The following is a 51,318-nucleotide window of genomic DNA, read 5'->3' on the forward strand; positions in this document are numbered from 1 at the left end:
TGAACAGGACCTTCACGTATTAAGGAAGCTCGGCCACGTACTCGGGAAGTTCGGCTCGCGAGAAAGGCCGCGGCAGGACTCGGACTCTGTCACGATCAAGTCCATGTCCACGTCGTCTCCTGTCGTGGGCAGGACTTCGACGAGCTGATCACTGAAGGCCAACCCCACCCGGCGACTGCGATCATCGGCCGAGCGCAGGGTGGCGTCGTAGTAGCCGCCTCCTCGTCCCAGGCGCTTGCCGTCCCGTGTGAAGCCCAGTCCGGGAACGACGAAGAGGTGGATGTCTTTCACATCGATCAGGTCCGAGGCGTTTGTCGGCTCCCGGACACCCAGCCGCCCAGGCTCCAGCTCCGCCTCTGACTTGATGGCCCGGAAGGAAAGAATCCGTCCGTGGACGTGGGACAGCGGGTAGCAGACGATCTTTCCGTCTTGCAGCGCCGCGATGAGGATGTCCCGCGTGGGCACCTCACCCTTGATGGGCGCGTAGAGCGCCACCGTTTTTGCATTATGGTAATACTGGGTCGCCAGGAATCGAGATTGGACCTTGAGACCCCGCGAATCGATGAGGTCGGGCGTCATCGCCTTGCGGCGCGCCGTCAAATCCTCTCGTAGGGTCTGCTTCCTCGCCGCCGCCGCCTCTTCCACCGCCGTCTCGCTCACCGCCGCCGCTCCACAGAAAAAGTCCCCCGCCGCATGGCCGTGTGCCCAGCGTCCATTGAACCCTAAAAGCCAGGTGGGGACCGAAATCATGCCTCCGCAGGCTTCCCTCATCCCTCGTGAGAGGGGAGGGCTTGCACATGGAAGCCGAAACGGACCCCGAAAAGGACGTATCGGTTCGAATTTCCGCTGGGCATCACGCGCCCCGCAGGGGACAGCCCTTGAAACAAAGCTACAGTGCCACCAAGGCCCCGAAATAATTGAGAAATCTCGCGACCACCTTCTGAAATGATAAGGATGGGAAGCGGCGCGGTCAAGGCATCCTCGCGCGTTTACAAGGCAAGCACGGCCCCCCTATGATGGGAGCCCCCCACACCCCGCACATGCCGCTCTCGCTTCTAAACAAGGCACTCGTGACGGCTCTTTCCGTCACCTCCGGCCTCGCCTGGGCGGGACCGAAGCTCGCAGGCCCCTACATGGGGGATACCTACGGGCAGGTGGAACTGCATATGGAGGGCGAGCGCCTGGTCGGCACGTCCTCGGGGTCCGGAGGCGGCTGCAAGTTCCCTCCCCGTACCGAGGTCATCTCCGGTGAGTTCCAGGGCAACGTCCTGGTGGCCACCGTGCAGGTGTGCCTGGCCGGGGCGCCGGAGTGCGTGGGCGCCCGGAGCTTCCCGGTCCTGGCCATCTACAACCCCCAGTCCTCCGTCCTCAGCGGGCGCTTCCGGCTTCCAACGGGGTGTCACTCGCCGGGACTGAAGGACTCGCTGCTGCTCCTGCGCGGCATGGGCGGCGCGCCCGAGGAGGAGCCGGAGGACGACGCCGCGAAGGACTCCGCGGACGGGGTCGCCGAGGAGGGTGAGCAGGAAGCCGCGGCCGAGTCGCCGCCGGCCGCCGCCCCAGCACCCAAGGGTGGCGCGGAGGCCAAGGCGGCCCAGGCCCGCCCCGCCACGGTGGCGCTGGGCCATGTGAGCGCGGGACTCCAGTGGGTCGCGGCGGGCAAGTGGGAGATCGCCCGCCCGCGCTTCGAGGCCGCGCTCAAGGAGAATGGGCGCGACGTGGACGCGCTGGTGGGCATGGCCGCTTGCAGCCTGGGGACGAACAACGCCGGCAAGGCGCTGGAGTGGCTGGGCCGGATTTCGTCGGTACCCCCTGGACGGGCGGATGTCTACGCGTGGCAGGCGTACGCGTACGACATGCTTGGTGCGAAGGGCCGCGTTCTGCCCCTGCTACGCAGGGCGCTGGACCAGGGGTGGAAGCCCGAGGAGCCCAGGGAGTGGGAGCGCGCGCTGGTGAAGGCGCTGGGGAGCGATATCGAGCAGGCGAAGAGCCGCAAGCGCGCGCCGGTGGGATCCGGAAGCACGAGCCCGTGACTCAGCCGCCCTCGCCCCCCCGGACCCAGCGGGTCTTCGGCCACTACGAAATCCTCTCCGTGCTGGGCAAGGGCGGGATGGCGGAGGTGTACCGGGCGCGGGTGTTGTCCGGGCCTCGCGAGGGGTGGACCGTCGCGCTCAAGCGGCTGTTGCCGGCGCTGACGGCGGATCCTGAGTCGGTGTCGCTGTTCTCGCGCGAGGCGCAGCTCTCCAAGCAACTCCACCACCCCAACATCGTGACGGTGCTGGATGCGGGCGAGCTGGAGGCCATCTACTTCATCGTCATGGAGCTGGTGGATGGCCGGGACCTCGGCCAGATTCTCCGCCGCTGCAAGGTGCGAGGCATCCCGCTGCCGCTGGACTTCGCGGTGTACCTGGGCAAGGTGCTGCTGGAAGCGCTCGCGTACGCGCACGCCGCCACCGGGCCGCAGGGCGAGCCGCTGGGCATCGTCCACTGCGACGTGTCCCCCTCCAACCTCTTCATCTCCCGCGTGGGGGAGATCAAGCTGGGAGACTTCGGCGTCTCCCGCGTGCTCGTCGACGGCAAGCTCCAGGAGGGCGAGGTGCTGGGCAAGCCCTACTACCTCTCGCCGGAGTCACTGCTCGGCGAGGTGCGCCCCGAGGCTGACCTGTGGGCGGCCACGGTGGTGCTCTACGAGCTGCTGACGCTGGAGCGTCCCTTCACCGGCGCCACGCCGGACGAGGTGTTCCAGGCCATCCGTGCCCGGCGCTACCGGCCGCTGCGCGAGCTGCGTCAGGACGTGCCAGAGGCGCTCGAGGACGTGGTGCGGCGCGCCTTCTCCGAGCGTCCCGAGGACCGCTTCACCTCCGCCGAGTCCTTCGCCCAGGCGCTCGCGCCGCACTACGACGAGCGCGTGGGCACGCCCCTGGCCATCGCCGCCGTGGTGCGGGGCCTGTTCGGCGCCAGTGATGACTCGCCCGCGAGCACGCCCCCGGCGCCCGCTGGCACCTCGCGCGTGGAGTAGGCGAGCGGGCACGTGCTCGCACGAGGGCTCGCGTCCCCAGTCCCCGCTGGCCGGAGGGATGGAGAAGCTTTGCCTCGAGCGCGCAGGTCCGCGCCCCCGAGGAATCGTCATGGCCACCCAGCCCCAGCCGCCGAAGCCCCCGCCCGAAGAGGCCGCCCCCGAGCGCAAGACGCGTGAGGACCTACCCCAGCGGCTTCCTCCCAAGCCGGACGAGCCCCGCGAGGATGGGATGCCTGGCTACGGACAGCCGGACGAAGAGGTGCGCGAGAAGTCACTCCCTGACCAGCATTGGTAGGGGAGCTTCTCCCGGGTCTTCTCCTCCCGGCGTGACTCGCACGGAGTTCCGCTCGAAGCCGTGGGGCGTGAGCCTGCTGCGCCAGTCCTCGAAGTCACCTTCGGACAAGAGCCCGAAGGCGCTGAACTTTCCACTGGCGCCCTCGTAGCGGTTGCGGTCCAGCTTCAGGCCGGGACGGGCCGTGTCGCGGCCCAGCTTCACGAAGCTGCGCATGTCCTTCAGCGTGTTGTCCAGGACGGTCAGGTTCGTGACGACGAGGGGCTCGTCCGCGGCCAGCCGCAGGCCCGAGTCCACCGTGCGTTCGATGCGGTTGCCGAGCACTCGCACTCCGTCTGCCCGCGCGATGCGGATGCCCTGGCCGTTGCTCCGGTTGGCGAAGTTGTAGATGTCCGTCACGAGGTTGTTCTGCACCAGCACGTTGACGGGGTTGTCCACCAGGGAGAGTCCTCCGACGGAGATGCCGCGGCCCGCCAGGAAGATGTGGTTGCCGACAATCTGGACGTTCGTCGCGTCCTCGTGGACCAGCACCGCCTCGGCGGCCGACGTCGCGTGCTGCCACGGGAAGCGCTCCATGTTGGGGAAGCGGAAGAGCACGTTCTCGTGGATGGCGACGTCATCGCAGGCCTTCACGTCGATGCCGTTCTCCCCGCAGTCGTGCATCTGGTTGTTCTCGATGAAGACGGTGGACGGCCGGCCCTGACTGGGTTGGCACTGCACGGCGTCACCCGAGGCATCGTGGATGTTGTTCTCCGTGATGTAGACCTCGCGCGAGACGCCCTTCACCGCCACGCCGTGGGAGTCGAGGCCCGTCCTGGAGAAGTCGAAGATCGCGTTGCCGTCGATGAGCACTAGGTTCGCATCGCTGACGACGACGCCTCCGCCCGCCCTGCCGCCGTGGAGCATGGAGTCGGTCAACTGCGAGCAGGTGGTGCTGTCCTCGAAGAGCGCGGCGAACGAGGGACGCTCCTCCACGTCCACCTCGATGGACTGGACTATCCAGTAGGGCTGGCTCACCACCAGCAGGCTGCCCACGTCGGTGGAGGAGGGGACGATGCGTGGGCGGCGGGACGGCTCCCCACGCAGGACGATGGGCGCCGAGCCCTTTCCGGGACGCGCCTTCAGTGGATTGATGGCGACCTGCTCGGGATACGTCCCCTCTCGGACCTGGATGACGTTGCCCGGCTGCGCCACCTTCACCGCCGCCATGATGGTGGGGAAGGGGTTGTCCGCGGAGCCCTGCGGCGCCGCGGAGTTGTGCGGCCCGGTGTTCGCCACGTACAGCGTGGGGCCTTGCGCATCCTCCGCGGAGGGGCAGCGCTGCCTGAAACGCGCCTCCGCGCCGAGCGGCGTCTGCTGCGAGACTGGGGGCCGCTCATCCTCGTCCTCCAGCCCTCCCGCGCTGGGCCCACACGCCAGCACGAGTCCGCACATGAGCACCGCGAACCGTTTCCCCAGAAACGTCATCTCCTTCGAACCCTGACTCATGTGCAGCCCCCCGGGTATCTCGGCAGTGGGGGGGGATGGTCTTCACCCGAGATGCCTTCATCAAGGCTCATGCCCCCAAGGAGGGCCGTGGCATTCAGAGGAGGATGCTTGGAGTGAGGCGGGTGCGGGCCTGCGACACGGGCACGTGCGGGCCCGCGTGGACGCTAACCCGCGAGGGCGCGAACCAGGGGCACGTGACGACGGAGCGCCTCGACGACGCGGCGCACGTCGGCCTCGCGGGAGTCGGGCCCCAGGCTGAAGCGGAGGCTTCCGCGCGCCTGGGCCGAGGACAGGCCCATGGCCCGGAGCACGTGCGAGGGGGTCAACGTTCCGGACGCGCAGGCCGCGCCCATCGACACGCAGATGCCATCCAGGTCCAGCGCGATGAGCAGCGCCTCGCCCTCCACGCCGTCGAAGCGCAGGTTGCTGGTGTTGGGCACGCGGGGCGCTCCCGCGCCGTTCACCGTCACGCCCGTCACCGACTCCAGCACCGCGTGCTCGAAGTCGTCGCGCAGCACGCCGACTCGCGCTTCCAGGGCGGGCTGCTCCCGCGTCGCCAGCTCCAGCGCGAGCGCCAGGGCCTCCGCGTAGGGGATGTTCTGCGTTCCCCCACGCCGGCCTCCCTCCTGGTGCCCGGGCGTGAGGGCGCGCACGTCCACGCCCTTGCGCACCACCAGCACGCCCACGCCCGCGGGCCCGCCGAACTTGTGCGCCGACAGCGACAGCAGGTCCGCGTCCACCTCGCGCAGCGACAGCGGGAGCTTGCCCGCCACCTGCACCGCGTCCGTGTGGAAGAGCACGCCTTGCTTTCGGCAGGCCCGCGCGACTTCCGCCGCGGGCTGCACCACGCCCGTCTCGTTGTTGGCCCACATCAACGAGCACAGCGCAGTGTCCAGCGTCAGCGCCGCGAGCACGTCCTCCGCGCGCACGCGGCCCTCCGGACCGGGCGCCACACGCACCACCTGCGCGCCTTCCCGCTCCAGCTGAGCCGCAGCGCCCAGCAGGGCAGGGTGCTCGATGGCGGACGTCACCAGCCGCCGTCGCTCCGGCGAGGGACGCGCATGCCACGCGCCCATCAGGGCCAGCGCGTCCGCCTCGCTGCCCGAGGCGGTGAACGTCACCTCCTTCGGCTCACAGCCCAGCACCCGCGCCACCCGGGCTCGCGCCGCGTCCAGCCGGGCGCGGGCCTCACGTCCGGCGGCGTGCACGCTGGAGGCATTGCCATGGCCACCGTGCACGAGCGCGCGCGCCAGCTCGGTCGCGACTTCCGAGCGGACTGGCGCGGCGGCGTTGTAGTCCCAGTAGATCACGAGTCCTGCGCGGAGAGCAGCGACACGGGCCGCTCGTCCGAGACGCCAAACGCCTCCAGGAATCGGCTCACCAGCTCCCGCTTGAGCGCCTTGCGCTGCGCCGCCTTGCCCGACAGCGGCAGCCGCGCGCCGGCCATGCTGCCGTGGCCACCGGACGAGCCGCCGTAGTCCTCGAAGATCTCCCGGATGAGCCGGCCCGCGTTCATCCGCCGGTCCTTCACGCGCAGGCTGAAGTAGAGCTGGTTGCGGTACGTGCCGAAGGCCAGCGACCACTTCGTGCCCTCGAGGAACATCAGCCGCTCGGCGACCTCCGCCACCATGTCCGGGGAGTAGACCTCCTCCAGGTCCGTGATGATGGCGGTGCCGTAGACCTTCGCCCGCTCAAAAGCCGTGTGGTAGAGCTGGAAGTAACGCGCCGGCAGCTCCGGGTGTTCAATCTGCGCGAGCATCGACTTGTCCATGCGCGGGAACAGCCACAGGTAGCTGTCGATGTCCGTCTGCGTCGTCTCGCGGCCCAGGTCCCGCGTGTCCGCCTTGATTCCGTAGAACAGCGCGGTGGCCACTTCGACGGAGGGCTCCACGCGCGCGGCGCGCAGGTACTCCACCAACATGGTGGACGTCGCGCCGAAGTCACCACCCACGTCCGCGAAGGGCGACGCCAGGCTCTCCTCGCGCAGCGGGTGATGATCCACCACCAGGTGCGCTTCCAGCCGAGCGGGCAGCGAGTGGTTGCCCACCTTGGGCTGGGTGTCCACGAGACCGAAGAGGTCGTACTCGTCGAAGTCGATCTGCGACACGTGCGAAATCGGCAGCCGCAGCACCTTCACGAAGGCGATGTTCTCCGCCCGGCCGATGATGCCGCCGTAGCCCACGTGGGCTTCCAGGTCCGCTCGGCGCTCCAGCAGGTGGGCGAGCGCCACCGCCGCGGCCAGCGAGTCCGGGTCCGGGTTGTCGTGCGTGAGGATGAGCGCCTTGCGGTGCCCCTTGGCCACCTGGAGCAGCCGGTCCAGCTTGTCTCGAGCGGACAGCATGGCCAGTCGCGGTGGCGGAGGCTCCGTCAGCTCGCCCCCGAGGGTTGCCTGGGCACGGCGGCTGTTGAAGGACTGGGTCACGGGCATGGAGGGTCTTCTTTACTTCCTCCGGCCCCGGGTTTCGAGATGCCGGATGTTGTCTCCTCGACATTGAGGTCGCGGTGTCACCCGCACACCAATGGTGCAAACGCCCCCTCCGACGTTCACGGAGGGGCGGAAGGCCGTGTGCCCGGACGCCTTCCTGCCCCCTTGGGTCCCTACAAGAGGAGGTCCAACGAGAGGAGGACCAACTAGTTGTTGATGGCCTTGTACTTGCGGCCGAGGTCCCTGAAGTACTTCACCCCGTTGTCGAGCGAGTTCTCCATCGCGTCCATCAGCACCGTGCGGAACTGCGCGACGGGGCCGCGGAAGCACTCGTAATAGCGCTGCCGATCGATGGAGTGGATGACGGCGGGCATGTAGCCGTTGCGCAGCAGGATGAGGTTGCTGCACATGCGCCCCACCTTCCCGCTGTGCTCGGTGAAGGGGAAGATCTGCAGGAAGCTGTGCTGCACGGTGGCTGCCTGTTTGATCGGATGGAACTCGCGGAACTCGGCGCTGGCCGTGTAGTCCACGATCTTCTCCAGCGCCGGTTGGATCTTCGCGGGCTGGTGGATGTCGTGGAAGTACGTGCGGTGCAGCGGCATGTCCTTGCGCAGCCCCGAGCGCTCGCGCTCCTTGGCGAGCTCCTTCTCCGTGCGCTCCCGTCGCTCCATGCGCGCGCGCTCGGCCAGTGCCTCCGGGGTGTTCCCGAGGAAGAGGTCGTGCATCCGCTTGATGGTGGTGAGGGTGATCGCCGCCTGCTTCTTGGCGCCCGCGGCTTCTTCGCGAATGAAGTCGCAGACGGCCTTGTGATTGCGGATCTCGAGCACCACCGGAATCATGGAGGCCTCGGCACTGGCGCGTCCGGGGAACAGCGCCGCCTTGAGCTCCTGATGGGTGTAGACCACGCCTTCCAGCGCGGCGTCGTGGTAGATCCACGACATCTCGAACTGCTCGAGGAAGTCACGCGCCGGCTGCTTGTCCTTGTAGATATCGAGGTACTCGCGCAGCGCCTCGTTCTTCTCGTCGATGTCCTGGTAGCGTTCCTTCACGGACTGCGGCTCCTTCTTGCGTCGTGTCCCCGCGGGGCGGAGACCGAAGCGTGCGGCCGAGCGATACAACGGCATGCGGATTCTAGAAATTCCGCACGGTTGTAACAACGAAATCCACTAAAGATTGACGAGGAAGACCTCGCACGCCTGGTCGAGCAGGTCCTTGGACAGGGCCGGCGGTATCTGCCGGTACCGGGCGGCGTCCTTGATGAGCCCCACCAAATCGCGGGGATGGCACGCGCGAAGCTGCATCGTCCGGGGCTTGTAGTAGTGCTCGACGAGGTACGTCACAGCCTGGTCCACATAGGGGATGCCCGCCGCCTCGCACACCCGGCGGAAGATCTCCCGGTAGGACTCCTCGTCGGGGTTGCCCACCTCGATTTTGTACTTGATGCGGCGCAGGAACGCCTCGTCCACCAGCTCCTTGGGGTCCAAATTCGTGGAAAAGACGAGAAGCTGATCAAACGGGATCTCAAACTTCTTGCCGGTGTGGAGGGTGAGGAAGTCCACCCGCTTTTCCAGGGGAACGATCCACCGGTTGAGAAGGTCTGTCGGGTGGACCTTCTGGCGGCCGAAGTCGTCGATGAGGAGCATGCCGCCGTTGGCCTTCACCTGGAACGGGGCTTCGTAGAAGCGGGTGCTCTCCGAGTAGATGAGGTCCAGGGTCTCCAGCGTGAGCTCGCCACCGACGACGACGGCGGGGCGGCGGCAGAGCATCCACCGGTTGTCCATCTCGAAGGTCTGCCGGCGGCCCGACGCATCTCCGCCCATCTCCAGCGCGACGGGGGTGTGGATGAGGTGGTCATGCACCTGGATGATCTGATTGCCGATCTCCAGGCAGTGCGGCACGTAGACCTCGCCGCCGAACATGTGTGAGACGGCCTCCGCGAGGCTCGTCTTGCCGTTGCCGGGAGGGCCGTAGAGGAAGAGCGAGCGCCCGGAGTTCACCGCGGGGCCCAGCTTGTCCATCAGCTCCGCGGGGACGGTGAGGTGGCTGAGCGCCATCACCAGCTCCTCCTGGCTGACGACGGGGGTCTCCTCCGTCTGGGCGGTGATGAGCGCGTTGTACTGCTCAATGGGCACGGGGGCGGGGCCCACGTACGTCGTGCGGGTGAGCGCGTCGCGGGCGTACTCGCGGCCCTTCTCAGTGAGGACGAACTCCACGGACGCGCGGCCGAAGCCCTTGCCGCCGCGCATGTCCACCAGCTTCTCGGTGGCCAGGAAGTCCACCACGTGCTCGATGACGCCCGGCCATGGCAGGCGCATCTCGTCCGCGATGCCCATGCCGGTGCCGGTGCCGGAGTAATAGAGGAACTTCAGCGCGATGTCCGCGAGCAGTCCCATCTTGAGCCCCGTCTCCTCCACCGACTTCGGCTCGGCCGGAGCGATGTCGAGGATGGACGGGTTCTCAAGCTTGAACGGATTGTCGTCGTAAGCGTGTCCGGCGGGAGCCATCGAGGCCCTTTCTAGCCCAAACCCGCGTTGGGAGGGCAGAAGGGATGGTCATTCCCAAGGGCCTGGGGGGTGGGGAGGCAGGCTCCCCACCCGGGGTGGCACCGGAGACCCGGTGCCGTGGTGCCTCAGTCGACGTAGGTGAGCCACTCGGCGTAGCGCGGCTCCTGGCCCCGGACGGTGCGGAAGTACATCTCCTGCACGAAGGTGCCGATGGGGCCGGGCTTGCCGGTGCCGACGGCGCGGTCGTCCACCTCGCGCACGGGGGTGATTTCCGCCGCGGTCCCGGTGAAGAAGATCTCGTTGGAGATGTAGAGCGCGTCGCGGGTGAAGGTCACTTCATCCACGGCGCGCCCGCTGTCGCGCAGGATCTTGAGGACGGTGTCGCGGGTGATGCCGTCGAGGATGGGCGAGGACAGGGGCGGCGTCTTGATGACGCCCTTCTTGTTCACCATGAAGAGGTTCTCTCCGGACGCCTCGGCCACGAAGCCGCTGATGTCCAGGAGGATGGCCTCGTCGTAGCCCGCCATCACCACCTCGCGCTTGGCGAGGATGGAGTTGACGTACTGGCCCGAAATCTTGCCGCGAACCATGTTGACGTTGACGTGCATGCGCGTGAAGGAGCTCACCTTGGCGCGGATGCCCTCGCGGATGCCCTTCTCGCCCAGGTACGCGCCCCAATCCCACGCCGTCACGGCCACGCGTGTGGGGTTCACCGCGCCCAGGCCCATGGCGCCGTCGCCCATGAAGGCCACCGGCCGCAGGTACGCGCCGTTGGCGAACTGCGCCTTCTGCTTGCGCAGCAGGTCCAGGCACGCCTCGACGAGCTCGTCCTCGGAGAAGGGCATCTTCAACATGATGATGTGCGCCGAGTCGAGCAGGCGGCGGATGTGCTCGCGCAGGCGGAACACCGCCAGCCGGCCATCATGCGTCTTGTACGCGCGGATGCCCTCGAAGACGCCCAGCCCGTAGTGGAGGGCGTGCGTCATCACATGCACCTGTCCCTCGTCCCATTTCACCAATTTGCCGTCGAGCCATATCTGGTCGGCACGCAAAACACTGGTCGAGGTCGAGCTCATGCGGGGGTTCCTTCGGCCTGTAAGAAGTGGGACTGCCCGACCCTTCTAGCCACAGGACCCTATGAGGTCAAAGCGTGAAAGCCACCGGCCGGAAAATCAGAGCACGTGCGGCAGAGGGGCCAGCATGCGTCGCAAGAACGGCAGGTCCTCCGCGAGTGCCTTGCGACCGAAGTGGAGCGCCTTGGAGGCAAGCTCCACGGAGGGCACGACATCCAGTGGTGACAGCGTGCGCGAGAAGCGCTTGATGTGATGGGCGTAGGGCAGGTTGGGCGCCACCGTCATGGCGGCCAGGCGTTGGAGCGGAAGCCAGAAGGGCGTGGCGAGGCGGGGCGCGAAGCCATCCAGCGCGAGGATGAGGGTGTTGCGAGTGCCGATGCGTCCGCGCGCGACGGCCTTCCAAGCGGCCTTGGCCGGCAGGTTGTCCACGAGGCCCCCGTCGATGAGCCGCGCGACACCATGGTGCGCGAGCATGTCGTCCAGGAGCGAGTGCATGCGAGGGTCCTCGCGCAGCACGTCGTAGTGGATGACGCCGGGCAGGGCGGAGGAGAAGCCCGCGGCGTCGAGCGCGTCGAACTCGCCGCTGGCGTCGTCGGCGCCCAGGTGCAGGCGCAGGGTGATTTCGGGACGGGTGAACAGCTCCGCCATGGCGCCCATGGCGGCCTGGATTCTGCGCGCCACGCCCGCGGGGTTGAGCAGGCCCAGGGGACTGGTGCCCAGCAGGCGCTCGTAATACTCGAGCGGGCGGGGGAGCATGCCCCGGCGGATGCCGCCCACGGCGATGATGGTGGGCACCGGCAGGTCCTTGAGGCGCATGCCGCTGCCCTCGGGCCCCGCGCCGAAGAAGCGTCCCAGGCCGGCGCGAAGGAACAGGCGCAGCGCCGCCGGCAGGCCGTAGCGGCTCTCCGTGGAGATGAAGCGGAAGAGCTTCCGGAAGGACAGCCCCCGGACGATGTTGATCATCTCCGTGGGGTCGAAGCGCGCCATGCGCGAGCGCATGATGGCGAGGATGGCGCCCATGGACGCGCCCGCGAGCAGCTTCGGCTCCAGGCCATGCTCGGCCAGCAGGCTCATCACGCCCAGGTACACGAAGGCGGTGCCGCCGCCTCCGCCCGTCACCATCACCAGCTCCTTGTGCCGCAGCTCGCGGTCCAACGCCTCTGGCGGAACGCGTCCGCGCAGCCGCGCCACCACGCCGTCACGCGCCTTCGCGGCGTGCTCGCGCAGGTCGCGCACGTGGGGCACCAGCATGTCGCGCGTCGGTGGCCGAGCGCCCCCCAGCACGGGCGTGAGGCGGCGCTCCACCTCCTCGCGGAACGGCGTGAGCAGGGCGCCCACGCCCACGTCCAGGCCGCCGTGCTGCACCTTGTAGAGTCGCGCGAGGGACAGCGCGGTGCGCAGCACGGCCTCCTCGCGCGCGTCGAGCAGGCCGGGTGACGCCAGGGAGGCGCGCACGAGCGACAGCTCCAGCTCCTCGAGCGGCCGGGTGATCTGGAAGCGTTCCTTCAGGAGCACGGGGGGGCCAGGGCCTCGGTGGGCGCGAGCCCCGAGCATACACTGTCCGTCGGACACCCTCCCGCCCCGGGGAGGGCGGGCGTCATGAAGGACCTCACGCCTGGGCGATCTGCGGCAGGTTGGCGCGGGCCTTCTCGATGTCGCCCTCGTACTTGAGGACGAGGTTGAGCGTGGAGGCCACGACGTCCGAGGTGAGCTGCTCCGCGTTGAGCAGCACCAGGCTCTGCGCCCAATCCAGCGTCTCGCTGATGGACGGCGCCTTCTTCAAGTCGAGCGCGCGGATGGCCGCGACGGCTTCCACCACCTGCTCGGCCAGCACCTGCGGCACGTGGGGCAGCCGCGAGCGGACGATGCGCAGCTCCCGCTCCCGGTCCGGGAAGTCGATGTGCAGGTGCAGGCAGCGGCGCTTGAGCGCGTCGGACAGCTCGCGTGCGTTGTTGGACGTCAGCAGCACCCGGGGGATGTGCTTCGCGTGGAAGGTGCCCAGCTCGGGGATGGTGACGGCGTTGTCGGAGAGGACCTCCAGCAGGAAGGCCTCGAACTCCGGGTCCGCCTTGTCGATTTCATCCACCAGCAGCAGGGCGGGGCGCTCGGAGAGCTGGGCGCGGAGGATGGGGCGGGGCAACAGGAAGCGCTCGGAGAAGAAGACGGCGTCGCTCGCGGCCAGCCGGTCCGCCGCCTCCGTCAGCGTGGAGGTGCCCTGCACCATCTCCCCAATCTTGTCCTTGAGGAGCTGGGTGTAGAGCAGCTGCTTGGCGTACTCCCACTCATAGAGGGCCTTGGCCTCGTCCAGGCCCTCGTAGCACTGGAGTCGGATGAGCTCGCGGCCCAGCGCCGTGGCCATGGCCCGCGCCAGCTCCGTCTTGCCCACGCCCGCGGGCCCTTCGACGAGGATGGGCTTGTCCATCCGGTCCGCCAGGAAGGCCGCCGTGGCGATCTCCGGGGAGGGCAGGTATCCCACCTGCTCCAGGTGTTTCTCCGCGTCCGCCACGCTGGTGAAGGTGCGGATTTCTGCCGTCAAAGGGGGGCTCACCCGGCTGAACTTAACCGACGGCCCCCCAGGCGACTGCGGCAAAAATGCCAGGATCCGTGGCCGCCGTCCCCAGCCTCCCTGCCTCGCTGCCCTCCAACCCTGCGGAAAAACGTAGGGAAATTATTTGCGCACCGCAGGCACACGTCATGCATCTCTACGGCGCAACTCACGAAGCAAAGCAGCGAGGTCCGTGGTCATGGTGTTGGCGTGGATGAAGATGGTGATGGCGGTGGCAATCATCCTGTTGCCGGGTGGTTTCCCCCTGCTGTTGTCGTACATCGCCGTGCGGACCCTGGTGAGCCGCTGGCGTGAGGCGCAGACGCAGGCGCACAGCGTCGGCCGCGAGGCCTCCCTCCGCGACGTCCTGGCCACGCTGCACTTCAAGGAGCTGGTGCGCGACGCGCGCGCCGCCCTCTGAGTTTTCCGCCTCGGTAGGGCATGGATGTCGCGGCCGGATGGCTCGCGACGCCGCCCCGAGGCACCCCGGCCCCGTGCCGGCCTTCCGGCGGGTGCCGGGATTCCAGACAGCACGAGGTGGGGATTTCCGGCGAGGGCCGCCACCGTGGCGGCGGCCCCCGGAGCAGCGAGCTACTTGTCCAACTCGTCCACCAGCGCCGTCCAGTCGTCGTCTTCCTTCACGCCGCCGACGGGGATCTGCATGACCATGGTGCGGTCGGTGGGGTCCGACTCGTCGCCACCCAACGGTGTGGGAGCGGCGGGGGCGGCCTTCTTGGCGGGGGCGGCGGGCTTCGCGGCGGCCTTGGCGGCCTTCGCGGGAGCCGCCGGGGCAGGGGCCGCCGTGGCGGGGATGACCTGATTGAGCTGCGGACGGGTCGCGAGCTCGTCGTCCTCCGGGGGCGGAGCGGCCTTGGCGGCCTTGGCCGCCACCGGGGCGGGCGTGGCGGGTGACTTGCTCTTGAAGCGGGCCAGCTCCAGCTCCGCGACCTTGAGCGCCTTGCTCTTCTCCTGCACGGACTGCTGCAGGCGCGTGACTTCCTGCGTCTTGATGGCTTCGCGGCGCTCCAGCTCCGCCTTCTGCTTGGCGCCAAGCTCCTCGATTTCGCGCAGCTGCCGCGCCTCCAGGTCCTTGCGCTCCTTCTGGGCGGTGGCCAGTCGGGCGGCGGCCTCGTTGGCCTTGCCCTCGGCGGCGGCGACCTTCGCGGCCAGGTCCTTCTCCGCGCGGGCCTTGGCGCCCGTGGCGTTCTCCAGCGCCAGCTCCAGGTCCTGCGCCTTCTTGGCGCGGGCGGCGAGCTGGGCCTGCGCGTCCTTGGCCTTCGCGTCGGCGTCGGCGGCCTTCGCCTGGGCTTCCTGCGTGAGCTGCGCGACGCGTTGCTCGGCCTTGGCCAGCTTCGCCGCCAGCTCGTCGGAGGCGCGCTTCGCCTCGGCGCGCTCCTGCTGGGCCTGCTGGGCCTGCTGCTGGAGGCGGGCCTCGGACTGCTGGAGCTGACCGGCGACGCCGTCGCGCTCCTGCGTCAGCTTCTGATGCTGGGCACCCGCCGCGCGCAGCTGCTCCTCGCGCTCGCCGAGCGTCTTCTTCGCCAGCTCGAACTGGTTGTTGAGCCCGGCCATCTGCTGGCCGAGGCCGTCCGCGTGGCGCTTGGCGTCGGCGGCCTGGGTCTGGAGCTTGGTCTCCATCGCCTTGAGCTGCTCGGTGCGGGTGGCGACCTCGCGGTTGAGCACCTCGGCCTGACGCATCTTCTCCTGCGTCACCTGGGTGAGCTTGCGCAGCGTGTCCGACAGCTCCTTGCCCTTGGTGGCCAGGTCGTTCTGGAGCAGCTCCTCGCGGCGCTGGGACTCCTCGGTGAGCGCGTCCAGCCGCTCCTTGAGGTTCGCCCGTGTGTCCTCGACCTGCGCGAGCTGCGAGGACAGCTGGGTGACTTCCGCCACCCGAGCGCCCAGCTCGTGCTTGGTGATGGTGAGCTGTTCGCCCAGCTCCTCCACCTGGTTGCGTGTGTCGTTGAGGTCCGCCTCCAGCGCGGCCTGGGTGCTGGCGGCCTGCTGACGGCTCGTCGCATGGGTCTGCTGCTCGCGGGAGAGGGCATCGCTCGTCGCGGCGAGCTGTCCCTGCACCTGCTCCAGCGACTGGCTGGTGGCCTCCAGCTCCGAGCGCAGGCCGTCACGCTCGCCGGTGAGCGCCTCGATGGTCGCGCTCGTCTCGGCGGCGAGCTTCTCGTGCGCGGCCCGCTCCGCCTCGTAGTTGCCCAGCGTCTCCGCGAGTTCGCCTCGCAGATTGCCAATCTGGCCGGTGAGCAGCTGCTCCAGCGAGTCCTTGGCCTCGCCCAGGGCCTGCAGCTCGGCGATGCGCTGGTCCCGCTCGCCCGTCGTCCTGGCCAGCGCGGCTTGCGTCGTCTGCAGCGTCTCGTGGGTCTCGTCCAGCTCGACCTTGAGGCCGTCGCGCTGCGCGGTGGTGGTGCCCAGCGCGTCGCGCGTCTCCTCCAGCGTGTTCTGCGTCTGGTTGAGCGTCTGGCTGGTGGCCTCCAGCTCGCCGCGCGTCTCGGCCAGCGTGCCCTCTGTCTGGGCCAGCGTGCCTTGCGTGTCCGCGAGCTGCTGCTCCGTGCGGGCCAGCGTGTCCTGCGTCTGCGCCAGCGTCTGGCTGGTGGCCTCCAGCTCGCCGCGCGTGGCGGACAGCGACTCTTCCGTCTGGGCCAGCCGCGTCTGCGTCTCGCTCAGCGTCTGGCTGGTGGCCTCCAGCTCGCCGCGCGTCTCGGAGAGTGTCTGCTCCGTGCTGGCCAGGGTGTTCTGCGTGTCCGCGAGCTGCTGCTCCGTGCGGGCCAGCGTGTCCTGCGTCTGCGAGAGCGTCTGGCTGGTGGCTTCCAGGTCTCCCGTCAGCTCGGAGATGCGCTGATCCCTCGCCGCGACGTCGCCCTGGAGTCCCTCGATGGTGGACTCGCGCTGGGCGACGGTGTCCTCCAGCGACGCCACGCGCGCCTGGAGCTGCTCGCCGACGCGCTGCGACTCCTCGAGCTGCGAGGTGAGGGCCTGAATCTGCCCGGTGAGGTCGGCTTCCTGCTCGGCCTTCGCCGCGCGCACGTCCTCGAGCTGCCGGGTGAGGTCCTCCTGAAGCGCGTCCTTGGCGATCTGCAGCGCCTCGAGACGGCCGGTGAGGTCCTCTTCCAGCGCGTTCTTCGCGTCGTTGAGCGCCTGGAGCTCGCCGGACAGCTCCGCTTCGCGGTCGGCCAGGTGCGCCTTGACGGCCTCGACCTCGCCCTCCAGCTCGCCGATGCGCTCCAGTTGCTGCTGGATGCTGGAGTTGAGGTCCGCCTCGGTGCGCTCGTTGCGCTCGATGGCCTCCGCCAGCTCGCGGTCCAGGGAGGAGATCTTCGCGTCGCGGTCATCGACGCGCTGATTGAGCTCCGTCTCCAGCGCGTCCTTGTCCATCCGGAGCTGCTCGCGCTCGCTCGTGGTGCGCGCGAGGTCGGCCTCCAGATCCGCCACCTGCTGGCTGAGACGCGCCTCGAGTGAGTCGCGCTCCGCGTTCAGCCGGATGATCTCCGCGTCGCCCCGTGCGCCATGCTCCTCGGCGGTGGCGGCTCGGGTCTCCAGGCCGCGGACGGTGGTGTCGCGCTCCTGCTCCGTCTGCTGCAGCCGCTCCTGGAGGGCCTGAATCTCGCCGTCCAGCTCGGCGTAGCGCTGATCCCGCTCGCTGACGGTGCGGCCCAGCTCCGACTCGAAGTCGTCGCCGCGCTTGCCCAACTGGGCGATGTCCGTCTCGTTCGCGCGGACGGTGTCCAGGAGCTTCTGCTCCTTGACCTCGAACTCCAGCGTGACGACGTTGTGGAGCTTCTCGAGCTTGTCGTACTCGGACCGGAGGTGCTCCAGGTCGGTGCCACGCCGCGCGAGTTCGTCCTCGCGGTTGTGGACCTCCTTGCGGAGCACGTTGATGTCCTTCTCCTTGGAGGCGACGACCTCGATGAGGTCCTTCTCCGAGGAGAACTTCTGCAGCAGCAGGTCGTCGACGGTGGCGCCGTGCTCGCGTTCCTTCTGGAGCATGGCCTGCTGCGCTTCATTGAAGCGGCGCAGCAGGTCGTCCACCTGCATCTTGAGGCCTTGCAGCTCCACGTCCTTCTCGTGGAGCCGGTCCTCGCCGGACAGGAGCTCGCGCTCGCGCACGCTCCAGATTTCGGAGAGGCGGGCGAGCTGGGCCTCGCGTGTCTTCAGCTCGTCGCGGAGGATTTGAATCTTCCCCTCCGGCGTACCCATCAGCTCGCGGCGCGGAGGCGGGCGCTTGAGCTGACGCGACTCCGCCAGCAGCTCCGCCTTGCGGTCGGCGATGGACTGGAACGCGCGGTCGAGGAACGCGCGGTCCTCTTCCGTCATCGCGCTGCGTCGCTCGCGCTTGGGGAGCTTGGGCGGGCCGCCCGGGCTGGTGCGGATGGCCGGCATCGGAGGCGGGGCCTCGCGCGGGTTGCCGGACAGCGCGGCGTCCAGGTCCGAGTCGGAGTCATCCGTACCGGGTGGGACGATGCCCGTGCTCAGCGAGGCGAGCTCCCCCATTTCGAAGGGGATGACGAGATAGCCGTCCGCGGCGCCCGGCGTCTGCCGGTGCTGCGTCAGGCCTTCCACTCCTGTGTCGGAGGACAGGAGCAGGACCTTGAGATTCTGGCCCCACTTGCCCTTCTTGATCTGCCCGCACAGCGTGAACCCGGATTGATCCGGCAGCTCGGCTCGGAGGACGACGAGATCCGGCCGGCGCTTCTCCAGCTCGCGCTGCGCATCCGTGGCAGTCGCCGCCATGGCGGTCTGGTAACCCGCGCTCTTGAGCACGGTCGCCATGCTGAGGGCGAAGTCGTTTTGGCTTTCAACGATGAGGACGCGGCGCTCCATGAAGCCCTTCCACCCGCAAAAAGTGCAGTGAAAACCGCAACATCCTACTGGGCGGGCCCGAACCTTGGAAAGTTTCCGGAGGGTGCTCGGTTGGCTGCTTCACGAGCCCTTGCCGCGAACGGTGCCTGGTGCACCGTGCGTGGGGGCCAACCTGGACGGATCCGTGTCGTCATCCCGCCCTGGGAAGGTGGTGGGGGGTGTGTGACGGGCGAACCGGGTGCCTTCGGGCGGACAGTACCCGTGGGCGAGCTGGGCGAACCAGGGGTTGAGCGTCGAGGAGAGGGGCTCGGGGGCAGGGCCGTCCTCTTCCGCCGTCTCCTCGGGGAGGGCCTCGTCGGGTTCGGCCTCCTGGAGGTCGTCCTCGTCTTCGATCAGCTGGGCGGCGCTGCTGACGGAGACCTCGGCCTCCTCGACCTCGTCGCTGCTGATTTCGTCGGGCTCATCGAGACGTGGGCGGGAGTGGGCGGGAGTAGGTCCTCCCTCGTCACCGTCCTCGATGGCCTGGGCCTCGTCCTCTGAGATTTCCTCGGGCTCGTCCTCGGGTTCGGACGATTTCAGGGCGGGGCGAGCGGTGGCACCGTCGATGGGCTCCAGCCGAGGCGGTCCGTCCACGGACATCAGGCGAGGTGGACGCTGGCGGGGAGGGACGGGGGGCGGAGCGCTGGCGCGAGGGGGGAGGGACGGGGGGCGGTCGGGCTCGTTCGGGCTGTTTCGGGCCGTGTCGGAGGTGACGCCGCCAGGTCTGAGCACCGGTGGGCCGCGATCCGTGTCCGGCGCGGAGTGCTCTCCGAGGGCTTGACGTTCCGTGCTGATGAGGACGGCGCCCGGGGTCAGGACGGGTGGCGGACGCTCGGGGTCGGAGGCGCTTCCACGGGGTGAGGCGGCGCGGCCGGGCTCGGTGGGAGGGGTAGGGCGAACCAGGGGCGGGAGCCTGTCGGCGTCCGAGGTACCACCGCGAGGACGTTCCGGCTCGACGACTCCCGAGGGACGGGGCGTGTGGCGCTCCGGGTCGGTGGCTCGGGGAGGGAGCTCGGGCACGGCGGTGCGGCCCGAGGGACGTTCAGGGTCGACGGAGGAACTCGAGCGGCTCGAGGGGCGCTCGGGCTCGGGAACGGGAGTCCCGCGGGCCGAGGGGCGCTCCGAGTCGGTGGACGTGCCTCGTGGACGCTCGGGCTCGGGAACGGGCGTGCCGCGAGTCGAGGGGCGCTCCGAATCGGTGGCTGCACCGCGTGGACGCTCGGGCTCGGGAACGGGAATCCCGCGGGCCGAGGGGCGCTCGGGGTCGGTGGCCGTACCACGCGGACGCTCGGGCTCGGGAAGGGGAGTCCCACGGGCCGAGGGGCGCTCCGCGTCGGTGGCCGTACCACGCGGACGCTCGGGCTCGGGAACAGGCGTTCCACGAGCCGAGGGGCGCTCCGAGTCGGTGGCCGTACCACGCGGACGCTCTGGCTCGGGAACAGGCGTTCCACGGGCCGAGGGGCGCTCCGAATCGGTGGAGGAACCCGCGCGCCCCGTGGAGCGCTCAGTGTCGGAGACTGAATTCGTGCGCCCCGAAGGTCGGTCCGGATCGCGAAGCGCATCCTGGCGCGCCGCGCCGCGCTCCGCGTCGAGGGACTGAGTTCCCTTTGTTGGCGTGGTGAGGGACGACATCCGTCGCGACGGCGTCTCCACTCGCGACGAGGTGCTGCGGCTGGCGAGCACGGAGCGCGCCGGGATGATCGGCGTTGGTGCAGGCGCTTCGTCGTCGTACCTCTCCGCGATGGGAGTGCGGACGATGGGCGTGGGCGAAGGAGGTTCGTCCCGCTGAAGAGGCGCAGGTGCCCGAACGATGGGCGTAGGCGCGGGAGGTTCTTCTCGCTGAAGCGGCGCGGGCGCCCGAACGATGGGCGTAGGCGCGGGCGGCTCTTCTCGCTGGAGCGGCGCGGGTGCCCGAACGATGGGCGTAGGCGCGGGAGGCTCTTCTCGCTGAAGCGGCGCGGGCGCCCGAACGATGGGAGTGGGTGACGGCGGCTCGTCGCTCGGAAGAGGCGCGGGTGCCCGTACGACCGGCGTGGGCGACGGCGCTTCGTCGAGGCCCAGCGGTGCCGGTGCGCGGACGACCGGCGAGGGCGACGGCGGTTCCCCAGTGCGCTCGTCCTCCTCCGTGGGCGCCCCCGACTCAGGACGCGCCCGTGTTTCTTCAGAGGACTTCGAGGACTGCGGCTCCACCGGTGTCGGACCCGGGGGCGCATCCTCCAGCAGCGGTGTCGCGGGCTTGCTGGACGCCTCGTCCTGCTCCTCCCGCGCGCGCTCCTCGCGTGCTTCCACTGGAGCATCGGAAGGCTTCTCGTCGGACCCCGACACCTCGGGCGACACCGCGCGGGTGGGCGTGACGGGCGTCGGATCCGTGGTCATCGCCGTGGTGGCGAGCGGCGTCGGCTCGGAAGCCGAGGGTGCTGTCGCTCCATTCACGGCGGAGGCCGCCGTGCTCGATGCCGTCGTGGCGGGCAGGACGGGGCGCTCGCGCAGGGGCAGGCCCATCACGACGGGCGGTTCGATGGGACGTGCGTCCGGCTCCGTCTTGATGAGCCGAGTATCGAACCCATCCTCCAGCACCATCCCCATCACCACGGGCGGCTCGTCGCTGGGTGCGTCCTCCGACGGTGGGATGGAGCTCTCCGCGACAGGCTCCCGCTTCTCGGGCTGGGGAATCTTCACCCGACCACTGTCCGGAGGCAGCAGCGTCGCGAGCCGGCTGGTCGGAGTCCCCGTCACCATCGTCGCCGCCGGGAGATCGTCCTCGCTCGTGCTCGTCACCGGACCCGTGCGCTTCTCCAGCAGCGAGTCGTAGAGGTCCAGCAACTGGCCTCGGATGACGCCCGCGTCGAGCGCCGCCTCGGCGTGCTCGCGCGCTCGATTGCCCAGCTCGATGCGACGGGGAATGTCGCGCGCCAGCTCGATGATGCGGTCGGCCATGGCCCGGCTGTCCCCAGCCGGGAAGAAGAGCGCGGCGTCCCCTGGAATCAGCTCACGGCAGACCGGGAGGTCGGCGGCGATGACCGGGCGGCCCGCGGCGCAGTACTCGGACACCTTCGCCAGGGGGCCACCCTGGAGCCGGTTGCGCTCCACGTCGTCGAGCGCGAGCACCCCCACGTCCGCCAGCGCCAACACCTTGGCCACGTCGTCGTGGTGCACGGGCGGCTGGAACTCCACCCGGTCCTTCAGCCCCAGCTCCTTCACGAGGTCATCCAGATGGGGCTGCCAATCCGGGTGCTGTGCTCCCACCAGGGTGAGGCGCACCTCGACCTGCTTTGCCGCCAGCGCGACCGCACGCAGCAGCGTCGGCAGGCCCTGCCAGCCCACGTGGCTGCCCAGGTACATCAACCGCAGGGGCTCGCCATCCGGCGCTCCCAGCTCGTCGGGGACGAAGGGCGCCAGGTCCACGGGCGCGCGGACGACGCGGATGAGCTCCTCGCTGGCACCGAGCGACTGGATGTACGAGCGCGTCGTCTGGGAGCCGGTGACGATGAGGTCCGCGTTCATCAGGCAGAACAGCTCCTGCCTGCGGACCTTCGACAGGAAGCGCCGGTCGCCCTCCGTCTGCGGATGCGTGTAGCGCAGTTCCTGCGAAGGGAAGGTCTGCGCCTCGTAGATGAGGCGGTAGCCGTAGTCCCCCTTCAGCTCGCACAGGGCATAGCCGCCGAACGGGTCCGTGAAGTGGCAGAGCGCGTAGTCCTCGCTCTCGAGCTGGCGTCGGACAGCCCGCTCGAAAGCCTGGATTCGCGAGGCAAGGTCTCCCGAGCCTACTGGGACGCGCAGCAGTCGAGCACCCTGGTACTTCTCGATATGGGAGTGGTCAGGCGTCTTCGCCGACAGCACCACCACGGAGAAGCGATCCGGCAACGCCTTGAGGTACTCGGTCAAACGACGTGACGAGCCGGAAGGGCCGGGGATGACGTCGAAGCTGCACAGGAGCAGTCTGGGCAGGTCGCTCAAAGCGGGGGCAGAATACCCAGGTGCATCCTGGGTGTCATCGGGTGAGGTGGTGGGGAGGGGGTCGGGCGACGAACACAAGCAATGCTGGCACGTTGACCCACCACGGCCGGCGACCTAAAGGCGACCTTGCCCATGGACGACCTCAAGCGCGTCACCGTCGGCTCCCTGAGAGAGCTGGCCCGGAAGCACCTGGGGAGCGGATACAGCAAGCTCAATAAGGAAGAGTTGGTCGCCGCCCTGGCTGGGTTCGTGCCCCCGCTCGCGAGGCTCGCCCGGCTGGTCGGCATCGAGCTGCCTCGCAAGCGCCTCGCCGAGCAGAAGCCCGAGCCTGGTCCCGCCAAGGCCGTGACGCCCTCCGCCAGGTCAAAGCAGGTGACTGGGAGCGCGCCCAAGGCCGCTCCCGTGGTGAAGGCCTCGGCGGGGACCTCCAAGGCCAAGGGCGGACTCGCCGTGAAGGCAGGGGCTCCGTCGGCCAAGGCCAAGGGGACGCCCACGGCGAAGGCCGCGACGCCGCCAGCCCGCGCGAAGGCACAGGCTCCGGTGAAAGTTCCGGCCGCATCATCCAAGGAGAAGGCCCCGAGCAAGGCCTCCGCGAAGGTGGCGGCGGTGGTGTCCAGGGTGAAGGCCTCGGGCAAGGTCCCCGCGAGGGTCGCGGCGGTGGTGTCCGCGGTGGCGTCCAAGATGAAGGCCTCGGGCAAGGCCCCCGCGAAGGTCGCGGCGGCGGTTTCCGCAATGGTGTCCAAGGTGAAGGCCTCGGCCCCACTCGCCGAAGACACGCCGCGTGCAAAGACTCCACGGAAGGCGGCCCCCGAGGAGCTGCCGGAGCAGGGACGTGTCTCCGCACCCAAACGCGTGGCGGCCAAGCGCGCTTCAGAGAAGTCCGACAGCCCACCTTCCGCACGCCCGGCCCACATCGTGAACTTTCCACCCAAGCCTCGTGGTTCTCGCGACACCGTGTCGCCGACGGAGCCCGAAGCCGTGTTCGGTGCCAGCCCTGACGCAGCGGAGCCCTCCAGCCCGGCTGACGCTGGCTCCGTGACTCCGCCGCCCGTGGAGCCCGTGGAGCAGCACCCCGCCGAACCGCTCATCGAGGGCTTCTTCGTCGCTCGCGTCCGAGGCGAGGCCGAAGCTCGACGCCATCACCTCCAGGAGCCACCCGCGCCCCGGACGGAGTCGTCCCCCAGCGCCGCGGCGGAGCTCGCGAACGAGGACCCGCTTTCTCGCGAGTACCACGACGACACCGCGGTGCTGCTCCCTCGCGACCCGCATACCCTCTTCGCGCTCTGGGACTTCAGTCCCGCCACGCGGTCTCGCGCGATGCAGGGCCTGGAAGAGCCTCGGGCCGTCCTGCGCGTCTTCGATGGAGAGTCCCTCGTGCGCGAGGTGGACTGCTCACTCGAGTCACGCGGTTACTACATCCATGGACTTCCACCGGGCCGGCCGTACCGGGTCGAGGCCCATTACATCGGCCGGGGTGGCAAGGCGCATCGCATCGGCCCCTCCAGCAATCGCGTGGCGCTCCCCGCCGCGGGCGTATCGACGGACACCTCCGTGCGCTTCCTGCGCCGGCCCATCCCCGTGGAGCCCGAGGCCCCCGTGGCCGCCGCGCCAGTCCCCACGCCTGTACCGGAGAACCTCGAGCGCGAGTACATCACGTGGCACCGGGTCAACCTGCCCGGGAGCGCGGGCGCGAAGGACATCCCCGTGGTCCATCGCGAAGGCGTCGGGCCCGGGGTTCCTCCGTCGGCCGAAGGCCCAGGCTCCCAGGTGGACTCCGGCACCTATCTGCAAGGCATCGAGCGCGCACCCGGTGCCTCGGACCAGCGCTACGTCGCCTCGCATCGCTACCTCGATGCACAGGAGCGCGCGCCGGGCGCTTCGGACATGCGGTACGGCGAAGGCCCGGTGCATCCCTCGTCGTCGCCGCGCGCGTTCGAATACCTCGAACTCGGGCAGGTGCGCGCCCCGGGGGCCTCCGAGCAGCGTTACCAGGACGGCGCGTCGCGTCCTCCCTACGAATACCTGGACATCGGCCGCGCGCCGGGAGCCTCGGACATGCGCTACGCCGAGCCTTCTCCCAGCGCGTCCGCACCGACGAACGCGGGTGGCTTCGTGTCTCCTCCTCTCGCCACGGGCTCCGCGGAGCTGCGCTACTTCGAGGCTCCCCCGAGTGCGCCAGGCGCCTCGGAACAGCGCTACTTCGAGTCGCCGCCCCGCGCTCCTGGTGCCTCGGACCGGCGTTACTCGGACGTGGCGGGAGGCTCGATTCCAGAGCCGGTGAAGCAGGCGACAGGAAGCTCGGACCAGGCCGCGCACCGGAAGCCGCCTTCGGGCAAGGGCCGCTCGTGAACCCCCAAGGACACCTCGACCGACCATGAGCCTGGGCTCCCTCTCACTCGTCCTTCACGCGCACCTCCCGTTCGTCCGACACCCCGAGCACGAGGACTTCCTCGAGGAGGACTGGCTCTACGAGGCCATCTCCGAGACGTATCTCCCGCTGCTGCTCGCCTTCGACTCCCTGGCCGAGGACGGCATCCCGTTCCGGCTGTCAATGACGTTGTCCCCCACGCTCGTCACCATGCTGCGGGACGAGCTGCTGATGACGCGTTATGCGCGGAAGCTGGAGCAGCTCTGCGAGCTGGGCGCGCGCGAGGTCCACCGCACCCGGACCGACGCGACCTTCGGACCCCTGGCACGCTTCTATCGGGACCACTTCGAGACCCTGCGCCGCGCCTTCCATGACCGTTACAAGCGGGACCTCGTCGCCGCGTTCCGACGCCTCCAGGACGCGGGCTACCTGGACATCCTCACGTGCAACGCGACGCACGGCTTCCTGCCACTGATGCAGCAGGTGCCCGAGGCCGTGCGCGCCCAGGTGATGGTGGCCGCCAACCACTATCGTCAACACTTCGGCAGGGACCCGGCCGGCATCTGGCTGGCCGAGTGCGGCTACTTCCCGGGCCTGGAGCGAGTCCTCGCCGCCGAGCGCATCCGCTACTTCTTCGTGGACACGCACGGCCTGACGGACGCCACGCCGCGCCCGCTGCATGGCCCCTACGCGCCCATCTTCACCGAGGCCGGTGTCGCCGCCTTCGCGAGAGACCCCGAGAGCAGCCAGCAGGTCTGGAGCGCCGAGTACGGCTATCCCGGCGACCCGGACTACCGCGAGTTCTATCGGGACATCGGCTGGGACTTGGACCTGGACTACATCCGTCCGTTCATCCAGCCGACGGGCGACCGCAAGAACACCGGCTTCAAGTACTACCGCATCACCGGGAAGACGAACGACAAGCGCCCCTATGACCCGGCGCTGGCGCGAGAGCGGGCCGCCGTGCACGCCGGCAACTTCCTCTTCAACCGGCAGCGGCAGATAGAGCACCTCGCCTCGCGCCTCGGCGGTCGCAAGCCCGTGGTCGTCTCGCCCTACGACGCGGAGCTGTTCGGCCACTGGTGGTTCGAGGGGCCGTGGTTCCTGGAGGCCTTCATCCGCAAGGCCGCGCGCGAGCAGTCCACCTTCGACCTGGTGACTCCGCTGGATGACCTGCGCGAGAACCCCGAGAACCAGGTGGCCACGCCGCCGATGTCCTCGTGGGGCGCGGGCGGCTACGCGCACATGTGGCTGGATGGCACCAATGACTGGGTCTACCGCCACCTGACTCACTGCGCGCGGAAGATGGTGGAGCTGGCGAGGGACTTCCCGGACGCCCCCGAGCTCCAGCGGCGCGCGCTCAACCAGGCCGCGCGGGAGTTGCTGCTCGCGCAGAGCTCCGACTGGGCCTTCATCATGAAGACGGGCACCATGGTGGAGTACGCGAAGCGGCGCACCCGGGAGCACGTCCAGCACTTCCTCCGGCTGCACGACGAGCTGCGAGCGGGCACCATCGACGAGGGCTGGCTTGCCCAGTTGGAAGGCCGCGACAACCTCTTCCCGGAGCTCGATTACCGCCTCTATCGACTGGGATGAGCTTCCGGGCCCGTGGGTGGCGGGCCCGATTGTTTCGAGGGATGACCGTCGGCCGTTTCGCTTGCTGGACCGCATTTCGGCTTTAGTTTGGGGAGCATATGAACCGTTCTTCCGTCGCGTCCCGGAGAGCCCTGGCCACCGCGCTGCTCCTCGCCTTCCCGTCGGCTTCGTGGGCGCAGGCTCCGGCGCCCGCTCCCGCGCAGGGCCAGCCTGGAAACCTCCAGCCGGCCACTCGCGAGGCGCAGGCGCTCCCGTCGCTGGCGCCGCTGGTGGACTCGGTGAAGTCCGCCGTCGTCAACGTGGACGTGCAGGCGCGCGGCGGTGGAGGCGCGAGAGGCATGGAGGACAACCCGCTCTTCGACCGGTTCTTCGGTGGCGGCGCTGGAGGCAGGGGAGGGCGGGAGCAGCTCCGCCAGGGCGCGGGCTCCGGCTTCATCATCGAGCCGACGGGCATCGTCCTCACCAACAACCACGTGGTGGAGGACGCCGTCTCCATCACCGTGCGACTGGATGACGGGCGCTCGTTCTCCGCCTCGGTGGTGGGGAGGGACCCGCTCACCGACATCGCGGTGGTGAAGATCAAGGACAAGGTGGAGGGCCTGCCCACGGTGAAGCTGGGCGACTCCGACGGACTGCGTGTGGGCGACTGGGTCGTCGCCATCGGCAATCCCTTCGGGCTCGCGTCCAGCGTGAGCCTGGGCATCGTCTCCGCGCGGGCGCGTGACATCGGCGCGGGGCCGTACGACGAGTTCCTCCAGACGGACGCGGCCATCAACCCGGGCAACTCCGGCGGTCCGCTGTTCAACATGCGGGGCGAGGTCGTCGGCATCAACACGGCCATCGTCGGCGGCGGCACGGGCATCGGCTTCGCGGTGCCCAGCAACCTGGTGAAGGCGCTGGTGCCGCAGCTCGAGAAGGACGGCTCCGTCACACGCGCGTGGCTGGGCGTGGGCATCCAGGACCTGACGCGGGACTTGTCGAGCGCGCTCAAGCTGCCGGTGACGGAGGGCGCCATCCTCACGCAAATCAATCCGGGCTCTCCAGCGGCGAAGGCGGGCCTGAAGTCGGACGACGTCGTCACCGCCATCGACGGGCAGACGGTGACGTCCAGTGGCCAGCTCACGCGCACCGTGGCGCTCAAGCGTCCGGGCAGCACCTCCACGCTGACGGTGTTCCGCGAGGGCAAGAAGCAGGACGTGAAGGTGATGCTCGGCACCCGGCCCGACCTGGAAGGCGTGGCCGCGCGCAAGCAGCAGGGCGACGACTCGCAGGAGAGCTCGCGTCGCGTGGGTGTCAGCCTCCAGAACCTGGATGCGCGCACCGCGCAGCAGGCGGGCTTCACCGAGCGCCAGGGCGCCCTCATCACCGACGTGATTCCGGGCTCTCCGGCGGACCGCGCGCAGCTCGAGCCGGGCATGGTGGTGGTGGAAGCCAACCGCAAGCCGGTGAACAACGCGGACGACCTGGCGAAGGCGATTCGCGCCGCGCCCGCGGGCAGCACGCTGCTCTTGCGCGTGGCCTCTCCGGGAGGCGGCCGGCTGCTGCGCGCGCTGCGCATGCCGTAGTGGAGCGACGGACATGAGCGTCAACTACGTCGCGCTGGGAGACAGCACCGCAGTGGGCGTGGGAGCGACGCGCGGCGGGGGGTACCCCGAGCGCCTCGCCTCGCGGCTGCGCAAGGACGGGCTCTCCCTGGGCTTCACCAACCTGGGCGTCAGCGGGGCGCGCATCCGCGACGTCTTCACCGGGCAGGTGAAGGCCACCGTGGCCGCGCACCCCACGCTGGTGACGCTGGGCGTGGGGACCAACGACCTCTGGCGTGGCACGGCGGTGGAGGACTTCCAGGAGGACCTGGAGCGCATCGCCCGCCGGCTGAAGCAGACGGGTGCTCCGCTGGTGCTGGTGAACATCGCGGACCTGGCCCTGGCGCCCGTCGCCAGGCTGGTGCCCAGTGCGCTCTACGAAGGCCGCATCGAGCCCTTCAACGCCGCCATCGCCCAGGTGGCGCACACGGAGGGGTTGCACCTGGTGGACCTGTACACCGCCAGCAAGGAGATGTTTCCCCGCGCGCCGCACTTCTTCTCGGGCGATGGCTTCCACCCGTCCGAGGAAGGCTACGAGGAGTGGGCGGACCTGATGCTGCCCACGGTGCGCACGCTCGTGTCCCGCTGAGCTGTTCCGCGCCGCGTCCTACGCCTTGGCCACGCCGCCCGGAGGAATGGGGGCGGTCGCCTCGGCGGGAGGCGTGTGGGGCCCGCGCTCGCGGCCGGGGTGGATCTCCATGCCCAGCTCGAACGGCGTGGTGCGGTTGCGGCCCGTGCGCTTGCTGCAATAGAGGGCCGCGTCAGCGCTGTCGACGAGCCCCTCCTGTGTGTTGGCGTCGGTGGGGAAGTGGGACACGCCCACGGACACGGTGACGTGGCCCCCCGGGAGGCCCGGCTGCGAGAGGACGATGGTCTCCGCCACCGCGCGACGCAGCTTCTCCGCCACTTCCACCGCGTCCTGCTTGGTGGTGTGGGGCAGGAGCAGCACGAACTCCTCGCCGCCGTAGCGCGCCAGCGTGTCCACCTTGCGTACGCGTGTGCGGAGGATGTCGCAGACGCGGCGGAGCGTCTCGTCACCCGCCCGGTGGCCGGCCAGGTCGTTGAGGCGCTTGAAGTGGTCCACGTCCACCATGAGCAGCCCCAGCGGCGTGCCGAAGCGCTGCGCGCGCGCCAGCTCCAGCTCCATGCGCTGGAAGAGGTGCCGTCGGTTGGGCACCCCCGTCAGCGGGTCCGTCATGGTGAGCTTCACCGTCTCCGCGTGCAGCTGTGCGTTCTTCACCGCCGCCGCCGCGATGTCCGCCACGGCGGTGAGCAGCTCAATCTCCTCCACCGAGAAGCTGGCGATGACCGGACGCTGGAAGTTCACCACGCCCATGAGCGTGCCCGCGTGCACCATGGGCACCGCGAGCAGCGCGCCGGTGACCATCGCGTCCTCCACCAGTCCACGGCGCGCGAAGATGCTGGTGGGGTCTCCGACGTCCGGCAGGTACACCGACTTGTGCGTCTGGGCCGCTCGGCCGCAGGCGCCTTCGCCCACCGAGAAGACGATGCCCTCCGCGCCACGTCCCTCCGGCCACGCCTGGCGCACCTCCAGCGAGCCCTCCGCGCTGACGAGCATGATGGAGAACTCCGGAATCTGGAGCCGCTCCACCACCAGCCGGGTGACAGCCTCCAGCAGCTCGTCCAGCTCCAGCGTGGAGTTGAGGGAGCGCGTCACGTCGAACAGCAGCGACAGCTCGCGAAGGCGGTCTTCCAGCTCGTCCTTGAGCGCGAGCTTCTCCTTCACCAGCTCCAAGTCACGGTGGGTGTCGATCTCCTCCGCCTTCATCGCGGTGAGCCGCGCCAGCATCTGGTTGAAGGCGGCGCTCAGGCGCGCGATTTCATCCGTGCCGCGCACGTCCGCGCGAACCAGCAGATCTCCGGCCTCCGCGCGCCGCATGGCCGCGCTCAGCCGACGCAGCGGACGCGTGAGGTTGAAGTGCAGCGACAGCGCGATGACGAGCGCGAGCAGGATGGCGAACACCGCCATGGACCCCAGCGCGCCATCGAAGACCTGCGTCAGTTGCTGGTGCAGCGCGGGCTCCGTCATCCGCATCTGCAGGACGCTGGCGCCAGGGACCTCACCGCGCGAGTGACAGCTCCCGCACTCCGGACCGCCCAGGGGCCGCACCACCTCCGTGACGCCGTCCGCCGAGCGCGCTGTCTCCGGCCCGGGGCGGGTGAGGCGCGAGGCCTCCGGGTGCACGGTGCCAATCTCCGAAGGCGCGCGAGACCAGCGCACCCGTCCATCCGGCGTCAGCACACGCACGTCCGCCACAGAGCGGAACAGCCGCGTGTCCGAGTGGAGCACCTCCGTCACCGCGCCATGCGCGTGGGCACCGGGCCCCTGCGGCAACAGGAACGTCGAGGCGACGAACTCCGCGAGTGCGAGTGACTCCACCTGCGTGGCGTCCTGCACCGCCACCCGCGCCTCGCGCCAGAAGTGGCCCACGCCCAGCAACGTCACCACCAATCCCGGCAGAGCGATGCTCCAGAGGAGCTTGCGGCCTACAGTGTCGGGACCCAGGGGCATGCGCGCGTTCGCGTCACTTCGTCCGAAAGGATTCAACTCGTTTCACGAAGAGTCAGAGGAATTGTCAATGGGCTGACGCGGACTGTCAAACGTACTTGCATGGGAATTTTCTCATTCCGTTGGCGCATCCGGCTGGCGCAGGTCGACGTCCGCATGCGTCGCGACGGGCGTCACGGTTAGAAGAGGCAACGCATGGCGATCGAGCTGCTCACGTCTTCCTTGCTTCCCGTTCCGCATGGCTTCGCGACGCGCGCGGGCGGTGTGTCCGAGGGGCCCTTCGCCTCGCTCAACCTGGGCTTCTCCACGGGAGATGAGCGGGAGAAGGTGGAGGAGAACCTCCGGAGGCTCGCGACGGCGGCCGGGGCTCCCCTGGGCTTGCTGTCTCGCGTGTCCCAGGTGCATGGCGACCGGGTGCTGGAGGCGCGGGTGGAGGAGGGGGGCGACATGCTGCGGCCTCCCGAGGGCGAAGCGGACGCACTGTGGACGGGCGTGCCCGGGACGTGGGTGGCGGTGGGCACGGCGGACTGCGTCCCGGTGTTGCTGGTGGACCCTGACGGACGGCGCGTGGCCGCGGTGCACTCGGGGTGGAAGGGAACGGACGCGGACATCAGCGCACGCGCCGTGGAGGCGCTGGCGGCACAAGGGGCCCGGCGGGAGCGGCTGCTCGCGGTGGTGGGGCCGGCGATTCAGCGCTGCTGCTACGAAGTCTCCCCGGAGCTGGGACAGCGCTTCACGGCGCGCTTCGGCTCGGAAGTCGTGGAGGAGGAGGGCGGGCGCATCCGGTTGGACCTGTCACGCGCGGTGCGGCTGACGTTGCTGGGCGCGGGGCTGCGGGCGGCCCATGTGGACGTGCTACAGGTCTGTACCGCATGTGAGCCCTCGCGGTTCTTCTCCCACCGGCGTGACGCGGGGCGCACGGGACGGCACCTCAACCTGGTGGTAAACCGGTTCTAGAAGGGGAGCGCCGGCCGTTTTCTTGACGCTCTCCGACGTGCCTTCCTATCCTCGCAAGGGACTTTCATCCGTTGAGGCCCGTGCTCGAGCGCTCCGCCATCTTCCGCTTGCTCGCCGCCGCGCCGCTGTGCGCGCTGTGTGCCTGTGCCACCACTTCCGCCACCCAGGCGGAGGTCGGGGCCCTGCAGGCGGAGCTTCGCGTGCTGCGCGAGTCGCAGTCCCGTCTCGTCGACCGGCTGGAGCGGTTGGAGGCCCATGCCGCCGTCGACCGCGCGCGGGCCCCAGGTTCCTCGTCCACGACGAAGCAGGCCACCCCCGCCTCCGTGCGAGTTACCGCCCCGGAGCAGGATGGGGCGCTGACGGAGACGCCGGAGCTGTCGGTGGTGAAGCTCAAGCCCCGCTTCGAGCCCGCGCCCAGGCTGGCCACGCGGGTGGCGGTGGTGGAGCCCGAGTCCGAGCAGGTGGAGATGTTCATCAGCAACGTGCCGGACGGCGCCTCGGGTAGCACTACCCTGGCGTCGACGGGCGGGGCCACGATGGTGACCACGCGGGAGGATGATCCCGCGGATCAGCCGGACCCCGACGTGCTCGAGGCGGACTACGAGAAGTCCGTGTCGCTCCTGCGCACCGGCAACGTGGAGGGGGGCGTGCAGCGCCTGCGCCGCTTCTCCGAGGAGAACCCTCGCCACCCGCGCGCGGACAACGCGCTGTACTTCAGCGGGCTGGGGCTGATGGGCCTCAACGAGTTCAAGGACGCCGCCAGGACGTTCGAGCGGCTGCTGTCCACCTATCCCGCCGGGGACGCCATGCTGGACGGCATGCTCCGGCTCGCCGAGTGCCGGATGCGGCTCAACCAGGCCGCGGATGCCCGGGCTCTCTACACGCGCGTCGTCACCCAGTTTCCGGGGACGGCCGCCGCCACGCAGGCGGAGCAGCGGCTCGCCGCGCTCCCGCAGTGAAGTCTTCTTCGAAAGGATGTCGTGCGATGCGCTCCCGGATCCTCACCTCGCTGATGTTGAGCCTCGCCGTCGCCCCCGCCTGGAGCGCACTCGCGCAGCAGGAGGGCGGCGACCAGGATGAGACCGAGGCTGGCAGTGAGACGGAAGGCGCCGAGGTCATGGACGAGGCGGCGCCCGAGCGCCCCTCCGGCACCAATGTGACGCTGCCCCCGGGCGCGGCCAAGGGCCGTGAGAGCGCCCCTGGCGTGGTCCACACCGTCGAGTCCGGTGACACGCTGTGGGACCTGTCCTCGCGCTACCTGGGCAGCCCCTGGTACTGGCCGAAGGTCTGGTCCTACAACCCGGAGATCGCCAACCCGCATTGGATCTACCCGGGCAACCAGGTGAGCTTCTTCGGCGGGGGTGAGGAAGTGCCCCGGCGCGTGGAGACCGGCGATGACACCGTCGACGTGGCCGCTCCCACGGAGATGTCCGGCGGGGACATGGTCTCGGTGTCGGGCAAGATTGGCTACGACGTGTCCTCGTCGCGGCCGGTGACGACGCAGGGCTTCGTCACCCCGCGCGAGCTGGAGGAGGCGGGCCGCATCGACGGCTCTCCGAGCGGCGCGCTGATGCTGTCCTTCCCGGACAACGTCTACGTGCGCTTCAAGCGCAATGCCTCCGCCAAGGTCGGTGACCGCTATGTCGTCTTCCACACCACGCAGGCGGTGAAGCACCCCCGCTCGGGCAAGCAGCTCGGCTTCCTGACGGACTTCGTGGGCACGCTGCGCGTGGTGCGCGTGGACAAGGGCATGGTCACCGCCCAGATTGTCGACACCTGGGACGGCATCGAGCGTGGCGACCTGGTGGGCCCCTACGGCGAGAAGCTCAGTGAGCGCGTCGCCCCGCGGCCCAACACCAAGGAACTCAACGCCACCGTGGTGACGCCGCTGGTGCCCTACCTGTCGCTGCTCGGCGAGCACAACACGCTGGTGCTGGACAGGGGCAGCGCGGACGGCGTCCAGCTGGGCAACACCTTCCTCATCCTCCGCCAGGGTGACCCGTCCCGGCAGGTGCTGGGCAAGCCGGAGCTGCCTCCGCCGCCCGCGTCCGACAAGGCGCTGCCGTGGGAGAACATCGGCATGTGCATGGTCACCGAGGTGAAGGAGCGCACCAACAACTGCCTGATGATGCGCTCCACCGAGGAGATCAACATCGGTGACCGCGCGTACATGCGCGTCAGCCCCGCTCCCACCGCCAGCCGCTGAACCCGGCAGGAAAAGTGCATCCCCTCCCGTCCCGGAGGGGTTGAGTGCTTGACCGGTGGCGGTCCGGTGTTTATGTGTCGCGCCCCTCCCTGCGGACCCATCTTCTATATAGGTGGGAATCGAGGGGGTCGGTATGGCGGACGCTGAGACGGACAGCCTCACGGCGGAGCAGCAGGCATGCCTGGCGCTCTGGGCCGTTCCCGGCCTGGGGCCGAGGACGCTGGCCGCCTTGCGCGCATTCGCCGACGGCCGTCTCGCCCCCCTGGCCACGACTCCGGTAGGAGACTGGGTGTCCGAAGCGCCGGTTTCCCCACAAGTCCGCCGACGGCTGGCCACGCTGGAGCGGCTCCCCGTCGTCGCGGAGCGGCTGCAGGAGGCGTGTCGCTCCGGAGGCATGAGGGTGGCGTTCGCCGAGCAGCGGGCCTATCCGGAGCGCCTCAAGCAGGTGGAGGACGCGCCGCCCCTGCTCTTCCACCGGGGCCAGCCCGGGCCGCCGCGCAGGCGGGTGGCCATGGTGGGCAGCCGACATCCGGATCAGGGTTTCCTGCCTTTTGCCCGTGCCTTCGCCCGTCAGGTGGCCGAGGGTGGGGTGGGGGTGGTGTCGGGTGCGGCGGCGGGCGTGGACCGGGCGTGCCACTGGGGTGCACTGGACGTGGGCGCGGAGACGTGGGCTTTTCTGGGGTCGGCGCTGGATGCGTTGGACCCAGCGCAAGCCCGCCTGCTTCCTCACTTTTTGGAGAGGGACGGGGTGTTCTTCAGCGAGCTGCCGCCTGGGGTGCGGGCAAGCACCTCCACGTTTCCCCGGCGCAACCGGCTCATCTCCGGCGCATCGGATGCGGTCCTGGTGATGAGGGCGGGGGCGGAGTCGGGCAGCTTGCACACGGCGAGGGCGGGGCGGACGCAGGGGCGGCCCGTGCTGGCGATGCCAGGGGATGTGCGTCAGGCGGACGCGGCGGGCTGCAACGCCCTGCTGCGGGAGGGGCACGCGAGTGCGTGCCTGGATGCGAAGGACGTCTGGCGGGCGGTGGGTGTTGACCCCGGGTGGATGGTGGCGCCGGGAAAGGTTGATTCGTGGGATGGGCTCTCCCCGGAAGCGCGGGGCGCCTATGCGGTGTTGGACCGGATTCCCCGGACGTTCGATGAGGTGCTGACCGGGAGCACCCTCTCACCCGCGGCGCTCGTCAGCGCGCTGGTGGAGCTGGAGATGACGGGGCTGGTCGTCCAGCACCCGGGCAGGCTGTACGAGAAGATCTAGGTAGGAGAGTCATGGCCACGCGGACGAAGAAGAAGGCGGAAGAGACCGAGGCGACCGAGGAGAAGGCGCCCAGCAAGGCGACCGGTCGCACGGCCGCCAAGAAGAAGCCTGCGGCCAAGAAGAAGACCGCGGCCAAGAAGACCGTGGCAAAGAAGACCGCGGCCCGCCGGCGCACCACCAAGAAGGGTGATGACGACTCGCTGCCCGCCGTGGACGCGGACGCCGAGGAAGAGGCCACGCCGCGCGGCAAGGGGCCGCACTACCTGGTCGTCGTGGAGTCGCCCGCCAAGGCGAAGACCATCAAGAAGTACCTGGGCTCCGGCTACACGGTGAAGGCCTCCGTGGGGCACGTGAAGGACTTGCCCAAGAGCAAGATTGGCGTCGACGTGGAGCACGACTTCCAGCCCCAGTACGAGGTCATCAAGGGCAAGGAGAAGGTGCTCAACGAGCTGAAGAAGATGGCGAAGTCCGCCGACAAGGTCTTCCTGGCCACGGACCCCGACCGCGAGGGCGAGGCCATTGCGTGGCACATCAAGGAAGAGCTGGCGCATCCGGACGCGATGCGGGTGACCTTCAACGAAATCACCAAGAAGGCCATTCAAGAGGCCATCGCCCAGCCGCGCGAGCTGAACCAGGACAACTACGACTCGCAGCAGACGCGTCGCATCCTGGACCGGCTGGTGGGCTATCAAATCTCGCCGCTGCTCTGGCAGAAGATCCGCCGGGGCCTGTCCGCCGGACGCGTGCAGTCCGTCGCGGTGCGCCTCATCGTGGAGCGCGAGACGGAGATCAAGGCCTTCGTCCCCGAGGAGTACTGGACGCTGGACGCGCTGTTGGAGGGCCCCTCCGGCCCGCCGCCGTTCAAGGCCAAGCTGTCCAAGGTGGACGGCAAGAAGATAGAGCTCAAGGACCGCGCCATCACCGAGGGCCTGGTCAACGAGCTGAAGGACGCCGCGTTCTCCGTGTCCAAGGTGGACCGCCGTGAGCGGCGCCGCAACGCGCCCGCGCCCTTCATCACGTCCAAGCTGCAGCAGGAGGCGGCCAACCGGCTGTCCTTCACCGCGAAGAAGACGATGACGCTGTCCCAGAAGCTCTACGAGGGCGTGCCCCTCGGCGAGGAAGGGCAGACGGCGCTCATCACGTATATGCGCACGGACTCCACGCGTCTGTCGGACGACGCAGTGAAGCAGGTGCGGGAGATGATCGGCTCCAAGTACGGCACGGAGTACCTGCCGGAAGAGCCGGTGGTCTACAAGTCCCGCAAGAGCGCGCAGGACGCCCACGAAGCCATCCGCCCCACGTCGCTGGAGTACCCGCCGGAGCGGGTGCGTCCCTTCTTCGACGCGATGGACGAGCAGGACATGTTCCGGCTCTACGAGCTCATCTGGAACCGCTTCGTGGCGTGCCAGATGAAGCCCGCCGTGTATGACCAGACGAGCGCGGACATCGCCGCGGGCCGGGCCACGTTCCGCGCCTCTGGCAGCACGCTGAAGTTCCCCGGCTACCTCGCGGTGTACGGCGCGGGCCTGACGCCGGAAGAGGAGTCGGAGAAGGAGAAGGCCAAGGCCGCGGGCGAAGAGGGCGCGGATGGCGCCGACGCCGTGGGCGACCTGCCGCTGCTCAACGACAACGACAAGCTGGGACTGCAGAGGCTCGTGCACGAGCAGCACTTCACCCAGCCGCCCCCGCGCTTCAGCGAGGCCACGCTGGTGAAGGAGCTGGAAGAGAAGGGCATTGGCCGCCCGTCCACCTACGCGGCCATCCTCTCCACCATCCAGGACAAGAAGTACGTGGAGAAGCTCGAGGGCCGCTTCCGGCCCACGGACCTGGGGCAGATGACCAACGAGATGCTGGTCAAGCACTTCCCCCACGAGCTGGACGTCACCTTCACGGCGACGATGGAGGAGAAGCTCGATCAGATCTCCGAAGGCGGCGCGAAGTGGGTGTCGGTGCTGCGCGACTTCTACGGGCCCTTCAAGGAGACGCTCGAGAAGGCGAAGGCGGAGATGCGCGACGTCAAGCGCGAGGAGATCAAGACCGACATCGCCTGTGAGAAGTGCGGCAACCACTTCGTCATCAAGTTCGGAAAGATGGGGCACTTCCTCGCCTGTTCGAACTACCCCGACTGCAAGAACACCAAGGACTTCAAGCGGGACGCCGAGGGGAAGATCGTCATCGTCGAGGAAGAGACGACGGACGAGGTGTGCGAGAAGTGCGGCAAGCCCATGGTCATCAAGCGCGGCCGGTTCGGACGCTTCATGGCGTGCTCGGGCTACCCGGACTGCAAGACGTCCAAGCCCATCTCCATCGGCGTGGGGTGCCCGGAGTGCAAGCAGGGCTACCTGACGGAGCGCCGCAGCGGCCGTGGGAAGATCTTCTTCGGCTGCAACCGCTACCCGGACTGCCGCTTCGCCGCGTGGGACCGGCCCCTGGCGGAGGCGTGCCCCCAGTGCGCGTCGCCGTACCTCCTCCAGAAGTTCTCCAAGCGGGACGGCGCGTACGTCGCCTGCCCGAACAAGGAGTGCGGTCACCGGCGGGAGGTCGTTGAGCAGGCGGGCGTCCCCACGGACCCGGGAACTTCGTCGGCGGCCTGAAAACCCAAGTGTTTACGGGGGGCTGGCCCGTCCGTGGCTTGACAGCTTCGGCGGGCCCGCCCTACAACCCGGGCAATGATTTCCTCGGTGGTCAGCGAGTTGCTGGTCAACGCGAGCCTCGCGGCCGCGGACGCCGGAAAGCTCGGCGTCACGGACTCCGTCATCAAGTTCTTCAAGGATGGCGGTCCGTTCATGTTCGTGAACCTGTTCTGGCTGGCGTGCGCGCTGGCGGTGTCGGTGGAGCGCATCGTCACGCTGGTGTTCCGCTACAACCTGAACCCGGCGCCCTTCATGGAGCAGATCTCCAAGCTGGTGCGCAGCGGCAACCTGGACCGCGCCGTGAAGGTGTGTGGCATGGCGCCCACCGCGCCCCTGGCCAAGATCATCCGCGCGGGGCTGGTGCACGCGAACCGGGGTGAAATCGAGGTCTCCAAGGCGGTGGAGGAGGCCATCATCGAGCACAGCCCGCATGTCTCGAAGCGCATCCCCTGGCTGTGGTCCCTGGCGAACATCGCCACGCTGGTGGGCCTGGTGGGCACCATCTTCGGCCTCATCGGCACCTTCCAGGCGCTGGGTGACGTGCCCGCGGACCAGAAGCAGCGGCTGTTGTCGGACGGTATCTCCAAGGCGATGAACAACACCGCCTTCGCGCTCTCCATCGCGGTGGTGTGCATCATCTTCCACCTGTTCCTCACGTCGTACGCGAAGAGCATGGTGGAGAGCCTGGAGCTCAACGCCTTGAAGCTGGAGAACCTCCTGTCGCGTCGCGGCAGCGCGGACCCGGCGGCCACGGAGCTCGAAGCTCGCGCGTCGTAGGGCGGGGCGAGCGCGCGCCATGGCGTTCCACTACTCCCGCCGCAAGCTGAAGGTCCGCAAGGAAGAAGAGTCGGGCGAGCTGAACGTCGTCCCGTACCTCGACATCCTCATGAACCTCATCATCTTCATGCTGCTGTCGATTACGGGGCTGACCTCGTTCGGCATCCTCAACGTGAGCGCGCCGGGCTACGGCGCGCCGTCCACGGGGATGACGCAGGATGCGCCCTCCGACGAGCCGAAGCTCACGCTGTCCGTGCTCATCTCGCGCAAGGGCCACTTCGTCAGCAGCGAGAACGCCATCCTCGGTGAAGGGGGTGCGCCCACGGTGCCGACGAACGCGGCCGGCGACTACGACTACGCCGCGCTCAACGCGTGGATGGTGAAGATCAAGACCGGGTTTCCCAAGGAGACGAAGGTCATCGTCGGCGCGGACGCGGACGTACCCTACGAGGCGCTCATCCAGACGATGGATGCGCTGCGTGAGGAGCAAGGCCCGCAGCGCCGGTTGCTGTTCCCCGATGTCACCCTGGCGGGGACCTGAGCCATGTCGTCCTCCGAACCCCTGGCGCACGCGCCGGACGCCGTCGACGAGGAGGCCCTGGCGCGGCTGCGCTTCCGCAGGGCCCTGGCGCGCAAGAAGCGCAAGGAGCGCGACGCGGCGGGGGAAATCAAGGAGCTGAACATCACCGCGATGATGGACATGATGACCATCCTCCTGGTGTTCCTGCTCAAGTCCTTCGCCTCGTCCTCCGCCGCGGTGACGGCGTCCGAGGACGTGCGGCCGCCCATCTCCACCACCCGCGCGACGCCGCAGGACACCATCGCCGTGACGATTACGTCCAAGAGCGTGCTGGTGGGTGAGCGCGAGGTGCTGCGCCTGGTGAACGGTCAGCTCCCCGCCGAGGCCCTCCAGGGCCGGCTGGTGCTCCCGCTCGACGCGCGGTTCAAGAAGGAAGTGGAGAAGCTGAAGTACATCGCCGAGCGCAATCCTCAGGCGCCCTTCAGCAAGGAGCTGTCCGTCATCGCGGACCGCAAGGTCCCCTACGACATGCTCCTGAGCGTGCTCTACACGGCGGGACAGAACGAGCTGGAGAACTACCGCTTCGTCGTCCTCAAGAAAGAGGGCGATTGAACGAGCGGCGCTCCCCGGCGGAACCAGGGAGCGCCCGCGCGTCACGTCACCGGAGCGGGGCTACAGCGACGGCGCCGCGTAGTGCCCGCCGCGCATGTCCTGCTCGTGCTGCTCGGCGTCCTCCGCGCAGCGGATGGCGAAGGGCAGGGCCTCCAGGCGGTCCATGGAGATTTCCTGGCCGCAGTCCACGCACTCGCCGAAGACGCCCGTGTCCATGCGCAGCAGCCCGGCGTCGATGAGCATGATTTCGCGGCGCTGCGCCTCCATCAGGCTGGACAGGGTGTAGTCCGCCAGCTCCGACTGGGCGTTCTCCTCGTACTCGGGATCCCGCTCCTGGTCCTTGAGCGCGGTCAGCTCGCGGTGCGTGCCGCTGCTGGTGGTGAGGATGTCCCGCCTGCGGCGCTGAAGAATCTCGCGAACCTTCAGCAAGTCTTGGGCTCGGCTCATGGTGGCCTCGTTTCCGTGTGGCTGTCTTCGAGTGCGTTGTGTGCGCCCGCTCGGATGAACGCTGCCTTCGAGCGATGAACGCGAGAAACGTAGGGTTTCAACCCAGGTGGGGAAACCGCGCCTTCCAACCTGGGGTGAAGGCGGCTCGGGGGGCAGGCGACCGGACATGGGCCCCTGGACAGGACACCCGGTTGACGCCCATGGATTCGCGGGTGGGACAGGGCGTGCCAGTCCTGCTAACTGTTCGCTGACGGGCTCGGCGCTCCCGGGAGGAACAGGATGGCGGACGTGAAGCAGCAGCGGGTGACGGTGATTGGCGGCGGCCTGGCCGGTACGGAGTGCGCATACCAGCTTGCCCGCCGGGGCGTGCCGGTGGTGCTGCGGGAGATGAAGCCCCACAAGCGTTCTCCGGCGCACAAGTCGGATCAGCTCGCGGAGCTGGTGTGCAGCAACTCGCTGCGCTCGGACAACCCGGAGAGCGCCATTGGCCTGCTGCACGCGGAGCTGCGCGCCCTGGGCTCGCTGATTCTGAGCAGCGCGGACGCCCACCGCGTGCCCGCCGGAGACGCGCTGGCGGTGGAGCGCGAGGGCTTCTCCAAGGCGATTACGGATGCCCTGCTGCGCCAGGCGGGCGTGGAGTTCGTGGCGGGCGAGGTGGAGACGCTGCCGGAGGACGGCCCCGTCGTGGTGGCCACCGGACCGCTGACGTCGGACGCCCTCACGCGCGAGCTGGAGCGGCACGTGGGGCAGAAGCTCTATTTCTACGACTCCATCGCCCCCATCCTCTCCGGGGACTCCATCGACCTGACGGTGGCCTTCCGGCAGAGCCGCTACGGCAAGGGCGGCGGCGATGACTACCTGAACCTGCCGATGAACCGGGAGGAGTACTACCGCTTCATCGCCGAGTTGAAGGCGGGGCAGAAGGTGGTGCCGCACAGTTTCGAGGAACCGAAGTACTTCGAAGGCTGTCTGCCCATCGAGGTCATGGCGGAACGCGGCGACGACACGCTGGCCTATGGGCCGATGAAGCCGGTGGGACTCCGGGACCCGCGCACGGGCCAGGAGCCCCATGCGGTGGTGCAGTTGCGCATGGAGGACCGCGCCGGCACGTCCTGGAACATGGTGGGCTTCCAGACGCGCCTGACGTGGGGGGATCAGAAGCGCATCTTCGTCTCCTGCATCCCGGGCCTCCAGAACGCGGAGTTCCTCCGGATGGGGCAGATCCACCGCAACACCTTCATCGACTCGCCCCGGCTGCTGTCGAGCGACTTGTCCCTCAAGACGGAGCCCCGGGTGTTCTTCGCGGGGCAGGTCTCCGGCGTGGAGGGGTACGTGGAGAGCGCGGCGTGTGGCTACCTGGTGGCGCTGACGCTGCACGCGCGGCTGAGCGGGAAGGAGTGGGTGCCGCCCCCGGCGACGACGGCGCTGGGCTCGCTATTTCGTCATGTGACGGGAGAAGCGCACCCGCCGGACTACCCACATCAGCCCTCCAACATCATCTATGGCCTCTTCCCGCCGCTGACCGGGCGGATGAAGAAGGCGGACAAGCGGGCCGCGTATTCGGCCCGCGCGAAGCAGGACCTGGCGGCGTGGCTGCCGCACGCGGGTGTCCCGACGTCGGGCACCCCAGAGCTTGAGGAGCAGAGGAGCGCATGATGCGGCCGAGGCTGGGACGACTTCTGGGCGCGGGCCTGATGGCCTCGCTCATGGTGGCGGGCACGGGGTGCAAGAAGGGCGAGGACAGCGGCGCGAAAGCCGGTGCCCCCGCCGCGCCGGCCTCGGGTGGCGCCGAGGCGCCGAGCCGCGCTCCCGCGCCGAGCAGCGCGACACGTGCCGCTCCCGCTGGAGCAGGGCAGGGCCTGCTGCTGGCCGCGGGCCGCGCGGCGGACCTGCGGCTGACCTCCGATGGCCGGTTCGCCAGCTATCTGCTGAACGGGCAGAAGCCCCGGCTGGACGGCGTGCCTCCGCAGATGTTGCTCGGAGAGCTGCACGTGGTGGCCGTGGAGGGGGGCGAGCCTCGCAAGCTGGGCGACAGCGTGACGAACGTGCCGGGCGGGCTGCTCTTCTCGGCGGACTCGAAGCACGCGCTGTTCCTCACGGGCTACAACCCGGCCTCGCAGTCCGGCTCGCTCAACGTGGCGGTGCTGGATGACCCGAAGGCGGAGCCGACGGTGCTGGGCACGGCGGTCAGCTACATGCTGCCATCGCCGGACGGGACGAAGCTGGCCTTCGTGGATGGCGGCAAGCTGAAGCTGGGCCCGCTGCCCTCGGGGCCGTTCGTCGACGTGGCGGCCGAGGTGAGCACCGCCCAGTTCACCTCCGACAGCAAGACGCTGCTGCTCAAGCGGCGGCTGTCCGCGGCGGGCGGGCTGGCGGCGGTGTCGGTGGACAAGCCCGAGGAGGCGCCGCGCAAGCTGGCGGACCAGGTGGGCGACTACGCCGTGTCCCCGGATGGCCAGCGCGTGGCCTTCCAGGTGCGCAGTGAGTCGGTGCGCGGGCTCTACGATTTGTACCTGGTGGAGCTGCCGGCGCAGAAGCCGAAGCGACTGGCCGTGGCGGCGCAGGCCTTCGGGTTCTCTCCGGACGGCAAGTGGCTGGCGCGCTCGGAGAATGGCAAGCCGGACGTGCCGGGTGACTTGTACGTGGGTCCCGCGTCCGGTGGCCCGGGCCGCAAGGTGGGCGAGCGCGTGGAGATCTTCTCCTTCTCGCCGGACTCGCAGGCGGTGGGCTTCCTGGACAAGTACGACGTGACGGCGCGCGCGGGACTGATGGCGGTGGCTTCGCTGCCGGATGGCGCTCCGAAGCGGGTAGGGGACCGCGTGCCCAACTTCGTCTGGGGCGCGGATGCGAGCTACGTGGCCTTCCTCTCGCGCTTCCTCAAGCCGGAGTACTCGGTGGACCTGATGCTCTATCCGCTGGGCGCGGAGAAGGCGGAGAAGGTGCACCGGGGCGTCTTCGGCTACGGCTTCATGCCGGGCAACGGGCAGGTGGTGTTCCGCGCCAACTGCATCCGCAATGGGCGCGCGTGCGACTTCAAGGCGCTCGCGCTGCCGCAGAAGGAGGACCCGAAGACGTGGCTGCAGGGCATCTTCAGCTACAAGCTGTCCGCGGATGGGCAGCGCGTGCTGGCGACGTCGGCGCGGATGGACTCGGACTCGTACGACATCGCCGTGTACGACGCGAAGACGCAGGCGCGAAAGCCGTTGGACCAGGGCGTCCAGGTGCCGGTGTATTTCGGTGGCAAGGATGACTCTCGCGCCGTGTACATCATCGCCCAGGGCTCCAAGGCCGGCGTCTACAGCGTGTCGGCCCTGCCGTAGTCGGCAAGCAGCACGGCTTGGGTTCACCGGAGCGTGAGTTGAAGGCTCACGCCTCCGGGCCCGCCGCGCGCTGTCGTCCGGGTGCCGGGACACCCGGCCCCACGTGGCAGCCGAGCGGTGGGCCTCGTGAAGTGACGCTGTCGCCGAGCCGTGCGAGGTGACGTCGGGTGTGCTTAGGTCCGCCGCCTGTATGACTTCGACTCCGCTCACCTATCGCCGCTATGGCGGCTCGCTCCAGGTCGACATTCCCTCCTTCGATGTGCTCGTGGAGGCCGCGAGCATTCCCGAGACGCAGTGGATCGCCACGGCGTGTCCGCTGGAAGGACTGAGCTGTGACCCGGCCTTCCTCAAGTTCCTGGACACGGATGGCAATGCGCGCGTCCGCGTGGCGGAGGTTCGTGCCGCCGTGGCCTGGGCCGCGAAGCACCTGAAGGACCGGCGCGGCGCTGACGCGAGCAGTGACGTGCTGGAGCTGAACTCGCTGTCCGCGGACGCGGCGTCCCTGCGCGTGGCGGCGGAGATGATTCTGCGCACGGTGGGCGCGCCGGACATGGGGCGCATCTCCCTGGCCCAGGTGCGCGCGAGTGACCTTGAGCTGCGCAAGTCAGGGCAGAACGGCGATGGTATCATCGCCCCGGAGCGCCTGCCGGAGTCGCTGCGTCCGCTCGCCAAGGACGTCATGGCGTCCTTCCCCGAGCTGAAGAACCGCTCGGGCGAGGCGGGCGTGGATGGGCCGACGCTGAAGCGCTTCCGCGAGGCGCGCGACGCGCTCCTGGCCCACGTGGGCAAGCGCGGAGAAGTCTTCGTATGGGGCGAGGACAGTGAGTCGCGCGCGCGTCGCATCCGCGAGGTGGCTCCACTGCTGGACACGTACTTCCTCCAGTGTCGACTGGTGGCGGTGCAGCCGGAGGCGGCGGCGAACTTGAGGTTGCGCGCCGAGCGGGTGGAGAGCGCGCTGGGCGATGCCGCCGCGCTGGGCAAGGCGGCGGGTGACCTGCCCATCGCGGTGCCGGAAGCGTCGGGCGTGCTGGAGTGGTCGAAGCTGCTGCGCGGCCCCGCCTACGAGCAGCTCCAGGCGTTCCGTCGCGAAGTCGCGGCGCCGGTGACGGGCGACTCGGAGAGACTGTCGGACACGACGTGGCGGGAGCTGGTGGCCAAGGCGGACGCTGTGCTCGCGTGGTTCACCGCGCGCGACGCCAACCCGGTGCACAAGCTGGCTGACTCGCTGCCCACCGTGTCGCTGACGGACCTGGACGCCATCGACGCGGCCTCGCAGGCGGACCTCGCGCTGGCGCCCACTCTGGCCGCCATCGTCGAGCTGGAGCGCCTGGTGCTCTACCAGCGCTGGTTGCTGGTGTTCGCCAACAACTTCATCAGCATGCCCAACCTCTATCTCCCCAAGGCGCCCGCGCTGATGGAGAAGGGGACGCTCATCCTCGGTGGACGAAAGTACACGCTGTCGGTGCTCGCGAAGAACCGCGCGGAGCACGCGGCGCTGACGAGCCAGGGCACCACGTGCATCCTCTACGTGCTCGTGGCGCCCAAGGACGGCACGCCCGGCTACGAAGTCGCGGTGCCCGTCACGCGCGGCCGGAGCACGGACCTCGTCGTGGGCAAGCGCGGCGTCTTCTACGACGTGGATGGCCAGGAGCACGACGCCACGGTGACGCATATCGTCCGCCAGCCCGTGTCGCTGTGGGAGTCGATGACCATGCCCTTCACGCGCATGGCCTCGTTCATCACCGGCAAGATTGAAGGGCTGGCGTCGGCGGGGGAGAAGACCTTCGACTCGACGCTGGAGCAGGGCTACTCGCAGGCCACGGCGGCGGCGCCCGCTCCAGCCCCGGCTCCGGCGGCTCCGGCCCCGTCTCCCGGAGGACTCGCGGGAGTCATCGCGGCGGGCAGCATCGCGGCGGCGGCGTTGGGCTCGTCTTTCGCGTTCATCGTCACGCAGGTGAAGTCCCTGACGATGGTGGACGTCATCACCGCCACGTCGCTCATCGCCATCGTCGTCATGGCGCCAGCGGGGCTGCTCGGCTGGCTGAAGCTGCGTCGGCGCAACCTGGCGCTGCTCCTGGAGGGCTCCGGCTGGGCGCTCAATGACCGCCTGATGTTGACGCACGGACTGTCCACGCTGGTGACCCGACGTCCCCGGCTCCCCAAGGGCGCGCGCGTGGACCGTCGCGACATGATCCGCCCGGCGATGCTCGCCCAGCAGGACGAGGACGGCGAGACGGAGGGGCTGTCCGGCTGGGCGCGGTTCGGGCTCGGGGCGCTCATCTTCTTCGTGCTGCTCTGGCAGGTGCGCAACCCCATCCTCACGTGGATGTGTGGGAAGGCGTGGCTGTCGGACGCCACGTGTGTGGCGCTGCTGCCCGCGCCGACGCCCGTGGTTCCAGTTCTCGCCCCCGTCGTGCCGACGAAGTAGGGGTTTCGCGGGGCCCGGAATCTTGCGAGCCTCTCCGGGCCCCCTACGCTGGCCTCGCCATGACGACCCTCTCGCCGCTGCTGGAGAAGTTCCGCGTCCACCTGGAGGACGAGAAGGGGTCGTCACCGCACACGGTGCGCAACTACCTCATCGACCTGGTGGACTACGAGCGCTACCTCGTCGAGCGGATGAAGCTCTCGCTCCTGGCCGGCTCCCACGCCGCCATCCGCGGCTACCTGGGCACGCTGAGCGTGGACCATGCCCCCGCGAGCCGCGCCCGTCGGCTCGCGTCCATCAAGTCCTTCTACAAGTACCTGGTGCGCCAGAAGCTCCTGCCCGCCAGCCCCGCCAAGCTGGTGAAGAGCCCCAAGCTGCCCAAGGCGCTGCCCAAGGTGCTGCCGGTGGAGGAGGTCTTCGCCCTCCTGGACGTGCACGACTTGAAGACGGTGTTGGGCTTGCGCGACAAGGCCATCCTGGAACTGCTCTACGGTGGCGGGCTTCGCATCAGCGAGCTGTGTGACTTGGACCTGCTCGCCGTGGACCGGAGTGGGCGCATCGTCCGGGTCATGGGCAAGGGGAGCAAGGAGCGCCTCGTGCCCGTCAACGCGCAGGCCATCCGCTCGCTGGAGGCGTACCTGGCCCGGCGCGGAGAGCTGCTCGCGGAGCCGAAGCCCGGACAGGTGCCGGAGGCCATCTTCCTCAATTTCCGAGGGGGCCGGCTGACGCCCCGGAGCATCCGCCGGCACCTGGACGCGCATGTTCTCAAGTGCGCGCTGGCGCGCAAGGTGAGTCCACACGCGCTGCGTCACTCCTTCGCCACGCACCTGCTCGGAGGGGGCGCGGACATCCGCAGCATCCAGGAGCTGCTGGGCCACGCGAGCCTGTCCACCACGCAGCGGTATACCCACGTCTCCTGGGAGCAGCTCCAGCAGGTCTACGACGCCGCCCATCCCCGGGCGTGATGCGCGCGCCGCTCCAAAAGCGCGAGGAAACGGTGCGGGAGCGGACAGGCAGGCGGTGTTCCTTGGAAACGCGGGGCGCGGCTTGTTAAACCCGCTCCATGTTCCACGGAACCACCATCCTCTGTGTGCGGCGTGACGGGAAGGTCGCCATCGCCAGCGACGGGCAGGTCTCCCTCGACAAGACGGTGATGAAGAACACGGCGAAGAAGGTCCGCAAGCTGGGCGAGGGCCAGGTGCTCGCCGGCTTCGCGGGCAGCACCGCCGATGCCTTCACCCTCTTCGAGCGCTTCGAGGGCAAGCTCAAGGAGCACCAGAAGAACATGGCGCGCGCCTGCGTGGAGCTGGGCAAGGACTGGCGCACCGACAGGTTCCTGCGCCGCCTGGAGGCCCTGCTCGTCGTCGCGGACAAGGACAAGACGTTCATCCTCTCCGGCGCCGGTGACGTGATTGAGCCCGACTACGGCATCGCCGCGGTGGGCAGCGGTGGCCCGTACGCGCTCGCCGCCGCGCGCGCGCTCATGGCGCACACGCAGATGCCCGCGCGCGACGTGGCGAGGGAGTCGCTCTCCATCGCCGGCGAAATCGACATCTACACCAACTCCAACATCTCCCTCGAAGAGCTCTAGGAGCCACCCCGTGGCCGAATCGCGCAAGCCGTCCGCCTTCACGCCTCGCGAGGTGGTGAGCGAGCTGGACCGTTACATCGTCGGGCAGAACGCCGCCAAGCGCGCGGTGGCCATCGCCCTGCGCAACCGGTGGCGCCGTCAGCAAGTCACAGACGACCTGCGCGACGAAATCCACCCGAAGAACATCATCATGATTGGCCCCACCGGCGTGGGAAAGACGGAGATTGCCCGCCGGCTGGCGAAGCTCGCGCAGGCGCCCTTCGTGAAGGTGGAGGCCTCCAAGTTCACCGAGGTCGGCTACGTGGGCCGCGACGTGGAGTCGATGATTCGCGACCTCGTCGAGAACGCCATCTCCCTGGTGCGCGAGGAGGAGACGGAGAAGGTCCGCCCCCGCGCCGAGGAGCTGGCCGAGGACCGGCTGATGGAGCTGCTCCACAGCGGCTCCCGTCCGCCGCCGCCCCCGCCGCCACCCTTCGGCTTCTCGCCCCCGCCGCCGCCTCCTCCCGCGCCGCAGCGGCTGGGTGAGTCCGAGCGCGAGAAGCTCCGTGCACAGCTCCGCGCGGGCACGCTCGATGACCAGTACGTGGACGTGGACACGAGCGACAGCGGGCAGACGTTCATGCGCGGCTTCTCCGGCCAGGGCATGGAGGAGATTGGCGTCAACCTGCAGGACCTCTTCAAGAACATGCCGGGCATGAGCAAGACGCGTCGGCGTCGCGTGCGCGTGCCGGAGGCGCTCCAGCTCCTGCGTCAGGAAGAGGCCCAGAAGCTGGTGGACCCGGACCGCGTGCAGCGCGAGGCCGTGGTCCGCGCGGAGTCGAGCGGCATCGTCTTCATCGACGAAATCGACAAGATCGCCAGCCGCGAGGGCGCCAAGGGCAGCGGTGGCCCGGACGTGTCGCGCGAGGGCGTGCAGCGCGACATCCTCCCCATCGTCGAGGGCTCCACCGTCAACACCAAGTACGGCATGGTGAAGACGGACCACATGCTCTTCATCGCCGCGGGCGCGTTCCACGTCTCCAAGCCCAGCGACCTGATTCCGGAGCTGCAGGGCCGCTTCCCCATCCGCGTGGAGCTGGAGCCGCTCTCTGGCGACGACCTCATCCGCATCCTCCGCGAGCCGAAGAACTCCCTCCTGCGCCAGTACACCGCGCTCCTCCACACCGAGGGCGTGCGCCTGTCCTTCACCGACGACGCGGTGACGGAGCTGGCGCGCATCGCCCAGCAGGCGAACGAGCGCACGCAGAACATCGGCGCTCGCCGCCTGCACACCGTGCTGGAGCGACTGCTCGACGAGGTGTCCTTCTCCGCCAGTGAGCTGGGGCCCCGAGACTTCCAGGTGGACGGCAATTATGTGCGTGAGCGCTTGAGTTCCATCGTCCAGGACGAGGACCTGTCGCGCTACATCCTGTAGCGCGGTATATGGCGCGCTCGCAGCCGTTCCCTCACCACCAAGGAAGGTAGACAGCCTTGCCGCAGCCCGTGCCCTCCGCCGCCGACTCGACTTCCAACGACACCCTCATCTCCAAGGCCAAGAGCCACCTGCTGCAGAACTACAAGCAGCAGCCCATCGCCCTGGTCCGAGGTCGCGGTACGCGCGTGTGGGACGCGGATGGTCGTGAGTATCTGGACCTCATCGGCGGGGTGGCGACGTGCGCGCTCGGACACTGTCATCCGGACCTGGTGGCGGCGGCGCACGCGCAGCTGGACACGCTGTGGCACGTGTCGAACGCGTTCTACTCGCAGCCGCAGATCGACCTGGCGGCGCAGCTGTGTGAGTGGAGCGGGTTCCAGCGCGCCTTCTTCTGCAACTCCGGCGCGGAGGCCAACGAGGCGCTGCTGAAGCTGGCCCGCAAGGTGATGAAGGACCGGGGCACCCCGGAGCGCTACGAGGTCATCACCTTCGAGCGCAGCTTCCACGGTCGCACCCTGGCCACCGTCACCGCGACGGGGCAGCCGAAGTACCATGCGGGCTTCGAGCCGCTGCCGGCCGGCTTCCAGCACGTCCCCTACGGTGACCTGGACGCCGTGCGTCGCGCCGTCGGCCCCGCCACCGCCGCCATCCTCGTCGAGCCCATCCAGGGCGAGGGTGGGGTGCGTCAGGCCCCCGCGGGCTTCCTCAAGGGGCTGCGCGCCCTCTGCGACGAGAAGGGTCTGCTGCTGCTCGTCGACGAAATCCAGACGGGCATGGGTCGCACCGGCATCCCCTTCGGCTTCATGCGCGATGGCATCCAGCCGGACGCCATCAGCATGGCGAAGGCGCTCGGCAACGGCCTGCCCATTGGGGCCATGCTGTGCCGCGAGGACGTGGGCGCCAGCCTGTCCCCGGGCAGCCACGGCTCGACGTTCGGTGGCAACCTGGTGGCCGCCGCCGCCGCCAACGCCGCGCTGAAGGTCATCCGCCAGCCGGGCTTCCTGGACGAAGTGACGTCCAAGGGCGCGTATTTCCTGGACCGCCTGCGGGAAATCCAGGGCCGGCTGCCGGCCGGGCGCGTGGTGGAGGTCCGAGGCCAGGGCCTGCTGGTGGGCCTGGAGATGGACCGGGAGGCGCCCCAGGTGCTCGGCAAGCTGCGCGAGGCCGGGGTGCTGGGCAACGCGGCCGGTGAGCGGACGGTCCGCTTCGCCCCGCCGTTCACCATCTCTCGGGAGGAGCTGGATCAGAGCCTCGCCATCATCGAGCGGGTGCTGACCGCCCTCTGAGGCTCGATTTTCCGCCGGTTGGAGCCTGGGAGGGGGCACTGGGTGTTTGACGCCCCGCGTCCCCCAAACCTAGGCTCGACCTTTCGGCAACCCATTCGTGGACCGTCCTGTGAGCGCGCCAAATACGATTGTCGGCCTGGGGGCCCGGACGGACCACGTCGCCACGGTGCCCAACGTGGACTTTGCTCGCCTCCAGCTCTCGTCGGAGGAGGCGTCCGTCCTGTCGCTCGTCGGCCGGGTGGAGCGCATCGACCAGGTGTTGTCACGCTCCACCCTGGGTGAAGCGCGCACCATCGCCGTGCTGCTGGCCCTGCGGGCCAAGGGGGCCATCGTCCCCGCGCGCGTGGTGCAGAAGAACCAGCCCGCTCCCGCGGTGGACGCCGCGCTGGCCGAGGAAGTGGACCTGGAGCCGGAGCGGAAGAAGGAGATCATCGACCTGGAGCGCGCGCTGGACGGGTTGGACCACTTCGCCGTCCTGGGACTGCGCCCCGGTGCACCGGCGGCCGAGGTGAAGCAGGCGTACTACAACGCGTCGCGCCGCTTTCACCCGGACCGCTACTTCGGAAAGAACCTGGGCAGCTTCCGGGCGCGCATGGAGCGCATCTTCCGGAGGCTCACGGATGCGCACAACGTCCTGTCCCAGCAGGACAAGCGGGACGCGTACCTCAAGGCGCACCCGGCGCTCGCGACGGCTTCCGCGGCGGCCGCCGCACCCCCCGCGCCCGCGCCCGTGCCATTGATGGACCCGAACCAGGAGATGATGCCCTTCTCTCCCACGCCGCGTCCCATGCGGCTCGCGTCCCCGTTGCAGGCCTCCGCCCCGTCGGCGCCACCTCCGGTGCAGGACGCGGAGTCCGAGGCGCGCAGGGCGGAGCGGCAGGCGCGGCTTGCTCGGCACCCGTACATGGCGCGCAACGTGCGGTTGTCGGAGCTGGTGGCGCGCGGCAAGGCGGCCGTCGCCCGGGGAGACTGGGAGCGTGCCTACCAGGACTTCAACCAGGTCCAGTCGTTGGATCCGAAGAACCGCGAGGTGGCGACGCTGCTGATGGAGGCACGTCGACGCCACGACGAGCAGCGCGCGTCCATCGAGCTGGCCCGAGGCAAGGAGCTGGAGCAGCACGGGGACGACGTCGGGGCGCTCGCGGCCTACCGGCTGGCGTATTCCCTGGATGGGCAGAACCCGGAGGTCGCCTTCCGTGCGGCCAGACTGGGTCTCCAGCAGGGCCAGGACGTGGGCGAGGTGCGCGTCCTGGCACAGCGCGCCGTGGACCTCCAGGGAGGGCGAATCGAGCACCAGTTGTTGCTGGGACGGGTGCTCGCCGACTCGGGAGCGAAGAAGCTGGCCAAGCGCGTCTATGAGGACGCGGCGAAGTTGGACCCCGACAATGCTGAGGCCAAGGCGGCGCTCAAGAAGCTGCGCTGGACGTTCTAGGATGAGCACGCTCACTCATGGCTGATCCCGAACCCCTCATAGGCATCGACCTGGGGACGACGAACAGCATCGTCGCCACCGTCCAGGACGGGCAGCCCATCGTCATCAAGAACCGCACGGGCCAGGCGCTCACGCCGTCCGTGATTGCCGTGTCCAAAAATGGCAAGCGGCTGGTGGGCGGCATCGCCAAGCGTCAGGCCATCACCAATCCCCAGGAGACG

38 protein-coding genes and 1 other RNA gene are annotated in these 51,318 nt (G+C 69.2%); 25 read left to right on the forward strand and 14 right to left on the reverse strand.

Annotated features, from left to right (window positions below; genetic code table 11):
• Nucleotides 1–12 precede the first annotated feature (12 nt).
• Both ACN469_RS28660 and ssrS read right to left on the reverse strand, forming a co-directional pair.
• Entirely contained in the window at nucleotides 13–660 is a 648-nt protein-coding gene (locus ACN469_RS28660) for a 5-formyltetrahydrofolate cyclo-ligase (protein ID WP_498772843.1), read from the reverse strand.
• A 19-nt stretch (nucleotides 661–679) separates the two neighbouring features.
• A non-coding RNA gene (gene ssrS, locus ACN469_RS28665) (6S RNA) lies at nucleotides 680–874 on the reverse strand.
• A 196-nt stretch (nucleotides 875–1,070) separates the two neighbouring features.
• Here ssrS and ACN469_RS28670 point away from each other — a divergent pair.
• The 3 genes from ACN469_RS28670 to ACN469_RS28680 all read left to right on the forward strand — a co-directional run bounded on the left by ACN469_RS28670 (nucleotide 1,071) and on the right by ACN469_RS28680 (nucleotide 3,311).
• Nucleotides 1,071–2,030 carry a tetratricopeptide repeat protein gene (locus ACN469_RS28670; RefSeq protein ID WP_498772845.1) on the forward strand — a complete coding sequence of 320 codons (960 nt, stop codon included), beginning with the start codon at nucleotides 1,071–1,073 and terminating at the stop codon, nucleotides 2,028–2,030.
• Nucleotides 2,027–3,016: a serine/threonine-protein kinase gene (locus ACN469_RS28675; protein ID WP_498772847.1), complete on the forward strand. Its 990-nt coding sequence runs from the start codon at nucleotides 2,027–2,029 to the stop codon at nucleotides 3,014–3,016. The genes ACN469_RS28670 and ACN469_RS28675 overlap by 4 nt, the downstream gene beginning before the upstream one ends.
• Nucleotides 3,017–3,125: 109 nt before the next feature.
• Entirely contained in the window at nucleotides 3,126–3,311 is a 186-nt protein-coding gene (locus tag ACN469_RS28680) for a hypothetical protein (RefSeq protein WP_498772849.1), read from the forward strand.
• On the opposite strand, the gene ACN469_RS28685 is transcribed toward ACN469_RS28680, so the two are convergent.
• From ACN469_RS28685 to ACN469_RS28720, 8 genes are all read right to left on the reverse strand, one after another.
• Nucleotides 3,288–4,796: a right-handed parallel beta-helix repeat-containing protein gene (locus tag ACN469_RS28685; RefSeq protein ID WP_498772851.1), complete on the reverse strand. Its 1,509-nt coding sequence runs from the start codon at nucleotides 4,794–4,796 to the stop codon at nucleotides 3,288–3,290. The genes ACN469_RS28680 and ACN469_RS28685 overlap by 24 nt on opposite strands.
• A gap of 164 nt (nucleotides 4,797–4,960) precedes the next feature.
• On the reverse strand, nucleotides 4,961–6,106 hold the full coding sequence (locus ACN469_RS28690; RefSeq protein ID WP_498772853.1) for a cysteine desulfurase family protein: 1,146 nt from the start codon (nucleotides 6,104–6,106) through the stop codon (nucleotides 4,961–4,963).
• Nucleotides 6,103–7,224: a DHH family phosphoesterase gene (locus ACN469_RS28695; protein ID WP_498772855.1), complete on the reverse strand. Its 1,122-nt coding sequence runs from the start codon at nucleotides 7,222–7,224 to the stop codon at nucleotides 6,103–6,105. Before ACN469_RS28695 ends, ACN469_RS28690 begins: the two co-directional genes overlap by 4 nt.
• Before the next feature lie 203 nt (nucleotides 7,225–7,427).
• The gene (locus ACN469_RS28700; RefSeq protein WP_498772857.1) at nucleotides 7,428–8,270 is read right to left on the reverse strand and encodes a Fic family protein; all 843 of its coding nucleotides are present in this window, start codon (nucleotides 8,268–8,270) and stop codon (nucleotides 7,428–7,430) included.
• A 117-nt stretch (nucleotides 8,271–8,387) separates the two neighbouring features.
• Nucleotides 8,388–9,725 carry a DUF8689 domain-containing protein gene (locus tag ACN469_RS28705; protein WP_498772859.1) on the reverse strand — a complete coding sequence of 446 codons (1,338 nt, stop codon included), beginning with the start codon at nucleotides 9,723–9,725 and terminating at the stop codon, nucleotides 8,388–8,390.
• 125 nt (nucleotides 9,726–9,850) lie between these two features.
• Nucleotides 9,851–10,801 (reverse strand): branched-chain amino acid transaminase, encoded by a 951-nt coding sequence (locus tag ACN469_RS28710; protein ID WP_498772861.1) that lies wholly within the window; start codon nucleotides 10,799–10,801, stop codon nucleotides 9,851–9,853.
• 96 nt (nucleotides 10,802–10,897) lie between these two features.
• Nucleotides 10,898–12,313 (reverse strand): patatin-like phospholipase family protein, encoded by a 1,416-nt coding sequence (locus ACN469_RS28715; RefSeq protein ID WP_498772863.1) that lies wholly within the window; start codon nucleotides 12,311–12,313, stop codon nucleotides 10,898–10,900.
• Between the two features lie 94 nt (nucleotides 12,314–12,407).
• Complete coding sequence (locus tag ACN469_RS28720) at nucleotides 12,408–13,346, reverse strand: AAA family ATPase (protein ID WP_498772865.1); 939 nt, start codon at nucleotides 13,344–13,346, stop codon at nucleotides 12,408–12,410.
• 196 nt (nucleotides 13,347–13,542) lie between these two features.
• Here ACN469_RS28720 and ACN469_RS28725 point away from each other — a divergent pair, with 196 nt between their 5' ends.
• Nucleotides 13,543–13,764, forward strand: a complete 222-nt coding sequence (locus ACN469_RS28725) for a hypothetical protein (protein ID WP_498772867.1) — start codon at nucleotides 13,543–13,545, stop codon at nucleotides 13,762–13,764.
• A 170-nt stretch (nucleotides 13,765–13,934) separates the two neighbouring features.
• On the opposite strand, the gene ACN469_RS28730 is transcribed toward ACN469_RS28725, so the two are convergent.
• Complete coding sequence (locus ACN469_RS28730) at nucleotides 13,935–18,170, reverse strand: response regulator (RefSeq protein ID WP_498772869.1); 4,236 nt, start codon at nucleotides 18,168–18,170, stop codon at nucleotides 13,935–13,937.
• Nucleotides 18,171–18,269: 99 nt separating this feature from the next.
• Entirely contained in the window at nucleotides 18,270–22,145 is a 3,876-nt protein-coding gene (locus ACN469_RS28735; RefSeq protein WP_498772871.1) for a glycosyltransferase family 4 protein, read from the reverse strand.
• Nucleotides 22,146–22,277: 132 nt separating this feature from the next.
• On the opposite strand from ACN469_RS28735, the gene ACN469_RS28740 reads away from it, so the two are divergent.
• The 4 genes from ACN469_RS28740 (at nucleotide 22,278) to ACN469_RS28755 (ending at nucleotide 28,281) form a co-directional block, all read left to right on the forward strand.
• Entirely contained in the window at nucleotides 22,278–24,494 is a 2,217-nt protein-coding gene (locus ACN469_RS28740) for a DUF4912 domain-containing protein (protein ID WP_498772873.1), read from the forward strand.
• Nucleotides 24,495–24,519: 25 nt separating this feature from the next.
• The gene (locus ACN469_RS28745) at nucleotides 24,520–26,109 is read left to right on the forward strand and encodes a glycoside hydrolase family 57 protein (RefSeq protein WP_498772875.1); all 1,590 of its coding nucleotides are present in this window, start codon (nucleotides 24,520–24,522) and stop codon (nucleotides 26,107–26,109) included.
• Nucleotides 26,110–26,207: 98 nt separating this feature from the next.
• Nucleotides 26,208–27,674: a trypsin-like peptidase domain-containing protein gene (locus ACN469_RS28750; protein WP_498772877.1), complete on the forward strand. Its 1,467-nt coding sequence runs from the start codon at nucleotides 26,208–26,210 to the stop codon at nucleotides 27,672–27,674.
• Nucleotides 27,675–27,687: 13 nt separating this feature from the next.
• Nucleotides 27,688–28,281 (forward strand): SGNH/GDSL hydrolase family protein, encoded by a 594-nt coding sequence (locus tag ACN469_RS28755; RefSeq protein ID WP_498772879.1) that lies wholly within the window; start codon nucleotides 27,688–27,690, stop codon nucleotides 28,279–28,281.
• An 18-nt stretch (nucleotides 28,282–28,299) separates the two neighbouring features.
• On the opposite strand, the gene ACN469_RS28760 is transcribed toward ACN469_RS28755, so the two are convergent.
• A complete protein-coding gene (locus tag ACN469_RS28760) occupies nucleotides 28,300–30,225 on the reverse strand; it encodes a GGDEF domain-containing protein (protein ID WP_498772881.1) in 1,926 nt (641 codons plus the stop codon).
• Between the two features lie 192 nt (nucleotides 30,226–30,417).
• Here ACN469_RS28760 and pgeF point away from each other — a divergent pair, with 192 nt between their 5' ends.
• The 8 genes from pgeF (at nucleotide 30,418) to ACN469_RS28800 (ending at nucleotide 39,182) form a co-directional block, all read left to right on the forward strand.
• Nucleotides 30,418–31,179 carry a peptidoglycan editing factor PgeF gene (gene pgeF, locus ACN469_RS28765; protein ID WP_498772883.1) on the forward strand — a complete coding sequence of 254 codons (762 nt, stop codon included), beginning with the start codon at nucleotides 30,418–30,420 and terminating at the stop codon, nucleotides 31,177–31,179.
• An 80-nt stretch (nucleotides 31,180–31,259) separates the two neighbouring features.
• Entirely contained in the window at nucleotides 31,260–32,138 is an 879-nt protein-coding gene (locus ACN469_RS28770; RefSeq protein WP_498772885.1) for a tetratricopeptide repeat protein, read from the forward strand.
• A 26-nt stretch (nucleotides 32,139–32,164) separates the two neighbouring features.
• Nucleotides 32,165–33,385 carry a LysM peptidoglycan-binding domain-containing protein gene (locus ACN469_RS28775; protein ID WP_498772887.1) on the forward strand — a complete coding sequence of 407 codons (1,221 nt, stop codon included), beginning with the start codon at nucleotides 32,165–32,167 and terminating at the stop codon, nucleotides 33,383–33,385.
• 133 nt (nucleotides 33,386–33,518) lie between these two features.
• Nucleotides 33,519–34,640 carry a DNA-processing protein DprA gene (locus ACN469_RS28780; protein ID WP_498772889.1) on the forward strand — a complete coding sequence of 374 codons (1,122 nt, stop codon included), beginning with the start codon at nucleotides 33,519–33,521 and terminating at the stop codon, nucleotides 34,638–34,640.
• Nucleotides 34,641–34,651: 11 nt separating this feature from the next.
• Nucleotides 34,652–37,234: a type I DNA topoisomerase gene (topA, locus tag ACN469_RS28785; protein ID WP_498772891.1), complete on the forward strand. Its 2,583-nt coding sequence runs from the start codon at nucleotides 34,652–34,654 to the stop codon at nucleotides 37,232–37,234.
• Nucleotides 37,235–37,309: 75 nt separating this feature from the next.
• Nucleotides 37,310–38,050: a MotA/TolQ/ExbB proton channel family protein gene (locus tag ACN469_RS28790; protein ID WP_498772893.1), complete on the forward strand. Its 741-nt coding sequence runs from the start codon at nucleotides 37,310–37,312 to the stop codon at nucleotides 38,048–38,050.
• 19 nt (nucleotides 38,051–38,069) lie between these two features.
• Complete coding sequence (locus ACN469_RS28795) at nucleotides 38,070–38,591, forward strand: ExbD/TolR family protein (protein WP_498772895.1); 522 nt, start codon at nucleotides 38,070–38,072, stop codon at nucleotides 38,589–38,591.
• Nucleotides 38,592–38,594: 3 nt separating this feature from the next.
• Nucleotides 38,595–39,182 (forward strand): ExbD/TolR family protein, encoded by a 588-nt coding sequence (locus tag ACN469_RS28800; protein ID WP_498772897.1) that lies wholly within the window; start codon nucleotides 38,595–38,597, stop codon nucleotides 39,180–39,182.
• A gap of 60 nt (nucleotides 39,183–39,242) precedes the next feature.
• Here ACN469_RS28800 and ACN469_RS28805 read toward each other — a convergent pair whose 3' ends face one another.
• The gene (locus tag ACN469_RS28805; RefSeq protein WP_498772899.1) at nucleotides 39,243–39,629 is read right to left on the reverse strand and encodes a TraR/DksA family transcriptional regulator; all 387 of its coding nucleotides are present in this window, start codon (nucleotides 39,627–39,629) and stop codon (nucleotides 39,243–39,245) included.
• A 279-nt stretch (nucleotides 39,630–39,908) separates the two neighbouring features.
• Between ACN469_RS28805 and trmFO the strand changes: the two genes are divergently transcribed.
• The 9 genes from trmFO to ACN469_RS28850 form a co-directional block, all read left to right on the forward strand.
• The gene (gene trmFO / locus ACN469_RS28810; protein WP_498772901.1) at nucleotides 39,909–41,285 is read left to right on the forward strand and encodes a methylenetetrahydrofolate--tRNA-(uracil(54)-C(5))-methyltransferase (FADH(2)-oxidizing) TrmFO; all 1,377 of its coding nucleotides are present in this window, start codon (nucleotides 39,909–39,911) and stop codon (nucleotides 41,283–41,285) included.
• A complete protein-coding gene (locus tag ACN469_RS28815) occupies nucleotides 41,282–42,949 on the forward strand; it encodes a gliding motility protein (protein ID WP_498772903.1) in 1,668 nt (555 codons plus the stop codon). The genes trmFO and ACN469_RS28815 overlap by 4 nt, the downstream gene beginning before the upstream one ends.
• A gap of 190 nt (nucleotides 42,950–43,139) precedes the next feature.
• Entirely contained in the window at nucleotides 43,140–45,377 is a 2,238-nt protein-coding gene (locus ACN469_RS28820) for a kinesin (RefSeq protein ID WP_498772905.1), read from the forward strand.
• A 59-nt stretch (nucleotides 45,378–45,436) separates the two neighbouring features.
• Nucleotides 45,437–46,339, forward strand: a complete 903-nt coding sequence (locus tag ACN469_RS28825; protein WP_498772907.1) for a tyrosine recombinase XerC — start codon at nucleotides 45,437–45,439, stop codon at nucleotides 46,337–46,339.
• Between the two features lie 98 nt (nucleotides 46,340–46,437).
• Nucleotides 46,438–46,965 (forward strand): ATP-dependent protease subunit HslV, encoded by a 528-nt coding sequence (gene hslV, locus ACN469_RS28830; RefSeq protein WP_253991947.1) that lies wholly within the window; start codon nucleotides 46,438–46,440, stop codon nucleotides 46,963–46,965.
• 10 nt (nucleotides 46,966–46,975) lie between these two features.
• Nucleotides 46,976–48,379: an ATP-dependent protease ATPase subunit HslU gene (gene hslU, locus ACN469_RS28835; RefSeq protein ID WP_498772910.1), complete on the forward strand. Its 1,404-nt coding sequence runs from the start codon at nucleotides 46,976–46,978 to the stop codon at nucleotides 48,377–48,379.
• A 56-nt stretch (nucleotides 48,380–48,435) separates the two neighbouring features.
• Entirely contained in the window at nucleotides 48,436–49,665 is a 1,230-nt protein-coding gene (locus tag ACN469_RS28840; RefSeq protein WP_498772912.1) for an aspartate aminotransferase family protein, read from the forward strand.
• Between the two features lie 109 nt (nucleotides 49,666–49,774).
• Complete coding sequence (locus ACN469_RS28845) at nucleotides 49,775–51,097, forward strand: J domain-containing protein (RefSeq protein WP_498772914.1); 1,323 nt, start codon at nucleotides 49,775–49,777, stop codon at nucleotides 51,095–51,097.
• A 17-nt stretch (nucleotides 51,098–51,114) separates the two neighbouring features.
• The coding region (locus tag ACN469_RS28850) for an Hsp70 family protein (protein ID WP_498772916.1) at nucleotides 51,115–51,318 on the forward strand (204 nt) is incomplete at its 3' end.

The sequence above is a fragment of the Corallococcus terminator genome (genome assembly GCF_049194865.1).
Lineage (GTDB): Bacteria > Myxococcota > Myxococcia > Myxococcales > Myxococcaceae > Myxococcus > Myxococcus terminator_A.

Excerpts from the sequence above, each read along its gene's own strand:
- ACN469_RS28755 (WP_498772879.1), top strand. The coding sequence starts at position 27,688 with ATGAGCGTCAACTACGTCGCGCTGGGAGACAGCACCGCAGTGGGCGTG.
- ACN469_RS28710 (WP_498772861.1), bottom strand. The coding sequence starts at position 10,801 with ATGAGCTCGACCTCGACCAGTGTTTTGCGTGCCGACCAGATATGGCTC.
- pgeF (WP_498772883.1), top strand. The coding sequence starts at position 30,418 with ATGGCGATCGAGCTGCTCACGTCTTCCTTGCTTCCCGTTCCGCATGGC.
- ACN469_RS28760 (WP_498772881.1), bottom strand. The coding sequence starts at position 30,225 with ATGCCCCTGGGTCCCGACACTGTAGGCCGCAAGCTCCTCTGGAGCATC.
- ACN469_RS28780 (WP_498772889.1), top strand. The coding sequence starts at position 33,519 with ATGGCGGACGCTGAGACGGACAGCCTCACGGCGGAGCAGCAGGCATGC.
- ACN469_RS28685 (WP_498772851.1), bottom strand. The coding sequence starts at position 4,796 with ATGAGTCAGGGTTCGAAGGAGATGACGTTTCTGGGGAAACGGTTCGCG.
- topA (WP_498772891.1), top strand. The coding sequence starts at position 34,652 with ATGGCCACGCGGACGAAGAAGAAGGCGGAAGAGACCGAGGCGACCGAG.
- ACN469_RS28825 (WP_498772907.1), top strand. The coding sequence starts at position 45,437 with ATGACGACCCTCTCGCCGCTGCTGGAGAAGTTCCGCGTCCACCTGGAG.
- ACN469_RS28725 (WP_498772867.1), top strand. The coding sequence starts at position 13,543 with ATGGTGTTGGCGTGGATGAAGATGGTGATGGCGGTGGCAATCATCCTG.
- ACN469_RS28805 (WP_498772899.1), bottom strand. The coding sequence starts at position 39,629 with ATGAGCCGAGCCCAAGACTTGCTGAAGGTTCGCGAGATTCTTCAGCGC.
- ACN469_RS28705 (WP_498772859.1), bottom strand. The coding sequence starts at position 9,725 with ATGGCTCCCGCCGGACACGCTTACGACGACAATCCGTTCAAGCTTGAG.
- ACN469_RS28795 (WP_498772895.1), top strand. The coding sequence starts at position 38,070 with ATGGCGTTCCACTACTCCCGCCGCAAGCTGAAGGTCCGCAAGGAAGAA.
- ACN469_RS28820 (WP_498772905.1), top strand. The coding sequence starts at position 43,140 with ATGACTTCGACTCCGCTCACCTATCGCCGCTATGGCGGCTCGCTCCAG.
- ACN469_RS28730 (WP_498772869.1), bottom strand. The coding sequence starts at position 18,170 with ATGGAGCGCCGCGTCCTCATCGTTGAAAGCCAAAACGACTTCGCCCTC.
- ACN469_RS28790 (WP_498772893.1), top strand. The coding sequence starts at position 37,310 with ATGATTTCCTCGGTGGTCAGCGAGTTGCTGGTCAACGCGAGCCTCGCG.
- ACN469_RS28695 (WP_498772855.1), bottom strand. The coding sequence starts at position 7,224 with ATGCCCGTGACCCAGTCCTTCAACAGCCGCCGTGCCCAGGCAACCCTC.
- ACN469_RS28740 (WP_498772873.1), top strand. The coding sequence starts at position 22,278 with ATGGACGACCTCAAGCGCGTCACCGTCGGCTCCCTGAGAGAGCTGGCC.
- ACN469_RS28745 (WP_498772875.1), top strand. The coding sequence starts at position 24,520 with ATGAGCCTGGGCTCCCTCTCACTCGTCCTTCACGCGCACCTCCCGTTC.
- trmFO (WP_498772901.1), top strand. The coding sequence starts at position 39,909 with ATGGCGGACGTGAAGCAGCAGCGGGTGACGGTGATTGGCGGCGGCCTG.
- hslV (WP_253991947.1), top strand. The coding sequence starts at position 46,438 with ATGTTCCACGGAACCACCATCCTCTGTGTGCGGCGTGACGGGAAGGTC.
- ACN469_RS28800 (WP_498772897.1), top strand. The coding sequence starts at position 38,595 with ATGTCGTCCTCCGAACCCCTGGCGCACGCGCCGGACGCCGTCGACGAG.
- ACN469_RS28815 (WP_498772903.1), top strand. The coding sequence starts at position 41,282 with ATGATGCGGCCGAGGCTGGGACGACTTCTGGGCGCGGGCCTGATGGCC.
- ACN469_RS28750 (WP_498772877.1), top strand. The coding sequence starts at position 26,208 with ATGAACCGTTCTTCCGTCGCGTCCCGGAGAGCCCTGGCCACCGCGCTG.
- ACN469_RS28775 (WP_498772887.1), top strand. The coding sequence starts at position 32,165 with ATGCGCTCCCGGATCCTCACCTCGCTGATGTTGAGCCTCGCCGTCGCC.
- ACN469_RS28680 (WP_498772849.1), top strand. The coding sequence starts at position 3,126 with ATGGCCACCCAGCCCCAGCCGCCGAAGCCCCCGCCCGAAGAGGCCGCC.